Consider the following 57,539-nt stretch of genomic DNA (forward strand, 5'->3'; position numbering starts at 1 on the left):
GACCGAGGACTCCTTCCCGGGCGAGATGCCCAATGTCATCGCCGCCCGGCTGTCCAACTACTTCGACCTCCGCGGTCTCAACATCACGGTGGACGCGGGCGAGGCATCCCTCCTCGAGGCGTTCGACGTGGCCGGCTCCTACCTCGACTTCAAGGAGATCGACGTCGCGCTGGTGGCCGGGGTCAATGGCACGGCGCTGGCGGGCTGGAACGACGCGGCGGGCCGCAACGCGGTCGAGGGCGCGTTCCTGTTCGTCGTGACCCGCAGGTCGCTCGCCGAAGAGGCAGGCCTGCCCGTGCTGGCCGTCGTGGAAAGGAGCGTGGCAGCGTGACCGCGACCCTGCTGGGAGCCGAAGGCGCCCGCGAACTGATCGCCTTCCTCACGTCGGCAACGTCGGCAACGTCGTCGACCTCGTCGGGCGGGACTGCGGTGATCGAACGGGCCGTACAGGAAGGTGGCCGGACGCACCGCCTGCGCCTGCGCCGTCCGGACACTCCTCAGCCCGAACCGCACCTCCTGGACCGGCATGTCCTCCGCCTGGCGCCCGCGCCCCGGGCCGCCCGCGCCGACGGGCCCCTGCCGCCGCTCTTCCCGCCCGACACGGTGATCCTGACAAATACTCAGGAGGCCCCGAACGGCATCGTCCTGCACGAGGAAACCGTCGAGGCCGACGTCCTGCGCGCCCGGCCCCGGCACGTCCGGGTGCTGGTCGACCTGTCCATCGAGGACGCAGAACACCCCGAAGACGGCGCGGACGGCGCGGACGGCGAGGGCGCCGAGAACGCCGGGAACGCCGGGAACACCGACAACGCCGAGGGCCGGAACCCCGGGCCCTCCGAGCGGCTGCTGCGGCTGCACGATGCCGTCTTCCGTACCGCGAAGGCCTGCACCGAACTCCCCACCCGCCCCGAATCATTCGTCATCGTCCTCCTCGGCGGGATCGACGCGGCACGTGTGCCGCATCCCTGCACCGGTCTGTTCACCGGCTTTGTGAAAAGCCTGGCCCTCGAATGGCCGGACTCGGCGGTCCTTGCCGTGGTCCATGAAGCCACCGATCTCGCCGCGGCCGAGAAGGACGCCGCGGCCGAGGCCGTGGCCGAACAGCTGCTGCCCGTCGTCTCCTTCGCGGGCGGCACCCGCCTTCTGTGGCAGGCGGTCCCCGAGCCCGGACGGAAGCCGGAGCCGGCCGCCCGCCCCGCCCCGCGCCCCGGCGAGTACACCGTCGTCGCGGCCGGCGGCGGACGCGGCATCGGCGCCGAACTCCTCGCCGCGCTGGCCCGCCGCGACCGCCCCCGGCTCCATGTCATCGGCTCCACCCGCCTCGACACCCTGGCGGAGGGCACACACCCGACCCGTAAGGACTTCATCCGCGCCCGTACGAGCGGCCCCGACCGGCTCACCGTGCGGGAGGCGAACTCGGCCTTCGACCGGCTGTCCGCGGCCCGCGAGGTCGCGGCCAACCTCACCGCCCTCGAAGAGATCTGCGGCGCCGGCCGCGTCTTGTACCACGCGTGTGATCTCCGCGACCGCGACGCGGTGAACGCGGTCGTCGCCCGGATCACGGACCCGGCCACAGACGCAGACACCGAAGGCAGCGGCCGCGTCGACCTCCTGCTCAATATCGCCGGGACGAATCGCGCCGCCTCGGTGGACCAGAAGAGCCTCGCCGACTTCCGTGCCGTACGCGACCTGAAGGTACGCACGTACGCCAACCTCAAGGCGGCCTTCGGCGCCGCGCAGCCACGCCGCTGGTGCAACTTCGGGTCATTCGTCGGGTTCACCGGCCAGACCGGCGAGACCGACTACGGCGCGGCGAACGACTACTTCAACACGGCGGCCCTGCACAGCGCGGCCGGCGGCGCCCGGGAGTTCACCATCGGCTGGACCCTGTGGCGGGACGTCGGCCTCGGCGCGACGCCTTTGATGCGTACGTTCCTCGCCAAGAGCGCGCAGTTCACCGCCATGCCCACGGCCGAGGGGGTCGACCACTTCCTGCACGAACTCGACCAGGCGGACCCGGCCCCGGTCACCGTGCTCTTCGGAGACCCCGAACGAGCCGCCATCGAGGCGGCGGTACCCGGCTACCTGGACTTCTGCCGCACCCCGCCGGCGACCGCGGCACACGCACCCACCCTGCCCGGATTCTTCGTCGACGACATCGTCGACCGGGGCCCCGACCGGCTCACCGTCGTCCGCACCTTCAACCAGGAGCGGGACGCGTATCTCCACGAGCATGTCGTCAACGGCCACCCGACCCTGCCCGGCACGTTCGTGCCCGAACTGGCCGCGCAGGCGGCCATGCATCTCGTCCCCGGCCGGGTCCCGGCCGTCTTCGAGGACATCCGGCTCGAATCCTTCCTGCGCCTCTACAAGGCGGGCCGTGACGAGACCAAACGCATCAAGGCCCGCCTGATCAGCCACGGTCCGGTCGAATCGGTCGTCGCGGTCGAGGTCACCGGCGACGTGCTGGCCCCGGGCGGGCGTCTCCTCGTCAAGGACCGCCGCCACTTCTCGGCGGTGGTGCGGCTGCGCGACGAGCCCGTCGCACCGCCGCGCTGGGAACACTGGGACGACCAGGGCTCCCGGCGCATGGCCGACCCGTACCACCTGCCCAACCCGGCCGTCCTGCTCAGCGGCGTCTTCGTCTCCACCGCCGACACCCGTAGCCATCCCAACGGCAGACGCGCGCGGTACGCACCCGACCGGCCGGGCATCGAGCGCTGGTTCTCCGGTCTCGTCGTCCCTTCCGTCCTCCTGGACGGCCTCGCCCGCGTTTCGGTCCTGGACCGCACGGACGGCGACTGGACCCCGCTGGCCGTACCCCGCACCATCCGCCGCATCGATCTGTACGGCGGTCACACCGACGCCTCCCTCGCCGCCGCCGGCACCCCGGTCGAGCTCTACTCCCTGCCCTCCCGTCTCGACCTGGAGAGCGAGGAGGACAACCGGGCCGTGGCCGTCAACGCCGCCGGAGAAGTCGTGCTCCAGATCAAGGACATGACGGGCGTCGTACTCGGCCATGTGAACCAGACCACCGGCGAGTACCGCGAACGCCGACGACCTGCCCAGGAGGCAACAGCATGAACGAGGGAAACGAGACTCCCCCGGTGCGGCCCCCGGGCGGCTGCCCGGTGACCGGTGCCGGGGCCAAGCAGGTCGAGGGGCCGAACGGCTTCCCGATGTCCCTGCCGCTCCTTTCGACCGTGGCGTACGCCGCAGATCCGCCGGGCTTCTCGCTCCGCGCCCAGAAGAACCACGGCACCGTCGTCAAGCTCCCTCTGCTGCCCCACAACCCGACGGTTCAGCTTTCCTCCCCCGAGGCCATCCGCCGAGTGCTCCAGGGCAATGCCGACAATTACTCCCGCGGCGCCTACTACGAGGCGTTCGAGCTGTTCATGGGCAGGGGACTGCTCACCCTCGACGACGGCGACTGGCGCCCTCACCGCAAGGTCGTCAACCCCGCCTTCACACCGAACGCGATCGCCGCACGCGCGGCCGAGACCGACGCGGCCGTCGCCGATCTGCTGGACCGCTGGGCCGAACACGCCCGCACGGGCCGCCCGTTCGACCTCTTCACCGAGTCGATGGCCCTTACCTGCCGGGTGATGGGGCTCGCGCTGGTGGGCAAGGACCTGTCCCAGGACGGTGGTGAGTTCGCCCGGGCGGTGTCGGTCGCGCTGGAGGCGATCTTCAAGAACGTAGGGCTGGACAAGATCATCCCCGCGTTCATTCCGACCAGGCACCGGCGGCGCACGGCCGCGGCCCGGCGCACGCTGGAGCGGGTCGTCGCTCAGGCCGCCCAGGACGTCGACCTCGGCGTGGGCGGCGAGGTGGCCACCCTGATACGGGAGTCGGACCTGCCGGAGGACGCCCTCTGGTCGGACCTGGTGACCCTCTTCCTCGCCGGCGTCGAGACCACCGCCCTCACCCTGTGCTGGACCCTCTACGAAATTGCCCGGAACCCGGTGGTCCGCGATCATCTGGAGGAGGAGACGGACCGGGTCCTGAAGCGCCGCCTGCCCACCAACCGGGACCTGGCCGACCTGCCGTACGCCGGCATGGTGGTCGCCGAGGGGCTGCGGATGCACCCGCCGGTGTGGCAGTTCACCCGTGAGGCGATCGAGGACGACGTACTGGCAGACCATCACATTCCGGCCGGCACGCCCCTGCTCGTATCGGTGTACGGAGCCCACTACAACCCGGAACAGTGGGAGAACCCGGAACAGTTCGATCCGGAGAGGTTCCGGCCCGGCAGCACGGCGACTCAGGACCGCTCGGCCTACCTGCCGTTCGGCGGCGGCCGCCGCCAGTGCATCGGCAAGAGGATGGGGCTCGCCCTTCTCGAGCAGGCTGTCGCCGGTATCTCAGGCCGGTTCCGGCTCACGCTGACCAGCGGTGAGGCCGGCTCCGGCGCGTACATCACGCTCTTCCCCAAGGGCGGCATCCGTGTGACGGCGAAGGAGCGGCGCCGATGACCACAACCGGTACGGCCGCCCACCACGAGGCCGCTCAGCGATGGCCGGCGGTCCGGCCGCACCTTTCCTCCTTCGACCCGGACGCGTTCGTCCGGCCGGTCGACCGCTTCGTCTGGGAGCCGGTGCAGGTGCCGTACACCGGCCCGGAGTCCGATCGCCCGCTCGCCGGCCGCCGACTGCTGCTCGTCGGCGAATCCGCGGGCCTGGTCGCCGCCGTCGCCGAGCGGCTGGGCGAGCGCGGCGCCCTGGTCGTACGCTCCGATCCCGATACGGCGCTGCGTACCGACGGCTGGGACGGCATCGTCGACCTCAATGTCATGGGGAGTACGTACGAACTGGGCGACACCCTCTGGCAGCCGGCGCTGACCCGCACCACCGAGGCCATCCGCAGCGCCTATCAACGCTGGGTGACGGAGCCGCGCTTCGGCCGCCATGTCTACCTCGCGCTCACCCATCTCGGCGGGCTTGCGGGCCACGGCGAGGGGGAGGTGCCGCAGCCCCTGGGCGGCATCTGGGCAGGTATCGCCAAATGCCTGCCTCGCGAACTGCCCGCCGCCGGGATCGTCGTCGTGGACCTCGACCGCGCGGACCCCGCTTCGATCGCCGAGGCCGTAGAGCGCGAGTACGTACGTCCGGAGCACTTCGAGGTCGGCTACCGCGAAGGCCTCCGCCATGTACTGGTCGGCCATCCCGCACCGCTCGGCCCGCCCGACAGGCACGTTCCCGACGAGCACGCTCCGGGCATGCCTCCCGGCAAGCACGCCCCCGGCCCGGACGACACCGTCCTGATCACCGGCGGTGCACGCGGCGTCGGCTTCGCGGCGGCCCGGGCGTTCGCCGAGACCTTCGGCTGCCGCGTGGTCGTCACCGGCCGCGGCGAGCGTCCGGCGGCGGACGAGGTGAGCGCCCTGGACGACGAGGGGTTCGCCGCCTGGCGCCGCCGACGGCTCGCTCAGGGCCGTACGCCGCGGGAACTCGCCCTGGTCCGGCGGGAGATCCACCGGGCCCAGGAGGATCGCACGGTCTGCCGCAACCTCACCGGGGCCGAGGCCGACGGGCTGCGCATCGACTATCTGCGCTGCGACTGCACCGACGCCGCGCAGGTCGAGCAGGCCTTCGCCGCGCTCGGCGAGGGGCCCGAGTTCGTCATCCACAACGCCGGGATCGACGACCCCGCCCGCTTCGACCGCAAGACCGCGGAAAGCGTTGTACGCACCGTGGACGTCAAGGTCACCGGCTTCGCGAACCTGGTGGCCGCGGTCCTCGCCCGACCCGAACGCCGAAGCCGGCTGAGGCTCTTGAGCAACGTCGGCTCCCTTGCCGGGCGGATGGGCGGGATGGTCGGTCAGATCGACTACGCCGCCGGCAACGAGGCCCTGGCCCGGATGGGCTTCTGGGCACGCGACAACCTCGGCCTTCCCGTGCAGACGCTGTGCTGGCCGACCTGGGAGCGGCTCGGCGTCATCGCCAACTACTCGGCCGCCGTCCGCTATGTCTCCACCCTCGACCCCGCGGAGGGCGCCCGCCGGTGGGTCGAGGAACTCAGCTCCGGCCACACCGACGAAGCCGTCTTCCTCGGACGTATCGGCGCCGTCCTCGCCCCCGGCCAGCTCCGCGGCTTCGGCCTGCTCACCGGGCATCCCGACCTGCCCCGCCTGCACGCGCTCGACCATCACCTGGGTGAGGTCGAGGAGTACGAGATCTTCCGCTCGCTGCGCAGCACCACGCGGCTCAGAGCCGGTCAGCATCCCTGCCTGTCCGAGGTACGCGTCGACGCGGCCCCCGCCGTGCCCGTCAGCGTCGCCCTGGAGCACGCGGTGGCGGCAGGCGACTGGGTGGTCCCGGAAGGGTGGCCACTGCTGCACCTGCGCGAACTGCGCAACCTTCAAGTGCACCTGGGCGGCCTGCGGTTCACGGGGGAGCATCTCACCCTGCACCGCGAGGCCCGCGGCGGCTACTCCGACGGCGAGTGGTGCGTCGACGTCACCATCCGCGGCGCCGAAGGCACGGACATCGCGGCGGTCACGCTCGTCTACGGTGACCGGCCCGCCGAGCGGACACGGACAACGGTGCCGGTCGACGACGGGGCGAGCAGCCGGCCGGCCGCGCGGTCCGGGAGGCTGAGCTGGTCCGGGGTGGTCTTCCCGGAGAAGCCGGCCGACAGGAGCGAGGGCGGACTGCGCATCGACCTCCCGCCGGTGGAGCCGGCGGACTTGTGGACCGTGCCGTTCCCACCCGATCCGACTCTCGCACCGGCCGCCGTGGAAGCGATCGTCCGCGAGGTGGACCGCCACACGGTACGGGACGCGGCCGGCACGCTGACCGTCCGCCGTCTGGTGCTCTGCCCGGGCGCACAGCGCGTCGAGCATCTGCACGCCACCGTCGGCCTCGACCGCTGGACCGGGACCCGCGAGGGAGTGGGCGTGCTCCTCGCGGAGGGGGTCCGGCTCAGGGACTGAGCCCGCACTGAAGCCGCGCTGAACAGCCAGTGCTGAAGCCCTCGCCGAGTCCCGGACTTGAGGTCCGCGCCAAGCCGCGACTGAGCCCCGAGCAGGCTCAGTCGCGGCGCCAGCCGGTGACGACGGCACGCAATGTGGCCTCGTAGCAATCGGCGATGTCCAGACCGGGGGGCTCGTTTCCGGACAGCTCCAGGGACACGAGCCCGTGTGCCGCACCCCAGCATGACAACGCGATGACCTCGGGCTGACCGGACTTGAACTGTCCGGCCGCCTGCCCCCGCACCACCGCGTCCACCAACGGCGCGATGGTGTCCCCGACTTCACTCTTGCGCTCGGGGGTCGGCTCGTACTCCACGGTGCGGTCGGCGAACATGATCGCGTACAGGTGCGGGTTCGCGAGCGCGTACTCGCGGTAGGCCTCGCCGAGCCGGATGACGTCGGCGGCGGGATCGTCGGTCGAATTGACGGTGGCCAGTCGCGCCACGAAGAGCCTGGCCGCTTCCCGGTACAGGCTGTCGAGCAGCCCGGCCTTGTTCCCGAACAGCGAATAGACCGCCGTGGTCGAGGTCTTCACGTCGGCTGCGAGCCGACGCAGGCTCAGCGCGGCAGTGCCACGGTCGAACACCGTGGCGGCAGCGCGGTTGATCAGCCTGAGGCGGAGTGCTTCGTCATGTGTCTTGAGCCGGGCCATTCGTTAACTGTATCGCAACACCGTTTTAAAACCTGACCCCCAGGTGGCCAAGCCTGCTTCGCCGACCGTGCCAGCACTGGAAGAGCGATTAATAACGGTGTTACTGTTGGCGCAGCGCCGGAGTCGGACACGCGGCGTTCGCCAACGATCTAGGGGAATACGCATGTTTGAGGGGTTAGGGCGTTTCATTCACCGGCGGTGCAAGCCTCTGCTGATCTTCACTTTGCTGTTCGCCGTGCTCTCCGGGGTCTACGGCGTCGGCGTCTTCGGCGACATGAAGCCGGGTGGCTTCGAGGACCCGAAGTCGGAGAGCCGGCGCGCGGCCCTCCTGGCCGAGAAGGCGTTCCCGCAGCGGGCACCCGACGCGGTGGTGGTCTACCGCAGCGACGACAAGACCGTGGACGACCCGTCGTTCCAGAAGGCGGTCGTCGACAAGATCTCGTCGCTGCCGAGTTCGGTGGTCACCGGGTCCGCCCACTTCTGGATGACCAAGATGCCGGAGCAGGTGAGCCGCGACCGGCACGCGACCTATGTCGCGCTGAACCTGCACGGCAGTGACGACAACACCAAGGAAGAGTCCTACAAGGAGGTCAAGGACAAGCTGGCGGTCGAAGGGCTCGAAACCCTGCGCGGCGGCCCGGTCCCGACCGGCCATCAGGCCGGCGAGGAGATCGGCAAGGATCTCGGCACGGCGGAGGGCTTCTCCTTCCCGGTGCTCTTCGTACTGCTGGTCATCGTGTTCGGCGGACTCGCCGCGGCAAGCCTGCCGCTTCTCGTCGGCGGGCTCTCCATCCTCGGGTCCATGGCGGTACTGCGCGTCATCGCTCAGTTCACCGACGTCTCGGTGTTCGCGATGAGCCTGGTCACGGTCCTGGGCCTGGCGGTGGCCATCGACTACGGCCTGCTGATTGTGAGCCGCTACCGGGAGGAGCTGGAGCGCGGACACACCGGGGCCGATGCTCTCTCGCGCACCGTGGCCACGGCGGGGCGCACCGTGGTGGTCTCCGGGATCACGGTCGCGGTGGCGCTCTTCGGGATGACCTTCTTCCCCTTCGCGTTCCTCAAGTCCATGGCGTACGGCGGCGTGGCCGCGGTGGTCCTGTCGGTGTTCTTCTCGCTCATCGCGCTGCCCGCCGCACTGGCGGCGATGGGGCCGCGGGTCAACGCCCTCTCCCTGCGACGCAGGAAGCGGGCGGCGCCGGCATCGGGCGAGGGCCCCTGGTACCGGCTGGCACACGGTCTGATGCGCCGCCCGGTGGCGGTTTCGGTGGTCACGCTCGGCGTGCTGCTCGCCCTCGCCGCGCCGTTCCTGCGCATCGAGTTCGGCGCCAACGACGCGCGGCAGCTTCCCAACAGCGCCGAGGGCCGACAGGTTCACAACATCATGGAGCGGGACTTCGACGGCGACGGCATCAAGTCCATCGACTCGCTGCTGACCCTGGCGGGCGACGCCAAGAGCAAGGAGCAGGGCGCCGAGCTGCAGGCGTACGCCGACCGGCTCGGCAAGGTGCCCGGGGCCAAGGGCGCCCAGATCACCGGAGTCGAGGGCACCACGGCGCGGGTGTCGGTGAAGTTCGACGGGGTCGCCGTCTCCACCCCGAGCAAGAACCTGGTGAACAAGCTCCGTGAGGTGCCCGCGCCACCAGGCGCCACGGCGTACTTCGGCGGCGAGACCGCGGTGTTCGACGACACCCTGGACGCGCTGGCCGAGACGCTGCCGTGGATGCTGCTCTACATCGCGATCGCGACGTACATCCTGCTGTTCCTGGCGTTCGGCTCGGTACTGCTGCCGCTGAAGGCGATCGGGATGAATCTGCTGTCCCTCTCGGCGACCTTCGGCATCCTGGTATGGATCTTCCAGGACGGGCATCTCGCCGATCTGCTCAGCTTCGATCCCACCGGGAACATCGAGCCCAATATGCCGATCATGCTGTTCGCGCTGATCTTCGGACTGTCCATGGACTACGAGGTGTTCCTGGTGTCCAGGATCCGGGAGCAGTACGACCTGCTCGGCGAACCGACGGCCGCGGTGGCCACCGGACTCCAGAGCATCGGCAAGCTGATCGTCAGTGCCGCACTGCTGATGTGCGTGCCGCTCGCGGCCATGGCGACCAGCGGCGTGCTGACCATGACGCTGTTCGGTGTGGGCATGGTGATCGCGATTCTGCTGGACGTGTTCGTGGTGCGGATCCTGCTGGTACCGGCCGTCATGAAGCTGATGGGCAGGGCCGGTTGGTGGGCTCCGGGGCCGCTGGCAAAGGTGTACGCCCGCTACGGCATCAAGGAGACGGACGGCGTTCCGGAGACTCCGGACGCCAACGAGCGTGTTCCCGTGGCGAGTTAGTCAGTGCCGGTGGGTCCCCTTCCCCGGGGTGAAGTGCCGCGGTCGTCCGCGGCACTTCACCCCGGCCGGCATACCTTCCGGCACACCTTGACGGGCAGATTCGTCCGTCGGGTACAGTCATTCCATCTATTAGACAACGTCTAACTGAGGCTCATGGAGGCCCGGATGGCCGCGGAAAAGGCCGCACTTGGCGCGATTCTCCGCCCGATCAAGGGAAGGCTGCGGCTGGCCGTAGCCGCCCAGGCCGTCTCGGCGGTCGCCGGGGTCGTGCCCTTCATCGCCATCGCCGAACTCGGCCGGGTACTGCTGGACAGCGGGCCCGACCGGTCGCGCGAGGCCTGGACCATCACCGCGATCGGCGCCGGCGCCCTGCTGGTCAGGCTGATCTTTCTGCTCGCTTCGGGCGCCGTCTCCCACTTCGCGGACAATGAACTGCAGTTGCACATCCGGCGCGGGCTTGTGGACAAGCTCGGCCGGGTGCCGCTCGGCTGGTTCTCCGCGCGCAACTCCGGCTCGGTGAAGAAGGCCGTGCAGGACGATGTGGAAGCGATGCACCACATGCTCGCCCACTCGGTGCTCGACATCACCGCGGCGGTGGTCGTTCCGGTGACGTCGCTGACGTACCTGTTCTGGGTGGACTGGCGGATGACCCTCGTGGTGATCGCCCCGCTGGTCGTCGGTCTCGGGCTCTACAGCATCACGATGGCCCAGATGGCCGGCCACCTTCCCGACTACGACCGGGCGATGGAGCGGATCAACGGCAGCGCCGTCGAATTCGTCCAGGGCATCGCGGTGGTCAAGACCTTCGGCCAGACACGCCGGGCGCACCAGCGGTTCAGCGAGGCGGCGGACGACTTCTCCTCGTTCTTCCTGTCCTGGGTCCGCGCCACGCTGCGCTCCAAGGCGGCGGCCGAGATCGTACTTTCGCCGATCGCCGTGCTGCTGGCGGTGCTCGCCGGAGGCGCGGTGTTCGTGACGAACGGCTGGCTCGCCGCCGTGGACCTGCTGCCGTTCGCCCTGCTCGGGATCGGCCTCACCGCGCCCGTACTGGCTCTGTTCTACGCGAGCTACGAACTGCGGATCGCCAAGGGCGCGGCCGAGCGCGTCGGCGAGGTGCTGGAGGCCGAGGAACTTGCGGAGTCCGCCGCGCCGCGTACACCGTCCGGGAACGACGTCAGCTACAAGGGCGTGCGGTTCTCCTACGACGGCAAGCAGGAAGCCGTGGCAGGCATCGACCTGGAGCTGGCCCCGGGAACTGTCACCGCCCTGGTCGGTCCCTCGGGTTCGGGCAAAAGCACCCTGGCCACGCTGCTCCCCCGGTTCGGGGACGTGACCGGCGGCTCCATCAGCATCGGCGGCGTCGACATCAGGGAAATGGCTCTGGAGGATCTGTACCGCCGGGTCGCGTTCGTCTTTCAGGACGTCCGTCTCACGCAGGACACTGTCGCCGCCAATATCCGGATGGCGAGGCCCGACGCCGACCTTTCGGAGGTACGGGCCGCGGCCCGGGCAGCCTGCGTCCACGACGTGATCGAGGCGCTGCCGCGCGGCTACGACTCGGTGATCGGCGAGGACGCGCGGTTCTCCGGCGGCCAGGCGCAGCGCGTCTCGATCGCCCGCGCGCTGCTGGCCGACACACCCATCATCGTGCTGGACGAGGCCGCCGCCTTCGCCGACCCGCAGTCCGAGGCCGCCGTGCAGGACGCGCTGTCGGAGCTGACCAGGGGAAAGATCGTGCTGCTGATCGCCCACCGGCTCTCCACCGTGGTCGATGCGGACCTGATCGCGGTCCTCGAGGACGGAAAAATCATCGAACGCGGCAGGCACGAGCAACTGGTCGCACAGGCCGGCAGGTACGCCCGTATGTGGCACGCCCATGAGCGGACGGCCGGGTGGCAGCCGCACCAGCCCACGTTGATCACGACCGTGAGCGCCGCTCCGGTGGGAGGGAACAACCGATGATCCGTCAACTGCTCAAGGTGGTGGGCCCCGAGCACGGGCGCCCCGTACGCAGGATGCTCGCCGCCCTCGCGGTGGGCGCGGTGCTGCAGGGCATCGCCTTCGCCCTGCTCGTCCCGGTCCTTCAGGCGCTCTTCGGCTCCGATCCCGACTCGGTGTGGCCCTGGATCTGGGTGCTGCTCGGAGTGTCGTTCCTGTACTGCGTGACCTACTACGACAGCCTGCGCACCGGATTCCAGGCGGGTGCGACGCTCTCCAGGAGCCTGCACCACCGGATCGGCGACCAGGTGGCGACGCTGCCGCTGGGCTGGTTCGCGCCGGAGCGGGTCGGGCAGCTCGGGCAGCTCGCCACGAAGAGCGTCATGGACATCATGGGGGTGCCGGCCCATCTGCTGCGGCCACTGGTGACCAGCTACCTCACCCCCGCCACCGTCGTCGCTCTGATGTACGTCTTCGACTGGCGGCTGGCGCTGGCGGCCACCCTCACCGTGCCGGTGATCGTCCTGGTCTACCGGTGGAGCGCCGGCCTGACCCGCAAGGCCGACGAGGCCCGGACGGCGGCGCATGCCGTGACCGGCGGCCGGGTCGTCGAGTTCGCTCAACTCCAGCCTGTCCTGAGGGTGTTCGGCCGCAGCGGGCCGAGCGCCGGGACGCGCGGGCTCGATGACGCGCTGCACACGCAGTACGAGACGTCCCGCCGGGTGCTCGTCACCGGGGTGCCCGGACTGATCAGTTTCGCGCTCGTGGTCCAGGCGGCTTTCAGCGTCATCCTGGTGTCGGGCACCTACCTGGCACTCGACGGAAGCCTGGACGTGGCCAAGCTGCTGGCGATCCTCGTCCTCGCGGCCCGGTTCACCGAACCGATCGCCGAGACCGCGGTGCTCGGCTCGACGCTGCGTACGGCGCGGTCCGCACTCGACCGGGTCTCCGCCCTGCTGGAGGAGCCGGCCCTGCCCCGGCCCGACGATCCGCGTGTCCCCGACGGCAACGGCGTCGAGTTCGAGAACGTGGCCTTCAGCTACGACGGGACACCCGTGCTCTCCGGAGTCTCGCTGACCATGTCGGAGGGCACGATGACCGCGCTCGTCGGCCCCTCCGGATCCGGCAAGACCACGGTCAGCAAGCTGATCCCGCGGTTCTGGGACGTGGACGCCGGCGTGGTGCGGGTGGGCGGGGTGGACGTCCGGGACATCGATCCCGAGGTGCTGATGTCCCGGATCTCCGTGGTGTTCCAGGATGTGTACCTCTTCGAGGGCACGATCCTGGACAACATCAGGGTCGGCCGCCCGACGGCCAGTGACGCCGAGGTCCGCGAGGTCGCCCGGCTGGCCCGGGTGGAGGAAATCGTGCACCGGCTGCCGGACGGTTGGGACACCAAGGTCGGTGAGGGCGGCGCGCTGCTCTCGGGCGGCGAACGGCAACGGGTGTCGATCGCGCGCGCAATCCTGAAGGACGCCCCGATCGTGCTGCTCGATGAGGCGACCGCATCGCTGGACCCGGAGAACGAGCAGGCGGTGCAGGAGGCGCTGAGCGTCCTGACGGCCGGCCGGACGCTGCTTGTCATCGCGCACAGGCTGCGGACCGTCGCCACGGCCGACCAGATCCTCCTGCTGGACGAGGGAAAGATCGCCGAGCACGGCACGCACGACCAACTCGTCGCCGCCGACGGTCGTTACGCGGCCTTCTGGACCGAACGGAACCGGGCCAAGCGATGGAGCCTGGCCGGCCGGCATTCCTGACCAAAATTCAACTCGACTACGCTGACGGAATCCTGCCGTCCGGTACATGAAACAAGTCCGAAACAATGGAATGGATTGCGTCAAGACCACAGGCCGGCAGCACGGCGGGCAGGACGTCAGAATTGCCGGTCCATCTTGCCGCTCCCCCACTCGACACGGACCCGAATACCGTAACCATCAGGCCATTCAACAGCTCCGCCCCCGCCAGATTGATTCCAGTTCCGCCTCCGACGTGCCGGTCTATACTGGCCATCGTCCTGTTGGCCACCAGGTTCGGGTGACGGAAAGGCGGAGCAATTTTCGCCGGACCGGAGCAGAGCGGATGCCGAGGTACGCCTCCTTCCGGTCGTGGGCTGTTCAATTAGCCGCCACATCAAGACACCTGAGGGCTCCAGGACATTCATCGAAAGGTGCTGAGCATTCTTCGAGCGGGGGCTTGAGAACAGATGTCATCCGATGTTGTTTTCCACTGGCCGATAACTGCCCGAGAAGCTGAACTCCACGCAGTTGAGCGGGCCCTCGACCGGGGGAACGGCGCGCTTCTCGTCGGCGACCCGGGCGTGGGCAAGAGCCTCCTCCTCGCCACCGCTCTGGAGCGGGCCGCCGACGAAGGCAAGACCGTACTCTCCGTCGGCGGAGCGAGCTGGAGCAGCGGGACGCGGGCACGCGGATTCGGATCACTCGCCGAATGCCTGGAGTCCATCGAACCCTCCACACTGGACGGCACCGCATCCGACCGCCCCCTCGTCGGCATCGACGACGCTCATCTGGTCGATTCCGCATCGGGCGACCGCCTCCACCGGCTCGTCGCCGCGGGGCGGCTCGCCGTACTCGCCACCAGTCGGCAGGACGCACCCACCCCGGCCGGGATCGACAAACTATGGGTCGAGAGGCTCATAGACCACGTTGAAGTAGCTCCCTTCGACCGCACAGCGATGGGCAACGTCCTGCGCGCCCGGCTGGGCGGCCACACCGATACGGCGACGCTGGAGCGCCTCTGGGCCGCCACCCACGGAAACGCGCTGATGCTGCGTGAACTCGTCGAGCACGCACTCGAGGACGAGTCGCTGCGCTGCGTCGACGGGACCTGGCTCTGGCAGGGTCTGACCGAGCGCCCCGGCAAACGGCTGTCGAACGTCATAAGCCTCGGGCTGCGGGACCTCAGTCACGAGGAACACGAACTCGTCAACATGCTCGCCGTCGCCGAACCGCTGGAGGCGGACATCGCCGTCGCGTCGGGACTCGCGCATGCCGCGGAGTCGCTCGACCTGCGCGGCATCGTGAAGGTCGAGCGCAACGGGTCGCGCGTCGACCTCCGGCTGGCCGTTCCGCTCAGTCGCGTCGTGGTGGCTTCCCGGATGTCCGACCTCACCGCCCAACGGCTCCGCCGCCAGGTCGCCGACGCCCTGGAACGTACGGGCGCCCGCAGAGAGGAGGACATGCTGCGCATCGTCTCCCTCCGTATCGAAGCGGGACTCGTCCCGGAGCGGCAGCAACTGCTCGTCGCGGCGCGCACCGCGATGCGGATGCGGGACTGCGTGCTCGCCGAGCGCCTGTGCCTGCTGACCCTGCGGGACATTCCGCCGGGTGCGGACACGGCCATGGGCGGCCCGGCGCCGGATCCCGATTCAGCGGACTACGGAGCGGATCTCTGCCGGGTAGTTACGCGCGTTGACAAGGGGGCCGGCCACGCGACGGACTGCGTCCGGGCCGCCCTTCTGCTCGGTCAGGTCCTCGTCGCCAAGGGCTGCCACCAGGAGGCCGAGACGGTCCTGGCCACCGCCCTCGAATCCGGTGTGGAGGTGCCGCACCCGGAGTACATCGCCGCCGTGCACACCCGGGTGATCAACATGGCGTGGCGGTTAGGCCGCGTGCCGGACGCCGGGACCGTACTGGACCGCGCCGTCACGGCAATCGGGCCCGCGCACGCCGGAATGCTGCACGGCACGCGCGTCAAGATCGCGGTGCTGTCCGACCGCCTCCAGGAGGCCGTGGACATCGGTGAGGCGGTGCTGCGCTCCGGAACCGCCGGCCTTTCCGTCACCCAGGCGCTGGTACCGGCGGTGGCCTACGCGCGCACTGAGCTCGGGGACACGACAGGCGCGCTGGAACTGCTGAACAGCTACCGGGACGTCTCATTCGACTGGGACTCCGACTCCCTGGTCCTCGTCAACGCCGTCGCCGCACGCTGCTCCTACCTCTCGGGCAATCTGAAGGGGGCCGCCGACACCCTGGACGCCCTGCCCCGATACGACGCCAGCGACCGCTGGCCGGTGCTCCTGGAGACCATCATCGCCCGGTCCCAGCTGCTGCGTCTCCTCGGGCAGCCCGAGCGGGCCGTTGCTCTGCTGCGGCAGGCGATTGCCCTGGAGACGGGTTACGAATGGCCGACCACCCGGGCCTGGCCACTGGCCCAACTGGCCGGCGCGCTGGCCGAGCTGGGGCAGCACCCGGAGGCTCTGCGCACCCTCGTCGAGGCCCGTTCGGTCCAGCGCATGGCCGTCTCCCACCCGATCGCCGAGGACGAGATCGCGCACGACCGCGCGTTGGTGCTCGCCCATACCGGGGACCGTTCGGGAGCCGCCGCCCAGGCCGTGGAACTGGGTGAGCGCGCGGCGGCGGCAGGGCGTCCGGTCACGGCCGTGACCGCGCTGCACCTGGCCGCCCGTGTCAAGGACGGCGCCGCGTTCCGGATCCGGAAGCAGGCTCAGCTGCTCGCGGCGAAGAGCACCGGGGGCGTGGTGCGGGTGATGGCCGATCACATACAGGCGCTCGCCGAGGCCGACGGCAATGCGCTGACCAGGGTGTCCGCACAGTTCCGGGACATGGGAGCGCTGCCGATGGCCGCCGAGGCCGCGGCGCAGGCGGCCCGGGCCTACCGGGCATCGAGCCAGCGCCGCAAGAGCCGGGAAGCCTGGGCCACATGCCAGGACCTGCTTCGTGACTGCGGCTGCTCCCTGCCGCCGTGGCTGGCGAGGGAGAACCGCCAGGAGAGCGATGCCGCACCGCTGACGCCCCGGGAACGGGAGGTCGCCGCGCTCGCCTCGACCGGTCTTTCGAACCGCGATATCGCCGAGCAGCTGGTGGTGTCGGTCCGCACCGTGGAGAACCATCTGCACCGGATTTACCACAAGTTGGGCATCACCGCCCGGAACGATCTCAAGCGGGGCCTGGAGCAGGCGACCGCGCAGCCCGAGGAAGCGAGTCGTATGGCACCGGTGCAGCTGATCCGCTCTGCCGAGCCGGAGCCCGTCACCGAGGACGGTCGGGGGGGCGACCTGCTGTCCGATGAATGCGGGATCCGGTTCGCCGACCGTCCCGCTTCCTGAACTCGCCGCCGTGAACGCCGGCTGCGTGAGCGCCCCCTGGAAAGCCCCCCGACAGAAAGGTGTCCCGCGAGACTTCTCGCGGGACACCTTCCTTTGTCAGCGGCTCAAAGATCCCGCTCCGGCAGGATCCCGTGGCGGATGAAGTACGAGATATAGGTGTCGAACGCCTTTTCATCGATGCCGGGGCAGGTGACTCCGGAATCACTCAGGAACTCTCGCGTGGCCCCGTCCGCGAACTCGGCCACCTCGACCTTCTCCATGTCCACGATGGTGCGCATCAGCGGGAACATGGAGTTGGTGACGTCCACCGAAATGGCCTTCATCCACTTGATGATGCTGACTTCCTTCAGCTCGTATCCGGAGTTGCGGACGAGGCGAAGGATTTCCTCGGAGTTCAGCGTGCCGGGGCTGACCTCGTGGAAGGTGCCGCCGATCGACTCCGGGTCCCTCGTGATGGCGACGATCGCGGCGCTGACGTAGTCGACCGGCACCATGTTCATCTCGAGCCGGAACTTCCGTGGATACAGCCCGGCTTGCACGGAGCCCTTGATGAACCGCCATACGAAGTCGTTCTTCTGGCATGCTCCGCTGTTCGAGTCGCCCCACACCTGTCCGGGACGGTGGATCGTCAGCGGCACACCCCTTCGGCCCGCCTCGCGCACCAGTTGTTCGGCCACCCACTTGCTCTTGGTGTAGCCGAGCGACAGATTCTCCGGCGGCCCGGTGGGGTCGATCTCCCGCCGGGGTTCCTTCTCCGCCGTCGGATCGAACACGCCGGTGGTCGACACATGGTGCAGCGGAGCCTCGGCCGCGCAGGCCAGCCGGAGGATCTCGTGAGTTCCGTCAATCGTCGACTTCCGCAACCACTTGTACAGCGTAAGGAAGTTGACCTTGGCCGCCGAGTGATAGATGGCGCCGATCCGCTCGGCCAGTTCGGCGTACACGGACTCCGGCAGACCGAAACGGGGCTGCGTCACGTCCCCGGACACCACCCTGACCCGGTCCATGTCGAGGTCGTCGAGGATTTCGTACGTACTGAGATTGGCCTTGAGCCGTTCCAGTCCCGCGTCGCTGTCCGGGGATCGGACCAGGCAGTGCACGACCAGGCCCCGCGCCAGCAATTCCTTCAGCAAAAACGCGCCGAGAAAACCGGTCGCGCCGGTGAGGAACACCTCGGATACGGTACGTGGATCATTCGCCGGGAAGCCGGTGATGTCTTCGTGCAGCCTGACATCGTCGGCGAATTCCTCGGTGACTTCTGAAATCGTGAGCGAAGTCATCAGTTATCTTCGTTCCTTCCCCTGACATTCCGTCCGGTTCGGTGCCGCGGCTAGACGCCGGCGGCTGCTGCGGCGATCGCGCCGGCCAGCAGTGACAGGGCCTCTTTGATGTCCTCGTCGGACGCGACGAGCGGCGGGAGCAGCCGCACCGTCGTCGGACGGCTGATGCACGGGGAGACGACCAGACCGCGCTGGGCGAGCCCGGCCAGCACCTCGCCGGCCAGCTCGGGTGAATGGAAGTCGATACCCCACAGCAGGCCACGGCCCCGGGTCTCGGCCACGACGTCGCTGTGCCGCTCCTGGATCTGTGCCAGTCCCCGCTCCATCGCCGCGGCGATGCGGATGCCGTCCTCGACGTGCCGCTCGATGGTGTCCAGCGCCACGGGAATGACGGCGGTGCCCAGCGGGTGGCCGCTGAAGGTGGCGGTATGCATCATCGGATCCGCCAGCAGGGGGGCGAAGAGCTGGTCCGTACCCACCGCGGCCGAGACCGGGACGACTCCGCCGCCCAGCGGCTTGCCCAGCAGCACGGCGTCCACCGGGAGCCCTGCGGCAATCGCGAGGGACTTGGCGCCGCACCGCCGCAGGCCCACCTGGATCTCGTCGGAGATGACGAAGGCGCCGTGCTCACGGGCGTCGCGGCACCACCGCGCGAGGACATCCTCGTCCAGGATCCGCACACCGTTCTCGGCCTGCACCGGCTCGAAGACGACGGCCGCGACGTCCTGTTCGCGGATGACCCGCGAGACGGCCTCGGGGTCGTCCGGATCGACATGGACGACGCCTTGGAGCAACGGCTCCAGGCCCTTCTTGAACCGTTCGTTGTGGGTCAGCGCGAGGGCGCCGAGGGTCTTTCCGTGAAAGGCGCCCTCGACCGCGATCACGGTCGTACGGCCCGTGGCCATCCGCGCGAGCTTGACGGACACCTCGACGGCGTCGGCACCGCCGCATCCGAAGTAGACCCTGTTGAGGTTTCCTCCGAGGTAGTCGGCCAGGCTTTCGGCGGCGAGCGCGGGCACCGGGCTCTGGACCGACCTGGTCGATGCGGGCATGACGTCCAGCTGGCTTCGGACGGCGTCGACTATCGCCGTGTTCCGATGGCCGAGGAGGGCGACGGCGAACGAGCCGAAGTCGAGCACGGTACGGCCGTCCGAGAGGGTCACCCGGCATCCCTCGGCCGAGGACTCGACGGCCCCCTGCCCGGTGAACTTGCCGGCCACCGAAAGCGCCGGAGAAAAGTGGCGCTTGACGCGCCGGAACGTCTCTTTGGCGTCACCCGGGAGAACGGAACTCATTACTTCCCCTCGGGCAGACTCTGGGCGACGATTCCCTGCTGGTAGCCTTCCAGCGCCTTGGCCACCGCGGGGTGAATCATCTCGGCCACCATCGGCAGGCCGATGTCGAATTCCACGTTCAGTTCGAGCGTCGCGCCCGCACCGTCCGCGACGACCTGCCAGTATCCCTCGTACTGGGCGAGATCCCCATCGGTCTGGCGGAACTCCAGCCGGCGCCGTTCGGTATCGATGACGTCTTCCTGGTCCCACTCCATCTCGGAACCCTTGAGTTCGACCACCCAGCTGCTGCTGCGGCGGCCTTCCTCCTCGCCCGTAATGGTCACCTCATTGACGCCCTCCATATAGGAAGGGAACGCCTCGCAGTCCAGCAGCACCTGCCACAGCTGGTCGGCTGTCCCGGCGCTCGTGTGGGTCGTATGCAGTACGGCCATTGGAAATCTCCTCTCAGAAAAGCAATTGACATACCGGCAAAGGGAAAAGCCGGATCACGCGGAGTCTCTGCGCCGGCCGGAGGTGCGCTCCTCCACCAGAGCCATCAGGCGTTCCACCTCCGAGCGGAGCGTGTGCTGTTCCGATGTCAGCTGGTCGACTCGACGACGCAGGCGAACAAGCTCGAGACCGCTCGCGCCGTCGCGGCCAGCGAGGTCCGCGTCGCGGGATTCCCCGGCCACCGGATGGTGTTCAGCGGCGTCCGGCCCGTGCCATCTGCTCCCGCCTTCGTGTATCTGACGCAGGCGGACGGCTCGCACATGCGCCGCCCGTGCGTCGCTCTGGCGACCGCAGCGCTGCAGGGAGAGGGCCAGCTGGTCGCGGAAGCGGTCCCTGAGAGGGTGTGCCACGACCAACTCCTTGAGCTGACCGACGACTTGGCGGTGCTGGCCCAGCCGGAGCGAGGCGTCACAGAGGTCTTCCAGCGCGAGCAGACGCTCCTCCTCCAGCCGGGCCGCGACACCGGCGCACAGCGGGCCGTGGGACCCGCCGTCCAGTGCCGGGCCGCGCCACAGCTTCAAGGCCTTGCGCAGCAGCTCGCATGCGGTGTGCGGATCGGTCTTCAACTCCCGCTGGGCCCGAGCGACCTGCAGCCGGAACTGGACGCTGTCGAGCTCGTCGGGCCGCGCCTGGAGCAGGTAACCGGAGCCGCGTGCGACAAGACGCGGTGTATTGGCACGCGAAGGTTCCACCTCGATCAGCTGCTGCCGCAGTCGCGACACATGCGCCTGCAGCGCGTTGCCCGCCTTGTCCGGCGCATGGCGTCCCCACAACTCGTTGATCAACGCTTCCGCCGGAACGGGAGACCCCATCCGGACCAGCAGCACCCCGAGCAGCACGCGCTGCTTGGGACTGGTCAGCCGGACACTCCGCTGCCTGACTTCGTCGTAGATCTCCGGGGGCCCCAGTACACGGAACTGCATCCATACCTCCACCGGTCGTCGCGGCCCGCACCACGCGGCACCACGAGGTCATCACGGGTGGGGGACCCACTTCATGAGTAGCCAGGTACTCAAACCTCCCCCGCCGTCCGTATCGGCGGCGGCTCGCCCCGGCCCCCTGGCGGCCCCCGGGACACCTGGCGAGCGGAAGGTGAGTGGCCGCTACTCAGGCCTGCGCGCGGGGGCTCGTGGTCGGGTTGGCCCAAGCACCGTGACGACAGGCGGGGAGTGAGTGGCGTGACTCAGTGGGATGCCGAGGCCGCGGTGGTGGGGCTCGGGGCGTGGGGAGCCACGGCCCTGTGGAAGCTGGCGGCCCGGGGCGTCGACATCCTGGGGTTCGAGCGCTTCACCCCAGGTCACTCACTCGGTTCGTCACACGGCGGCTCCCGGATGTTCCGCCTCACGGGCCTGGAGCATCCTCAACTGGTCCCGCTCGCACGGCGGTCCGGGGAGCTCTGGTCGGAACTCGAAGACGCCGCACAGGAGCGGCTGTTCTTCCCCACGGGCGGGCTCCTGATCGGCCCGGAGAACGGACACATCGCGGGCGGCACCCTCCGCGCCGCTCATGAGCACGGCATCGAGGTCCGCACCTACACGGCGCGCGCTCTGCGTTTCCAGTACCCGCGCCACACCGGCGTGCCCGGCCATCACATAGGCGTCTGGGAGCCGTCCGCCGGGATCTTACGGCCGGAGAGAGCCGTCCGTACGGCGGTCACCCTCGCACAGCGCGCAGGGGCACGCGTGTACGCCGACACCCGCATCACCTCCGTCGAACCGGTGACGGGAGGCGTCCTCCTGCACACCGCCCAGCGGACCGTGCGGGTGCGACAGGTCATCGTGACGGCCGGCTCCTGGCTGGCCACTCTCGTACCGGGACTGCCGCTGGAATCGGTACGTATGCCGATCACCTGGTTCCGGCCGCTCGAACCCGACGGCACCTTCAACCTGGAGAGCTTCCCCGTCTTCATGCGGGAGCTGGACGACAGCCGGGTCCTGTGGGGCAGCGGCACGGAGGGCGGACACGACATCAAACTGGGCCTGGAAGACCGGGGTGTGACGGCCAAACCGATCGATCCCGACGACAGCGACCGGTCCGTGACACCCGACGACTGGTCGGATCTGGCGGGCACGCTGCCGGCCAAGATCCCCGGACTCGAGACCCTGCCCGCGCGGGTCGCGGTATCCACGCAGACGCGGACGCCGGACGGGCAGTTCGTGATCGGACGACCCGGCGGCGACCCCCGTGTCATCGTGGCGGGCGGCGACAACGGACACGGGTTCCCGTACGCCACCGGCATCGGCGAGGCCCTGGCGGACATCGCCCAGGGCAGGCCGGCCAGGGTGCCGCTGGACTTCCTCTCCCCGGACCGCTTCCGCTGACGGTCGGTATGCTCGCCGCCGGGCCGGCCGCGCCGGCCGTGACGTGTTGACGAGATGAGCGAGAGCCAAGTGTTCGAGTACGAGAAGGACGGTGCGGCGATCTACCGCCAGTCCTTTGCCACCATCCGCGCGGAAGCGGATCTCGCGGGGCTGCCCGCCGATGTCAGCCGGGTCGCGGTCCGGATGATCCACGCCTGCGGCATGGTCGACCTGGTACGCGACCTCTCGTACACCCCGGACGTGGTGACCCGCGCCCGCGAGGCGCTGCGCGCCGGCGCGCCCGTGCTGTGCGATGTCTCCATGGTCGCCAGCGGGGTGACCCGCAAACGGCTGCCCGCGGGCAACGACGTGGTGTGCACGCTGTCCGATCCGGCGGTCCCGGGCCTCGCGGCGGAGCTCGGCACCACTCGTAGCGCCGCTGCACTGGAGCTGTGGCGGGACCGCATGGAGGGCGCGGTGGTGGCCATCGGCAACGCGCCCACGGCTCTTTTCCGGCTGCTGGAGATGATCGAGGAGGGTGCTCCGCGCCCGGCGGCGGTCATCGGAGTGCCGGTCGGCTTCGTCGGCGCGGCCGAGTCCAAGGACGCGCTGGCCGAACACCCCTCGGGGCTCGATCACTTGGTGGTGCGCGGACGCCGGGGCGGCAGCGCCATCGCCGCGGCCGCCGTCAACGCTCTGGCCAGCGAGGAAGAGTAGGGGGAAGCGTCACGAGAGGCAGGCTGAGCGGGCCGGGGCCTCGCCGCTATCCGGAGAGCTGACGCAGCCGGGCGGCGGCCTCGTCCACGGTGGCCGCCACCAGGACGCCCTCCGGGACCGGAGGACGCCGGACCACGACCACCGGCAGTCCGGCCTCGCGGGCGGCGGTGAGCTTGGGCGCGGTCGCGGCCCCGCCGCTGTCCTTGGTGACCAGGACGTCGATGCGGTGGCGCCGCAGCAGTTCACGCTCGCGCTCGAGCGTGAAGGGGCCCCGGTCCAGCAGCACCTCCGTCCGGGACGGCAGCGGCGGCTCCGGCGGGTCCACCGACCGCATGAGGAACCAGAGTTCGTCGAGGCCCGCGAAGGCGGCGAGACCCATGCGGCCGGTGGTGAGGAAGACCCGCCGGCCCAGAGCGGGAAGGATCCCGGCAGCCTCCTCAAGGGAGCCGGCGCTGTGCCAGTCGTCGCCCTCGCCCGCGATCCAGCCGGGCCTGCGAAGGGCCAGCAGCGGAACCTGGGCCGTGACCGCGGCCGACGCCGCGTTGAAGCTGATCGTCCCCGCGAAGGGATGGGTGGCGTCGACGAGCGCGTCCACCCGGTGCGCCCGGAGCCACTGCGCCAGGCCCTCGGCGCCGCCGAACCCGCCGACGCGGACCTCGCCCGGGGGCAGTCTCGGGTCCGCGACGCGTCCTGCGAGCGAGGTGGTGATCCGCGCGCCTGGATGCAGGGACTCGGCGAGGCGGCGGGCCTCCGTCGTCCCGCCCAGTATCAGTACGTGCATCGGGAGCCGGTCATCGTTCGTCTCCTGACTTGGTGACCGCCCACTGCGTCACGGGCATGCCCTGCCGCCAGCCGGTGAAACCGCCCACCGGGACGGCGTACGCCATCGCGAGCCGCACCAACTCGCCGCCGTGCCGCCGGTACCACTGGGCGAGCAGCGCCTCGGACTCCAGCGTCACGGTGTTGGCGACCAGCCGGCCACCGGGGGGCAGCGCCTCCCAGCACGCTTCGAGCAGTCCCGGCACGGTCAGCCCGCCACCGACGAACACCGCGTCCGGGGTGGGCAGTCCGGCGAGCGCCTCGGGCGCTGCGCCCGTGACGACCCGCAGCCCCGGCACCCCGAGCCGGTCCGCGTTGCGGGAGATGCGTTCGGCCCGGGCGGGGTCGCGCTCGACCGTGATGGCCCGGCAGGAGCGGTGCGTACGCATCCACTCGACGGCGACGGATCCTGAGCCGCCGCCGATGTCCCACAGCAGTTCGCCGGGTGCGGGGGCGAGCACACCGAGCGTGGCGGCCCGCACATGGCGCTTGGTGAGCTGGCCGTCGTGTTCGTACGCGGCGTCCGGCAGGCCGGGTACGGCGCCGAGGCGCAGCGCTTCCGGCGCGCGGCGGCAGTCGATGGCGATGACGTTCAGCGGATCGCCGGGCGGCAGATCCCAGGCGTCGGCTGTCCCTTCGGCCCGCTGTTCGCGCTCCCCGCCCAGCTGTTCCAGCACCCGTATCCGGCTGGGTCCGAACCCGTACTCACGCAGGAGGGCCGCGACGTCGGAGGGCGTCGCGGCCCCGGCGCTGAGGACGAGCAGCCGCCGCCCGTCGTACAGCGCCGCGCCGAGCCGCGCGGTGGGCCTGCCGACGAGCGTCACGACCTCGGTGTCCTCCAGCGGCCAGCCCAGGCGCGCGCAGGCGTACGACACCGAGGACGGGTGCGGCAGTACCCGGGGCACACCGGCGCCCAGCACTTCGGTGAGCGCCCGGCCGATCCCGTAGAACATGGGGTCGCCGCTGGCCAGCACGGCGACACGGCGCCCGGCGTGGGCCGCGAGCAGGCCGGGCACGGCGGGCCGCAGCGGCGAGGGCCAGGCCACCCGCTCACCCGCGCAGGCGGGGGGCAGCAACTCCAGCTGGCGCGGGCCCCCGAAGAGGACGTCGGCGTCGAGGAGCGCCTGCTGCGAGGCGGCGGGAATTCCGTCCCAGCCGTCGGCTCCGATCCCTACGACGGTCACGGCCGGTGTGCTGGGGGACGCGGAACTCGCGGAACTCACGGACGGACACCTCGGGAGCGGAGAGAGAAACGAAGGCGCACTCTACTGGGCGGCCGTTTCGTCCCTCCGTGCCGGTGACGGGTCGGGGCGCCCGCTCAGGCGCCGGTGAGGCGGCGAAGGCCGGGAACCAGGCGCGGCAGCGTGGGCCGCTCGCGTACACCAGCGACCTCGGGCACACGCAACTGAGCCATGGCGTGCCGCAGACGCTGCCTGTCGGGGCCGAGCCGCGCCGGCTGCCTGGAGTCCCCGCTGGACCACCTGCCGCGCCGAGCGTGAACGAGGGGCGAGGCACGGCGGGCGGGCCGCCGGGCGCGCGGGCTGCGCCGTCGGCCTCACGCCGAGGCGCGCTTCTTCGGGGTCGCCTTCTTGGCCGCGGCCTTCTTCGTCGTCTTCGCCGCCGTGGACTTCGTCGCCGTGGACTTCGTCGCCGTGGACTTCGTCGCCGTGGACTTCGTCGCCGTGGACTTCGTCGCCGCGGACTTGTTGGCCGTGGACTTGTTGGCCGTGGACTTGTTGGCCGTGGACTTCGCAGCGGTGGACTTCGTGGCCGTCGACTTGCTCGCAGTGGACCTGCCCGCCGTCGACTTGCTCGCCGTGGTCTTCTTCGCGCTCGCCGCCGTCTTCTTCGCCGCCTTCGCGGTGGATTTCCTCGTGCCCGTGCCCGTGCCCGCGCCCGAACCGCCCGCCGGTTTCGGCGAAGCCGCCGCCCGCCCCCGCCCCCGCCCCCTGATCGAGGTGACCTCGGCGACCCCCTCACCCTCCTCCTCCCCGCGCGCCTCGTTCGCCGCCTGAACGCTCTTCTCCAGCGCGGCCATCAGGTCGATGACCTTGCCGCCCGCACCCTCGTCCGGCGCGGTCTCGGGAGCCGCCTCGCCGCCCTCCACCTTCGCGGCGATCATCGCCTCCAACGCCTCCCGATAGTCGTCGTGCAGCGAATCCAGGTCGACCTCGCCCAGCGTGTTCATCAGGGCGTCCGCCAGGTCGAGTTCCGCCTCCCGGACCGTCACATCGGTGTCGGGGGCGGCCTCCTGCGGCGAGCGGATCTCGTCCGGCCAGAGCAGCCCGTGCATGGCGATCACATCGTCGACGACACGCAGCATCCCGAGACGCTCCCGCCCGCGCAGGGCGAACTTGGCGATGGCGACCTTCTCGCTCCGCTTGAGCGCCTCACGGAGCAGGGTGTACGGCTTGGTGGCCGGGACTCCATTGGCGGACAGGTAGTACGCCGCGTCCATCTGAAGCGGATCGATCCGCTCCGCCGGCACGAACGAGACGATCTCGATCGTCTTCGCAGTGGGCAGCGGCAGAGCCGCGAGATCCTCATCGGTGATCGGGATGATCGATCCGTCCGCGTCCTCGTACCCCTTGCCGATCTCGGCGGTGGGCACTTCCTTCTCCTCCAGCTCGCAGACCTTGCGGTAGCGGACCCGGCCGGCGTCGGCGGTGTGGATCTGCCGGAAGGACAGCGAGTGGTTCTCGGTGGCGTTCACCAGCTTGATCGGAATGCTGACCAGACCGAAGGAGATCGCGCCGTTCCAAATGGATCGCACGTTTCATCCCTTTCATACGAAATTCCGGGAATCGTGGGATTCTCATCGTATGACGCCGATCACGGAGGTGGAGGGGCGGCGCCTGGCGCTCAGCAATCTCGACAAGGTCATCCACCCCGCCACCGGGACCGCCAAGGGCGAGATCCTGCACTACTACGCCACCACGGCGGGGGCGATCCTCCCTCACCTCCACGACCGCCCGCTGTCCTTCCTGCGGTACCCGGACGGGCCTGACGGCCAGCTGTTCTTCACCAAGAACCCACCGCCGGGAACGCCCGACTGGGTCCGGACCGTCGCCGTCCCCCGTTCGGAGGACAAGAACGCGCGGCAGGTCGTCGTGGAGGTCCTCGCCTCGCTGATCTGGGCGGCGAATCTGGTGGTGGAGTTCCATACGCCACAGTGGCAGGCGGCCAGGCCCGCAGTGGCCGACCGCATGGTCTTCGACCTCGATCCGGGGCCCCCGGCGACGATCGTCGAGTGCTGCTCGGTCGCGCTCTGGCTGCGCGAGCGGCTCGCGGCCGACGGACTGCACGCGTACGCCAAGACCTCGGGCTCAAAGGGACTGCATGTCCTGGTGCCGGTCGAGCCCACCCCATCCGAGAAGGTGTCGGCGTACGCCAAGAGCATCGCCATCGAGGGCGAGGCCGCCCTGCCCGGCCTGATCCTGCACCGGATGAAGCGCTCCCTGCGGCCCGGCAAAGTCTTCGTCGACCACAGCCAGAACGCCGCCGCGAAGACCACCGCCGCCCCCTACACCCTGCGCGCCCGCACCGAGCCGACCGTCTCGACGCCCGTCACCTGGGAGGAGATCGAAGCGCACCAGAACCTCGTCTTCCGGATCGGCGACATCGCGCCACGGCTCGACAGGCACGGGGATCTGCTCGAGCCGCTCATCGATCTCAGCGGGGCCGGGCGGCTGCCGGCCGGGCCGCTGCCATGAACGCGCCCAGGCCGCCCCTGAAGGTCGCGCCGGCCGAATCGGTGAGCGTCCTGCCGCGCGGGCGGGAGCCGGCGTACGAGCCGAAGTCCGACGGTTCTCCGGACACTCTGAGATGTCTCGTGAGACTGACTCACCGAAGCCATCCGTTACCAACTCGAGTGATTGTCCCGGTGACAGGCCAACGAGGACGGCGAGCCTCTCCCTACCCTGAGGGTCACGCTGGTCGAACCTGGCAGCATGGATGAGAGCTCGCCGACAGTAGCCTTGCGACCACCCGTCGATGTCATGCGCCCCCGGCCTGCGGACGAGATCCCCGAGCAAGGCAGCACGCCTGCGGGCTTTCAGTACTCCCTCAAGCTCGACGGCTTCCGCGCCCTGGCCTTCATCCTCGAGGGCGGAAGGGTCTTCTTGCAGTCACGCTCACAAAGAGACCTCTCCAGAGAATTCCCCGAGATTTCCGCATACCTCCGAGATCACTTGCCACCCGGAATCGTGCTGGACGGTGAATTGTGCGCCTACCGCGAGGGGCGATTGAGCTTCACCGACTTGCTTCGGTCCCACAGTGATCGCGAGCGGTCGGGGATCCCCGTGTCCTACATCGCGTTCGACATCCTCGCTGTTCCAGGCCGGGATGTCAGGGCCCTGCCCCTCAAGGAGCGTTGGGAGCTGCTCGGAGCCGCACTGAAAGACGTCGGCCCACCCCTCGAGCGTGTGCTGGCAACGCTGGACGAGGAAACCGCCCACGTCTGGTTTCGCGACATGAGAGCCGTGGGCGTCGAAGGAATCGTAGCGAAGACACTGAGCTCGCCCTATCGGGCAGGAGGAACCTGGGCCTGGAGGAAGATCCGGCATTCCGATACGCGGGATGGCACGCTTCTCGGCGTATTCGGCCCGGTGGACCGACCACATGCACTTCTCGTGCAGCTTCCCGATGATCGAACCGTGAAGACCTCGCCGCGCTTGACGGCAACGCAGTCACGGCAGGTCGCCGAGCTGGTACGCGGTCGCTTGGAAGATTTGACGGACCACCCGGACCACGGGCCCGTGCGGATGCTCACCGACCCTTTCCTCGTCGAACTACGCCAGACCGCCGGACGCCACGAGACCGCCCGTTTCGTACGTTTTCGGTCCGATGGATGAGCATCGGGCAGGTGGTGTCTGCGACATGGGGTCTCGGCCTTCGCGGAATCTGTGCAGATTCACGTTGGGAATTCCAGGGGAAGGGTGCCGTTCAGGGGCGCGGTGCTTTCTCGCCGTGCACGACTGTGTATTCCGCGGCGAGCCAGGGGCCCAGGTCGTCGATGAGCATGCTGAGTACTGCAGTATCGGCCGAGGGGGTGCGGCCGTTGGCCGAGGCGATGCGCATCTGGTCTACACGCTCAGGGTAGTAGCGGCCGAAGAGTTCGGCGGACTCGTTGAGTTCGCTGGTCCAGCCGCCCCAGCGGGGCATGACCAGAGTGAATCCTGTGCGCACGATGCGGCGGGCGACGATGCGGCAGAGAGTCTGGCGGTCGGCATCCGTGGCGGCTTCGGCGGCTCGGGTGTGCCAGCGTTGCAGCGCGAGGGCGAGGTCGCCGTTCGTTTCGCGGGCGAGGAGGGCTGTAGGACGGTAACGGGGCAGTCGTTCAGCGAGGTCGGCACCGAGCAGCGGGGTGCACAGGCAGGCGATGAAGAACCCGGCATCGTGGCGTTCGAGGTCGCTCAGCAGAGCGCGCGTGCTGGTGAGCAGGATGCCGACGCCATCAATCTGGCGGAATGCGCGGTCGAGTGCGGCCTCGATCGCTTTGGCGTCGGCCCGGTCGGCTTCGGTGGGCTCGTGGTGGAGAGCGAGCTGGAGGTCGAGGTCGGAGACTCCGGGTGTGGCGGTGCCGCGCGGGATGCTGCCGTAGATGTAGGCGCTGTGCAGCCGCACGCTGTCGAACGTCTCGGTGATACGAGTGCGGGCGGCCTCGACGACTGGGGTGAATGCTGCCGGCACTCGGTCCAGTACGCCTTCGCGTGCGATCGTTCCGTCGTGGGCCAGCCCTCGTTCGCTCATGAGGTCACTGTGCCTTGCGCTGCTGTGCGCTGGCGCGCGGACAACGATGCACGTCGCAAGAGGGCGTCGCAATCCGGTCTTCACGAACGGCTGCTGGTGCAGAGCGAGTTCCAGCTGCGATGTCTGCGGCGCGGGCCGGCAGGCGGCGGAGAACGCCGACGGGGCGGCGTACGCCGACGCGGTGTCGGAGTACGCCGCCCTGGTGCAGGACGAGCTGAGGGCCGCGGCCCTCAAGCTGCTGACTGGTCCTACTCCCGCTACTTCGGGTCGCGGTTGAACAGCGACTTGGACCAGAAGTAGCCGAGCACGGCCAGCCCCAGGCACCAGACGATGGTGATCCACCAATTGTTGCCGATCTCGGTGCCGAGCAGCAGCCCGCGCAGGGTCTCGATCGCCGGTGTGAACGGCTGGTACTCGGCGATCGGCTGGAACCACCCCGGCATCGCGTCGACCGGGACGAAGGCGCTGGAGATGAGCGGCAGGAAAACCAGCGGCAGCGCGTTGTTGCTGGCCGCCTCGGCGCTTGGGCTGACCATGCCCATGCCGACCGCGATCCAGGTGAACGCCAGGGCGAACAGCGTGAGCAGCCCGAACGCCGCGATCCACTCCAGGACCGTGGCATCCGTGGACCTGAAGCCGATGGCCACGCCGACGGCACCGACAACAACCACGCTGATGACCGCCTGCAGCACGCTGCCGATGACGTGTCCGATGAGCACGGAACCGCGGTGGATCGCCATCGTGCGGAAGCGGGCGATGATGCCCTCGGTCATGTCGTTGGAGACGGACACCGCGGTGCCGACCAGGGTGCCGCCAATGGTCATCAGCAGGATGCCCGGGACGAGGTAGGCGATGTACTCCGAGCGGTCGGCGCCGCCACCACCGATGCCCGCGCTCATCACGTCGCCGAAGACGTAGACGAACAGCAGCAGCAGGACGATCGGCGTCAGCAGCAGGTTCAGGGTGAGGGACGGGTAGCGCCGCGCGTGCAGGAGGTTGCGGCGCAGCATTGTGTTCGAGTCGCGTACGGCGAGGGAGAGGGCGCTCATCGGACTGCCTCCTTGGGCTGGTTGGGCACGTTGGTGGCGCCGGTCAGGGCGAAGAACACGTCGTCGAGGTCGGGGGTGTGCACGGTCAGCTCGTCCGCCTCGATGCCGGCCGAGTACAGCCGGTCGAGGATGGAGCGCAGCTCGCGCTGGCTGCCGTCGCTGGGGATCTGCAGCGACAGCGCCTCGTCGTCCCTGGTGACCTCGCGCAGCGCGATGGCGGCGGACTGGTACGCGGCCGGGTCGGAGAACCGCAGCCGCACGTGCCCACCCGGGATGAGCCGCTTCAGTTCGTCGGCGCTACCCTCTGCGGCGATCTTGCCGTCGCTCAGTACCGCGATGCGGTCGGCGAGCTCGTCGGCCTCCTCCAGGTACTGGGTGGTGAGGAAGACGGTGACGCCGTCGGAGACGAGCTCGCGGATGATCTGCCACATGTTGTGGCGGCTGCGCGGGTCGAGGCCAGTGGTCGGCTCGTCGAGGAAGATGATCCGCGGCTTGCCGACGAGGGTCATGGCGATGTCGAGGCGGCGCTTCATGCCGCCGGAGTAGCTCTGGGCGGGCTTCTTGGCGGCGTCGACGAGGTCGAACCGCTCCAGCAGCTCGGCGGTGACCCGCCGCCCCTCTCGCTTGGACAGGTGGTGCAGGTCCGCCATGAGGAGCATGTTCTCCTCGCCGGTGATCAGCCCGTCGACGGCGGAGAACTGCCCGGTGACGCCGATCGCGGCACGCACCCCGTCCGGTGACGTGGCGACGTCGTGGCCCGCGACCTGGGCCTGCCCGCCGTCGGCGGTGATGAGCGTGGAAAGGATCTTCACTGCGGTGGTCTTGCCGGCACCGTTCGGCCCGAGCAGCGCGAACACGGACCCGGCCGGGATACGCAGATCGATGCCGTCGAGGACGGTCTTGTCGCCGTACGACTTGCGCAGACCGACGGTGGAGACGGCGGCCGGCGACGGGTGACCGTCGCCCCGCCTGGACGTGGGCATGACAGATGAAGCCATGGAACCCTCCCGTTCGAAGGCTGAAGTTGCAGGGGGAGTGGGCGAGTTGAGGGTGGTGCGGGCTATGGAGGCGCTCAGGCCTTGGCGCGGCGGACGTCGATGTTGCCGTGCCGGGTGCGGGCGCGGACCTTGACGGTGTCCTCGGTCTTCTTCGGGGTCTCGGACGCGGTGAGCGTGTTGCGCACCTGCCCGGAGCCCGAGCTGACGTCGAGCCAGGCGGCCGTGCCCTCGCGGACGCCGACCTCGATGGCGCCGTAGGAGGTCTCCAACTGGACGGTGCCGCGGGCCACGTCTTCCACGCGCAGGGTGCCGTGTGCGGTGGTGGCGGTGACCGAGTCCTCGGCGCGCCGGATCTCGATGTCGCCGTTGGCGCCGCTCACCCGCAGCTCGCCGGTCGCGGCGCCGACGGTCGTGGTGCCGTGCGAGTTCTTCAGGACGGCGGGGCCGTCGACGAGGCCGACGCGCAGGCTGCCGGAGCTGGTGGTGATCTCGGCCATGCCCTCGACCCGGTCCACGGTGATCGAGCCGTGCGAGGCGGTCAGCTGCAGCGGGCCGGTGGTGTCGAGGCGGACGTCGCCGGACGAGGTCTTCACGCGGACCTCGCCGAGCCGGCCCTCGCCGAGTACCTGGGCCCAGGCGCCGGTCATGTCGATGCGCGAGCCCGTGGGCAGTTCGACCGTCACGTCGACGGTGCCGGTGCGGCCGAACAGATTGGCCTTGGGCGTCCTGACCGTCAGTACGCCGCTCGCGTACGTGACCTCGGTCTGGTCGGCCGCCCGTACGTCCTGGTCCCGCTTGGGGTCGCGGGGCCGCACCTCGACGACGGTGTCGAGGCGGTCGCCCGCGGTGAACTGGATGGAACCGGCCTCCACGTGCGCCGTGGCCGAGATCGGTTCGGGAGTGTCGAAAGAAGGCATGGCTGTCCCGTCCTCTTGGGTCTTTGGGACGTCCCCGCTGGTGGGACGTGCTGTGGGTGAAGTGGTGTGGGTGAAGTGGTGTGGGTGAAGTGGTGTGGGTGAAGTGGTGCGGGTGAAGTGGTGCGGGGCGCGGGCGCGGCTAGCGCACCCAGCCCGTGAAGCTCTGTCCGATGGTCTGGGTCTTCTCTGTCGTACGCGGCCGGGTGCCGCCGTCGACCGCGGCCGACACGGCGCGCACCAGCCACGCGTTGACCGACAGGCCCTCGCGGGTCGCGGCCTCCTCGGCGCGGGCCTTGAGGTGGGCCGGCAGGCGCAGGTTGACGCGGGCGGTGCCGCCCTCGTCGCCGTCGGCCGGGGCCGGGGTCCTGAGCGATTCGACGGGCGCGGCCGGCTCCGCGAGGGCGCCGCCGTCGGTGGGCGGCGGTGTCACCACGAAGTCGGGGTCGAGCCCGCGCAGCCGTACGTCGACCGAGCCGGGGGCGAGTTCGCGGGTGATCTCGTCCGTCGCGGCGGAAAGCACATTGAGCATGGTCAGCCGGGCCGCCGACTCCAGGGGAGCGGTGAGCCTCTCTGCCAGCTCGCGGGCTTCGTCGCCGCCGGCTTCGGCGGCCACCGCGAGTTCGCGGCGGAGGGTGTCGATATACGGAGTGAGGTCCATGACGCCATCATGGCACCACAATGGCTCCACACGCAAGCAGTGAGGTGACATCTCTGGGTCGGCAACTGGCGCAACCACCCTGACCTGCGCAAACATACTGGCACCTACCTGAGTCATTGTGGCGCGCCATGTGTGCTCACATGCTTTCGATAGGGTGGAATGGCCCGGGTGGCGCCGGGCGACACCGGATGGCACCAAGCCGTGCCACCCGACGTCATGTGATGCCATGCGATGTCACAAGGGGGTTGCCTGCCCCCGCCTCGCGATCCGCCGCTGGGCCGAGCCCACCCGAGGCGGCATGATCGGGCCCGCCCCGCCCAGCCAGGGCATGTGTGAGGTCGTGATCAAACGCGCCGACCCGGATCCGCCCTCCGGGTGGATCCGGTAGGAAGACGGTTGTGACGCGCAGGCAACTCACCGATGAGCAATGGACGTTGATCGTGCAGCACCCGCCGAAAGGCAACTACGTCCTGCCTCGGTCTGCACGACTCCCAGGGCTTTGGCCCCGTTACGCGCGCAGCCAGGTGCGGCGGTCGCGCGCCGCCGCGTACAGCGCTTCGATGTCCGCGGGTTTCAGTACGCCGCCGAGCCTGGCCAGTGCGGGCACCTCTTCCTCCCGCAGAATCCGTACGTCCGGTGGCGCGGGCAGCACATCCAGCCGCGCCGCCCCCACCACGGCGAGGACCGGGCGCACCGCCGCCGTCAGAGCGAGGGTCGCCCGCTCGGCCCGGCGGCGGGTCAGCCGCAGCAGCGGGCCCCGTACGCCGCGGCCGGCCCGCACCATCGGGTCGGCGATCCGCACCCGCAGCCGCCGGGCGGCCAGGGTGTGCACGGCCAGCACCCCGCCCGGGCCGACGGCCAGATGATCGATGCGGTCGGCGCCAGGCAGCGGCACCGAGTGAATGATCCGCCAGCCCGCGGGCTCGAGCCGGTCGAGGCTGTCGCCGAGCAGCTGCTGGGCGGCGAGTTCCGCACGGCGCGGGTCCTGCCGGAAGCGGCCTGTGGCGGGCAGGCGGTCCAGCTCGGCGTGGAGCGCCTCGCCGGGGCGGTTGGGGGCGAGGTCGTCGTCCGGGTGCAGGGACAGCCTGACGAGATCCGCGGAGGTGGGCACGGGCGGCGGTCCGACGGAGACCTCGCCGGTCAGATACGGGGCGAGGGCGGCCAGCACATCGGCGCGGTGGCGCTCGGAGACCAGGCTGACGTGGCCGCTGTCCCTGTCGTACCAGGCGACGTCGCGGCCGTCCGGGAGGCTGACGTACAGCCGGTCCCGGCCCTGCCTGTGTGCCGGCGTGACGCGCAGTCCGCTCATGCCATCACCCCTCGACCATGGGAACAGCCACGGGCCCTTCGAAGCAATAACCCCGCGAGCCGGAGCCGTAGTGCACACTCTCCCCAAGCGCAAGGTTCTTGGGAGGGGGCAAGCGTGTTCGGGGGGATCGACGAGGTCGACTGGGCATCACTGGCGCACGCCTACGGGGCGGCGGACGATGTGCCGGACCTGCTGTTCGGACTGGCGTCCGCGGATCCTGCGGAGCGCGAGACAGCGCTCGACGCGATGTACGGAGCGGTGCACCACCAGGGCGATGTGTACGACTCGACTCTCGCCTGCATTCCCTTCCTCCTCGAACTCGTGGCGAATCCCGCGGTCCAGGACCGGGGAGGCATCGTCGAGCTGCTGACCAGCATCGGCGGCATCGACCTGGACGGCGACGACGAACTCGACCCGGAGGACGAGGAGTTCGAGTACGCCGCGAACTACGCGATGGCCTCGTCCGCCGTGACCGCCGGTGCGGATGTCTTCCTCGCGCTGGTCGGCGCGGAGGACCGCGGCGTGCGGCTGGCGGCGCCGCTCGCGCTCGCCACCCTGCACGACGATCCCGAGCTGGTGCTCGGGCTGCTGCGGGAGCGGCTCGGCGTCGAGCCGGACGCGGAGGTGCGGTTCGCCTGCGTCGAGGCAGCGGGCCGGATCGCGCTGCGCCACGCGGGGCTGGCGCCCGGGGTGGTGGACTGGTTCACCGGGCTGACCCGGGCGCCGAGCCACCCGGGGCTGCGGCTGGCCGCGCTCGCGCAGCTCGCCCGGTGCGCGCCGCACGCGCTGCCCGCGGATGTGGTGCCGGGGGTGACGGGCCTGCTGCGCGAACTGCGCGCCGAGCCGGTGCCGGCCGGCCCGCCGACAGAGGCGGCGGGCCGGGTTACGGAGTCGCCAGGCTCCATCGCCGAGCACGCGGCACCCGCCCCGGAACCGCCTGCACCCGTCACGGAACGGGTGGCTCCCAGGGTGGAACCGGCAAGCCCCGGCGCTCAGCCCGCAGCGCCCGCCCCGGAACCCACAGGACCCGGCGCCGAGCCCTCGGCAGCCGTCGCCCAGCCCGTCGCGCCCGCCACCGCGCCCACTACGGAGCCCCCCGCCACCGCCCCGGAACCCGTGCCCGAGCGCCCGTCGACGCCAACGCTTCTCGGACGGCCGCGCGAAATGCAGGCCATGCACGCCATGCACGACGCCGACCGGGCCGGTCGCGGCGCGCCCTGGACTGCGGATCTGCTGCGAACGCTCCACTCCGGACTCGGCGACCGCGTCGACGACCGGATCGCCCTGCTCGCCGACCAGTTGTGCAGCCCCGACTGGGGGCAGCGGATCGACGCCGTACGGATGAGCAGCGGGCTGCTGCGGACCTGGCGCGGCGCCTACGAAGAGCTGGTCGGCCTGATCGGGGAGCAGCTCGCCGACCCGGAGAAACGGCTGGCGGACGCGGCCGCCGACGCGCTCGGGGAGCTGTTCGGCCTCGCCGCCCCCGCCGCGGACGCGCTGGCGGAGCGGGTGGCCGCGGAGCCCGGAGCCTGGGTGCGGGAGTGGAAGGGCGGGCCGCCCACGCTCGGCAGCGCGATCGCCGCGCTGGCCAGGGCCGGCGACCGGCGCGCGGTGCCGGTGCTCGCGCGGACGCTGGAGCTGCCCGAGGCGCCGCACGATCTGGGCTATGCGCTGGACCATCTGGGCGCGGCAGCCGCCTCGCTCGCGCCCGCGCTGCGCCACCGGCTCGGCGAGATCGAGCTGGACGAGCGGCTCTACGACCGGGCCGGACCGCTGCTGTACGGGCTGACGGCATTGCGGGCGGCCGACGCGGTGCCCGAGGTTCTGCGGGTGCTGCGGGGCGCGCCCGACCACCGCAGGGAGTGGGTGGCCGAGGCGGCGCTGCGGGCGCTGACCGCGTTCGGACCCGGCGCGCGGGAGGCCGTTCCGGAGCTGCGGGCGCTGCTGCGCTGCGTGGGCGTCGGCTCCGGCTTCTCGGCGTCCCTCGCGGCGCGGACGGCGGGCGCGCTGTGGGCGATCGAGGGTGACGCCGGGCCCGTACTGCCGGTGCTGCGGGCCGCATTGTCCAGCCCGGACTCCGGGGCGCGGCGGGCGGCGGCGACGGCGCTCGGCGCGCTGGGGCCGGCGGGCAAGGAGGCCGCCCCGGCGCTGGGTGATCTGCTGCGGGCGGCCGAGCCATGGACCCGGGTGGACGCGGCGCTCGCGCTGTGGCGGACAACGGGCGATCATGGGCAATCATGGCCGGTGCTGCGCTCGGCCTGGGAGACTCTCCCGAACACCCGGGTCCCCATCGCCGAGTGCCTGGCGCAGCTGACGGCCGAGGGCGCGGAGCGGATCCTGCGCGACGAGCTCGCGGCCGTACGACGTCATAACGCGATCGACGGCGGGTACGGCAGCCATGACATCTTTACGGACGAGAAGCTGCTGGCCCTGTGCCGGCGAGCACTGACGAGGGAGAGACCAGCATGATCATCTTCGGCACCAAGGGCTACCTCTACCAGCTGGCCATACTGACGCTGGTGTGCGGGCGCTGCGGAAACCCCGCCGCGCACACGCTCAGGAAGCGCGTCACGAAGTTCACGCTCTTCTTCGTGCCGCTGTTCCCGTTCTCGACGAAGTACGCGACGCAGTGCACGTTCTGCGGCATGGAGCAGCAGGTGAGCAAGGAGCAGGCGGAGCAACTGCAGCTCCAGGGCGCCGGCGGGCCGGGCGGTCAGGCGTACGGGCAGCCGCAGCAGCAGCCCGGGCAGCAGCCGTACCAGCACTGACACACACCCGAGCCGGAGCTGACGGCCCGTCGGCTCCTCTTCGGCGCACTATGACATAAAGGGAAAAAGGCCCGCGTCTTGCTACGTTGCGTGGCATGACCGCAACGTCGGCGCCGGACGCTCCTCCGCCGGAACTACGCCTGCCCAAGCGGCGGGGCGTGGAGCTCTCGCTCCTCGTCTGCGCCGTCCTCCTGTGCGTCTACGGCTACATCGACGTCGGCCTGTCGAGGAACAGCGCGGTTCCGCCGGACGCCCTGCGCTATGGGGCGGGCCTCGGCGTGCTGGCCCTCCTCGCGCATCTCGCCGTACGCTTCCGCGCCCCCTACGCCGACCCGCTGCTGCTGCCCATCGCGGTCCTCCTCAACGGCCTCGGCCTGGTGCTCATCTACCGTCTCGACCTGGAGACCCCGCACGACGAGGCCGCGCCCGCCCAGCTGATCTGGTCCACCCTCGGTGTCGCGCTCTTCATCGTGGTGGTCGTCTTCCTGCGCGACCACCGGGTCCTGCAGCGCTACGCATATCTCTCCGTCGTCGCCGCTCTCGTCCTGATGATCGTGCCGATCCTCTACCCCGCCGTGAACGGCGCCAAGATCTGGATCCGGATCGGCGGACTCTCCTTCCAGCCGGGCGAGTTCGCCAAGATCCTGCTCGCCATTTTCTTCGCCGCGTATCTCGCGGCGAACCGCAACGCCCTGGCCTACACCGGCCGCCGGATCTGGCGGCTCCAACTGCCCACCGGCCGGGTGCTCGGCCCGATCGTGGCGATCTGGCTGCTCAGCGTTGTCGTACTGGTCCTCGAACGCGACCTCGGCACCTCGCTGCTCTTCTTCGGGCTCTTCGTGATCATGCTGTACGTGGCGACCGGCCGGACGGGCTGGATCGCCGTCGGCCTGCTGCTCGCGGCGGCCGGCGCGTTCGCCGTCGGCACTCTCGAACCGCATGTGCACAGCCGGGTCGAGGACTGGCTCGACCCGTTCGCCACCATCAGGGCGGGCCAGGGCCCCGGCCAACTCGCCCAGTCCCTCTTCGCCTTCGCCGCCGGCGGGATGCTCGGCGCGGGCCTGGGCCTCGGGCACTCCATCCTCATCGGCTTCGCCGCCAAGTCGGACTTCATCCTCGCCACCGCGGGCGAGGAGCTCGGCCTGGTGGGCCTGACCGCGATCTTCATGCTGTACGCGCTGCTGGTGGCGCGCGGCTACCGCGCCGGGCTCGCCCTGCGCGACCCCTTCGGACGACTGCTCGCCATCGGGTTCGCCTCGATCATCGCCCTGCAGGTATTCGTCATCGCGGGTGGAGTGATGGGCCTGATCCCGCTGACCGGCATGGCGATGCCCTTCCTGGCCCAGGGCGGTTCGTCCGTCGTCACCAACTGGATCATCGTGGCGCTGCTCATCAGGGTCAGCGACTCGGCCCGCGCGCCGCACCCCGACACGTTCGACACGGGCGTCATCGCCCCGGTCTTCGAGGACGAACGGTGATCCGCTACATCCGGCGCGCCGCCGCCCTGTGCCTGCTGCTCCTGGCCGCGCTGCTGGTCAACGCCGCGCGCGTGCAGATCATCGAATCCACCTCGCTGGACAAGAACCCGGCCAACCGGCGTCCGGCCATTGCCCGTTACGACGAGCCGCGCGGCGACATCCTGGTCGCCGGCAAGCCCGTCACCGGCTCCAAGGACAGCGGCCAGCAACTGCGGTACGAACGCACCTACACCCAGGGTCCGCTGTACGCGCCAGTCACCGGCTACGCCTCGCAGACGTACGGCACCTCCCTCATCGAGAACACCGAGGACGGCGTCCTGACCGGCACGGATCCCATGCTCGCGCCGCTGCCCTTCTGGAACGACATCAGCCGCCTCCAGCAGCCCGGCGGCGATGTCGTCACCACCATCAAGCCCTCGATGCAGCGCGCCGCGTTCGACGGTCTCGGCGGCAAGCGGGGCGCGGTCGCCGCGCTCGAACCGTCGACCGGGAAGATCCTGGCACTGGTCAGCAGCCCTTCGTACGACCCAGGGCTGCTCTCCGGTACGGGGCCGCCGGTCAAGACCGAGTGGGCGAGGCTCAATACTTCCGGCGGCCGTCCGATGCTCAACCGGGCCATCCGGCAGACATATCCGCCGGGCTCCGCCTTCAAGATCGTGACGGCGGCGGCCGCGCTGGAATCGGGTGTGGTCACAGACGTCGACGCGCCGTCCGGCGCGCCCGATCCGTATGTCCTGCCCGGCACCAGAACGAGGCTCCCCAACGCGACGGACGGCTGCGGCAACGCCTCGCTCGCGTACGCCATCCAGTGGTCCTGCAACACCGTGATGGCGTATCTCGGGGTGAAGGTCGGCCTGCCCGGAATGCTGGACACGGCGGGCAGGTTCGGCTTCAACGACCGCGGGCTGCGGATCCCCTCGGCCGTCGCCACGTCGAACTTCGACCGCCGAATGACCGTCGATCAGCTGGCGCTCTCCTCGATCGGGCAGTTCGACACCGCGGCGACGCCGCTGCAGATGGCGATGGTCTCGGCGGCCGTCGCCAACGGCGGGGATCTCAAACGCCCCTACCTGGTCAACCGGGTGACCAGATCGGACGGTGACACGGTCGCGCGGAACTACCCGCAGTCCTACCAGCAGGCGATGAACCCCGCGACCGCGCAGCAGCTCCAGCGGATGATGGTCAAGGCCGTCGAGGAGGGGACCGGAGCGAACGCCGCCATCGAGGGGGCGACGGTGGGCGGCAAGACCGGTACGGCGCAGCACGGCCCCGGCAACTCCGGCCGGCCCTACGCCTGGTTCATCTCCTGGGCGCAGGCGGCCGACGCGCCCCAGCCGGCTGTCGCGGTCGCCGTGGTCATCGAGGAGGACGTGTCGGCCGACCGCGGCGAGATCACCGGCGGCGGCAGCGCGGCGCCGATCGCTCGGGCGGTGATGGAGGCGGCACTGCGAGACTGACCGGGTGACGGTGGAGGAGGCCCTGGAACGGATCGCGCGGCTCGATCCCGAGCTGTGCGCGTTCATCGAGGTGTGGGGCGAGGCGGCCGCAGCACAGGAGACTTCCCCCGGACTTCCCCTGGCCGGGCTGCCGTTCGCGGTGAAGGGGCCCTCCGGTATCCGTTCGTACTCGGCCAGGCGGCTGATCGCGGCGGGCGCGGTGCCGGTCGGCTCGACGGCGGTGCCGGGCCCCGGCACGTACTGGCAGACCTGGGGTCTCGGCGCGCACGGCCGCACCGTCAACCCCTGGCGCCCGGACCGTACGCCGGGCGGCTCGTCGGCCGGTTCCGCGGTGGCGGTCGCGGCCGGGATGGTGGACCTGGCCACCGGCAGCGACGGGGCTGGGTCGGTACGCATCCCGGCGGCCTGGTGCGGGGTGTTCGGCCTGAAGACGACGAACGGCCTGCTGCCCTCGCCCGACCGGACCGGCCTGGCGTCGGCGGGGGTGCTGACGCGCACGGCGGCGGACGCGCGGGCGTATCTGGCCTGCGTCCTCGACGGGTACGCGGAGGTCCCGCTGCGGTTTCCGCTACGGGCGCGCTGGTCACCCGATCTGGGCTTCGCCCGGACGGACCCGGAGGTGGAGTCGGTCACGCTGGCCGCGGTGGAGCGGCTGGTCTCGGCCGGAGTCGTACGTCTGGACGAGCGGCCGTTCGCGCTGCTCGACCCGAAGGACGCCTGGCAAGCCGTACGGCGCGGGGAGCCTTCGGCGGGGTCGGCGCCGCGCGCGGAGAACGACCGGCGTCTCGGCGCGCTGTTCGCCCAGGCGCAGCTGCTCCTCACCCCTGCCACCCCGAACCGCCCGCATGGCCACGAAGGACCGGGCGAGCTCTACTCCACGGCCCTGACCTGGGCGTTCAACCTCAGCGGCCACCCGGCGGCAAGCATCCCGGCCGGCTTCACGAGCGACGGCTGCCCGGTCGGCCTGCAGCTGGTCGCGGCGCGCGACGCGGACGTCTCGCTCCTCGAAATGGCAGTGGCGGCGGAGCGGCACGCGATTATGGTGCGCCCATGACCATGACCTACGAGCTCGCCCAGGTGAACATAGCGCGGCTCAAATTCCCGCTGGATTCCCCGGAGTTGAAGGACTTCGTCGACGGCCTGGACCCGGTGAACGCCGTCGCGGACGCGGCGGACGGCTTCGTCTGGCGGTTGCAGAGCGACACCGGCAATGCCACGGATGTGCCGGTCTTCGGGGACGAGTGGCTGATCGTGAACCTGACGGTGTGGCGGGACACCGACGCCCTGACCGCGTTCATGTACCAGGGACAGCACCGGGAGCTGCTGGGACGGCGCTACGAGTGGTTCGAACGTGTCCAGGAGGTCATGACCACTCTGTGGTGGGTGGAGCGGGGCCACCGCCCGACCGTCCAGGAGGCGGAGGAACGGCTGCTCCACGTACGCGAACACGGCCCGACGCCACGGGCGTTCACGCTGCGGACGAGCTTCTCGCCGCCTTCGGCGGAGTGATCAGCCCGGCTGCTGCCCGCGGCGGTTGACGGCGGTGAGGTCAATGTCGAGGGGGAACGGGAGGTCCAGCTTGAGCTGCTTGTGGTGGATGCCGGTGTCCGCGTACGTGCGGGTGGCGGGGTCGAGCTCGTAGACGTACACGACAGGGAGCCCGTCGTCGTCCTCCACACGCCAGAAATGCCGGATGCCTGCCCTGGCGTACTTGCGGGGCTTGACCTCGCGGTCACGTTCCACGGAGTCTGCGGAGACGATCTCGACGGCCAGAAGGATGTCGTCGGGGTCGTACCAGGTCTGCCGCGGGCCGGTACGGGCGTTTTGCGGCACCACCATCAGATCAGGCTCCGGCCGATCCTGTCTGGCCAGCTTCGTGGTCATCTCGCGGACGACATAGAGGTCCTCCGGCGCGAAGTCCAACAAGGCGTTCTCCAGTAGGCGCAGGGTGGCCATGTGGAAGTCGGTCTGCGGACTCATGAAGACGAGGCTCCCGTCGATCAGCTCCGTGTGCGGAGGAAGATTCGGAAGTTTGTCGAGGTCGTCCGCCGTCCAGCCGCCGGCCGGCGGACGGGCCCACTCGTACTGCTCGTCCAGCCCGTACTCGCGTGCGGCGCTCATGATTGCTCCCATGTGACGGAGTCTGCCTGGCACAGCCAGCGTACCCAGCAGGGATGCGCACTCGCCCCTCGTACGAGTGAGCGACGCTCCTGCATTGACGGCCCGCTACCGCGTACGGGGTCCGGGCCCCGGCGTCCGCAGCCGCCGGGGCCCGGCAGGAAATCGTTCGACACACTGCTGGAGGCGCACTCGAAGGACCTCGGCCAGGAGCCGGCCCTTGAGGTTCACGCGTCAGCCGGCCGACTGGGCACCCTCCGCGCCCTCCGCGATCGCTTCCTCCACCTCCGAGACCCGGGCCTGCTCCTCCGTCGCGAAGCGTTCGCGGTCGAGCTGCTCGGCGATCTCCTCGTCCTGGGACATCAGGAGGTCGAGGTTGGCGTCGCCCATCTCGAAGACGCCCATGTCCAGATAGGCCTTCTGCAGGCGCTCGCCCCACAGCCCGATGTCCTTGACGCACGGCACGATCCTGCTGAACAGCAGTTTCCGGAACAGCTGCAGGAATTCGGACTGCTCGGAGAGCTCCGCCGCCTCGGCCTTGGGGATGCCGAAGTTCTGCAGCACCTCGACCCCGCTGAGCCGGTCGCGCATCAAGTAGCAGCCCTCGATGACGAAATCCTCGCGCTCGCGCAGCTCCGCGTCGCTGAGCTCCTTGTAGTAGTCGCGCAGCGCCATCCGCCCGAAGGCGACGTGCCGGGCCTCGTCCTGCATGATGTAGGCGAGGATCTGCTTCGGCAGCGGCTTGTCCGTCGTGTCCCTGAGCAGGCCGAACGCGGCGAGCGCGAGCCCTTCGATGAGGACCTGCATGCCCAGGTAGGGCATGTCCCAGCGGGAGTCGCGCAGGGTGTCGCCGAGCAGCCCCTGGAGATTGTCGTTGATCGGGTAGAGCATCCCGACCTTCTCGTGCAGGAAGCGGCTGTAGATCTCCGCGTGCCGGGCCTCGTCCATCGTCTGGGTGGCGGAGTAGAACTTCGCGTCCAGATCGGGCACCGACTCCACGATCCGCGCCGCGCACACCATCGCGCCCTGTTCACCGTGCAGGAACTGGCTGAACTGCCAGGAGGTGTAGTGCCTGCGCAGCTCGCCCTTGTCCTTCTCGGTCAGCTTCGGCCAGTGGCGCGAGCCGTAGAGGGTGAGCGCCTCGTCGGGGGTGCCGAGCGGGTCGTACGGATCGACTTCCAGGTCCCAGTCGATGCGCTTGGCGCCGTCCCACTGCTTGTCCTTGCCCTTCTGGTACAGGGCGAGCAGTCGTTCGCGGCCGTCTTCGTACTCCCAGCTGAAACGGGCGGCGCCGGAGGCCGGGACCTGCCAGTGGAAGCTTTCCGGGGCGTGCGTGTAGCGGTCGTGTGTCGACACTGACGGCTCCTTCGCCTCATATCCCGTACCACTACGGATAATTGGCAGGCTCACACGTTGGTAGACGTCCAGTCAACAAGTCGTACCCGAGGGATTGACGACCTTGCTGACAGGCAGTCTCATAAGGGTTGACATTGCTCACCCCACCCGCGAGGTGCCCTCAGCCATGACGACAGAGACCGAACGCGACGTGCAGCTGCTCCGCGACGCACTCGGCCCCCTGCGGGACCGGGAGCAGGTCGCCCAGCGCCTCCTGGAGTCCTCCGCCAAGCACTCCTTCGACCCCGACAAGGAGCTCGACTGGGACTCCCCGGTCGAGGAGGGCAAGTGGTTCTGGCCGCCGGAGCTGCTCTCGCTCTACGACACCCCGCTGTGGCACAGGATGTCCGAGGAACAGCGGCACGAACTGGCCAGGCACGAGGCCGCGTCGCTCGCCTCCTTGGGCATCTGGTTCGAGATCATCCTGATGCAGCTGCTGGTCAGGCACATCTACGACAAGCCCGTGACCAGCAGCCATGTGCGCTACGCGCTCACCGAGATCGCGGACGAGTGCCGGCACTCGATGATGTTCGCCCGGCTGATCGAGAAGGGCGGGGCGCCCGCGTATCCCGTGCCGCGGCTCTACCACAATCTGGGGCGCGTGCTGAAGACCATCTCGACCACGCCCGGTTCGTTCGCCGCGACGCTGCTCGGCGAGGAGATCCTCGACTGGATGCAGCGCCTCACCTTCCCGGACGAGCGCGTCCAGACCCTGGTGCGCGGCGTCACCCGTATCCATGTGGTGGAGGAGGCACGCCATGTGCGGTACGCCCGCGAGGAGTTGCGCCGGCAGATGGTGACGGCGCCGCGCTGGGAGCAGGAATTCACGCGCCTGAGCTGCGGGGAGGCGGCGCGGGTCTTCTCGGTCTGCTTCGTGAATCCGCAGGTGTACACGGACGTCGGCCTCGACCGGCGCGAGGCGGTCGCCCAGGTGAAGGCGAGCGGCCACCGCCGCGAGGTGATGCAGTCGGGCGCGAAGCGGCTGACGGACTTCCTCGACGACATCGGCGTCCTGCGCGGTCCGGGCCGCAGGCTCTGGAAGAGCTCCGGTCTCCTCGCGTAATCCGACAACGGTGCGGTTACGCTGCGAGCATGACCAGTCCCGCTCCAGCGACCCGTGCCTACCGACGGCTCAGCGTCGAGGAGCGCCGCAGGCAGCTCCTCGCCGCCGCGCTCACGCTCTTCGCGCACCGGCCGCCGGACGAGGTCTCCCTCGACGATGTGGCCGAGGCGGCCGGGGTCTCCCGGCCCCTCGTCTACCGCTATTTCCCCGGGGGCAAGCAGCAGTTGTACGAGACCGCCCTGCGCTCCGCCGCCGACCAGCTGGAACTGTGCTTCACCGAGCCGCCGGCGGGACCGCCCACCGAGCGGGTCTCCCGGGTCCTCGACCGCTATCTCGTCTTCGTCGACGAGCACGACGCCGGGTTCAGCGCTCTGCTGCGCGGCGGCAGCGTCGCCGAGACCTCCCGTACGACGGCGATCGTCGACGAGGTGCGGCGGGCCGCGGCCGAGCAGATCCTCGTCCACATCGGCGTGGCCCGGCCGGGACCGCGGCTGCGGATGATGGTGCGCACCTGGATCGCGGCCGTCGAGGCGGCCTCGCTGATCTGGCTGGACGAGGAGAAGCAGCCGCCGGCGGACGAGCTGCGGGACTGGCTGGTCGACCATCTGATCGCGCTGCTCGCGGCGACGGCCGCGACGGACGAGGAGACGGCGGAGGCGGTCAGGGAACTGGTGGCGCTGGAGAAGCCGTCCGGGCCGATGGGAGTGCTGGCGCGGCGGGTGGGGCCGGTGGTGGGGGACGCGGGGGGTTTGCTGTAGCGGGCGTCGGGCCGGGGGTTGCGCCTGCGGCGGCCCTGGTCCCCGACCCGCCCTCCCCCTACGGCCTGGCGGCTGTGGGAGGTACCCCATCCCGTAACCGGGGCTCCGCCCCGGACCCCTGTACGCCCTTCGGGCGTTGTCCTCAGTCTCCCCCAGACTTCGTCCCGGGGGAGCCCCAACGGGCTTGAGTTTCCGCCCATCCGGCGGAAACTCAAGCCCCACCGGCGAGACTTCCAAGCCCCGCCGGCGTTTGAGGCGTGGGGGTCCCCCCACGCCCGCCAGGGCGGCGTAGGGGGAGGGGCTGGGGCGGAGCCCCAGCGGGGAGCCCACGGCCCCCCGCCTACAGGTCGTGGCCCAGGCCCGGCCCCACCGGCACGTCCACCCACCCCGTCTCCGCCGTCGACGCGAACGCCGTCGGAGCCAGCGGTTCCGTATGGACCAGCAGCGGGCCCACCAGGTCCGCCGGGACCGTCGCATGCGCAAGCGCGGCGGTCAGATGGGCCGCGGCCAGGGTCGCGACGCCCAGTTCCGGCATCGTGCCGATCTTCACGGCGAGGCCCGCGGACTCGGCGACCGCGGCGATCTGTCTCGCCCGGTACAGCCCGCCCACCTTGAGGATCTTGATGTTGAGGACATCGGCCGCCCCCCGGCGGACGATCTCCAGAGCGTCGTGCAGCGAGTGCAGGCTCTCGTCGGCCATGACGCGCACGCCGCCGCGGCTGCGCAGCGCGGCCATGCCGGTCAAGTCCCAGCGGGGCAGCGGCTGTTCGACCAGGTCCAGCCCGGCGTCGGCGAGCCGGCCGACGGTGCGGGCCGCGCTGCCGGGGTCGTAGCCCTCGTTCGCGTCGAGGCTCAGCTCCACGGAGTCCGGCACGACACCGCGCACCGAGCCGACCAGCCGCACATCCAGGTCCGGGTCCTCGCCGCCCTTCACCTTGATGTGGGTGAAGCCGCGCGCCGCGTACACCGCCGCCTCCTCGACCATCTCCTCGACCGTCCCGAGACCGACCACCCAGGTGGTGGGGACGCGCGGGCGGACACAGCCGCCGAGCAGCAGATGCACGGGCCAGCCCGCCGCCCGCGCCGCGACATCGTGCAGCGCGATGTCCAGCGCCGCCTTGGCCAGCTGCTGGCCTCGGATGGCGGCGTCCATGGCGGCGTGCGCTCCCGCCAGGTCGCGGGCGTCGCGGCCGATCAGCGCGGGCGCCGCGTGTTCGGTGAGCGCCGCCTCGAGTCCGGCGAGGGTCTCGCCGGTGTACGCGGTCATCGGGGATGCCTCGCCGAAGCCGGAGTCGCCGTCCGCCGTGCGTACTTCGACGACCAGGCTGATCAGTTCGGGGCTGGTTCCGCTGCTGATGACGAAGGGACGCCGGTAGGGGGCCCTGACAACGCGGGTGTGGACCGAGGCGATCTTCAAGCACGGCTCCTTCGAGTTACGGCCCGGACCGTAAGGTCGGGCTTAGAGGCGTACGCGGTAGACGATCGGCGGGCGGCCGGTCCGGCCCAGCTGCCGGCTGCCCGTCGGTACCGCCACCCCCGCCCGCTCCAGGCGCTTGAGGATGCGGCGGGCCGTGCGCTGCTGGACCGCGAGGTACTCGGCCACGCGGTGCGCGGTGATGCCCTCGTCCTGCTCCTGAGCGGCCAGTTCACGCAGCCGGTCCAGCGTCCTGGGGTTCAGGCCGACGCGGCGGGCGAGCGTGACCGTGCTCTCCGGCCCGGCCGCCGCCGCGGACAGCGAGGGCGCGGAGCGGTCCGCGTCGATCACGATGTCGACGTCGTCGGTCATCGAGACGACGCCGGCCACCGGGCCCACCGAGCGGGCCCGGTTGACCGCACGCCTGGCCAGCGCCTCGGCCTCCGCGGCGGTGCGCCCCAGACCGAAGCCCACATGAGCGGTGCCGTGCCGGGCCGCGAGGTCGTCGAGGAAGGGGAGGCGGGTGAACTGCTCGCTCACCTTCTCCAGGACGCCCCGGGTCGTGACGACCAGCCGCTGCCCGTCCGCCAGATCGGCGAGGCTGCCGCCCAGCACTCGCAGATCCGCGGCCAGTTCACGGTCGTCCGCCGGAAGATCGATGATGCCGAGGGCGACCTGGGCGTCGCCGCTGTGCTGTCCCGCGGTCGCGAGCACAAGGGCCTGGAGCGTGGAACGTATGGAGTGCCGGGACGGCGCCAGACGTACGGCGTGCATCTCGTGGTCCAGAAGATGAAAGGCAGAGCCGAGGCAGGTGAGGGCGACCCGGGTCTGCTTCCTGTCCCGCGCGGCCAGATGGAACTCCGCGAGACCCTGCGAGGTCAGCCCGGGCCGGTAGGGCAGTACATGCACATGGTCGGTGGGCAGCTTGGCCTCGGTGAGCGTCTCCATCACCTCGCTGCGGCGCAGCGTGTCGATGGAGATACGGGAGACGTCGTGGCCGAGGCGGAGCAGTTCGACCAGGGCGCGCAGCAGGGTCGCGCCGCTGTAGGGCACATACATCGCGGGCCGGTCGACGATTCCGGCGGCGGTGGCCAGCGTGTGCGGCACGACGCCGGTGAAGAGCAGCGCGTCAACCTCGGCCTGCGCGCTGCCGACCACGTCGAGGGTCTCGTCCTCGTGCCGGTACGGGAGGGGCACCAGCCGGTCCGCCCCGGCCGAGCCGCCGACCGCGACCACCTTGTGCACGAGGTCCTCGGGACCGATGACGCCGACCGTGAGAGCCATCGGCCGGTCTCCGTTCTTCTGGAGTGGTTCTGAGGTACTTCTGGACGGGGTTGACGCCCGCCAACCGCGGCTTTAATTTCGGCCCAGGCCATAACCGCATGCTTGCGGAGAGGATAGTGCCCCGATGCCCGAACGGGAAATGCCGCTGCCAGGAGTTCTGGGCCCGCGCGGCCGCACCATCGGCGAGGAGGAACGGGCCGCGGTGCTGCGCGTCCTGGACTCCGCGGTGCTGTGCAGCGCATTCGGCAGTGAAGCACGTTCCCTCGAGGCCGAGATGACAGAGTTGTACTCCCGCGGGGAAGCAATCGCCTGCAGTTCGGGTACGGCCGCGCTGCATCTGGCGGTCGCGGCGGCCGGTGTCGGACCGGGCGACGAGGTGATCACCACGCCGCTCACGGACTTCGGCACGGTGGCTCCGGTCGTCGCCCAGGGCGGCCGGGCAGTGTTCGCCGACGTACGCCCCGAGGACGGGAACATCGACCCCGGCGCCGTCGAGGCGGCTCTCACCCCGCGCACCAAGGCCGTCATCGCCGTTCATCTCTTCGGCGCCGCCGCCGGCATCGACGCGCTGCGCGCCATCTGCGACCGGCACGGCCTTGTGCTCATCGAGGACTGCGCGCAGGCCTGGCTCGGCGAGGACAGCGCCGGCCGGCTGCTCGGCACGGTCGGGGACATCGCCTGCTTCAGCCTTCAGCAGTACAAGCACATCACCGCGGGCGACGGCGGCCTCGCGCTCACCGACGACCCCGGACTCGCCCGCCATATGCGGCTGTTCATGGACAAGGGGTGGGACCGCGCGGAGGGCCGGATCCACCGAGAGATGGGCCTCAACTACCGGATGACCGAGCTCACCGCGGCGGTGGCCCGCGCCCAGCTCATCAAGGTGGCCGACGTCGTACGCGTGCGAAGGGAGCGGGCCGGGCAACTCGTCGCCGCGCTCGCCGGGCTCGAGCGGGTCACCGTGCCCGAACCGCTGCCCGGCCACGCGTGGTGGCTCTTCCCGCTGCTCGTCGAGGACAACTCCCGCTGGGCGAAGGACCTTCAGGCCGAGGGCGTCCCCACCATGCCGGGCTATCTCGAACGTCCGCTGTACGCCAATCCCGCCCTGCCGGGATACCCGCCGGGGCTCTGTCCGCGGGCTGAGCGGCTGATCGACCGGACGCTCCTCGCCCTCCCCTGGAACGAGGGCTACACCGAGGCGGACGTCGAGCACATCGCCCGCGCGATCCGCACCGTCCACGACCGGGCCTACGCACGGTGACCGCGGTGACCACCTACGACTGGCTGCGGACCGCGCCGGAGGAGTTCATCGGCTGGGACGTCGACGTGCTGTACGGCCCATGGCCCAGGCACCACGCCGACATCGGACTCGCCGGGGTCAGGGCGCGCCTCGCCCGCTCCCCCGTCTCCAGGGCGCTGGCCATGTCGACGCGGGGAGCGCTCTTCGACGACGCCGCGGGCAACATCCGTACGGTCAAGGACCTCGCCGACTGCCCCGAACTGCTGCCGGTCGGCACCGTGGATCTGCGGGACGCGCTCGCCGCCGAGGAGCGCCTTGACGCCCTGGACGCGGAAGGGGTGCGCTTCCTGCGGCTGTTCACCGAGCAGCAGGACGTGGAACCGGACTTCCCCGGCTACCGGCATGTGATCGGGCAGGCCGTCAGCCGCGGTCTGGTCCTCCTGCACGACGGGGACCCGCGCCACTACGGGCCGGCGCTGGCGGGCCGCGGCGCGGATGTCGTCTTCCTCGACGTGCACTCGTATGTGCTGGCCGACTTCCTGCTGCTCGCCAGGAGCGAACCGGGTTTCCGGGCCACCACCCGGCTGCTCTCCGCCCCCGACGCGATCGAGCGGGTCGTCGAGACGGCCGGCGCGCGCCATCTGGTCTTCGGCTCGCGCACCCCCTTCATGGACATCTCCCCGCAGACGCTGCGGCTGCGCTACGCGGGCATCGGGGAGGCCGAGCGCGCGGCGATCGCGGGCGGGAACGTCGAGGAGCTGCTGGGCTGATGCCGATCATCGATGTGCATGCGCATGTGGGCCCGTGGCCGTTCCACATGGACACGGGCGACGCGGCGTTCAACATCAGCCTGATGGACAAGTACGGCATCGATCTGCAGCTGGTGTCGGCCGCCGAGGCGGTGGTGTACGACGCCTTGGCGGGCAACGCCGCGCTGCGCGAGGTGCTGGCCGTGCATCCGCGGCTGCTCGGCTACGCCGTGGTGAACCCGAACCGCATCGAGGAGAGCGCGGAGGATCTGCGGCGCTGTCTGGACACCGGCCGGTTCGTCGGCGCGAAGATCCACACCCACTATCCGGGCCGGCACATCGGCACCCGGGAGATGGCCGAGGCCTTCGACCTGCTCGACGAGGCGGGGGTGCCGCTGCTGCTGCACACCTGGGGCCCCGAGGTGGCGCTGCTGCCCGAACTGCTGGAGAGCCGGCCGCGGCTGCGGATCATCATGGGCCACGCGGGCGGCGACGCCTGGCGCGAGGCGGCGCACGCGGCGGCGGCGTGCGACCGGCTCTACCTCGAACACTGCCGCACGGTCACGGACGCGGGCCGGATCGACTACGCGCGCGCGTCGGGGGTCCCGGTGGAGCGGCTGCTGTTCGGTACGGACGCGACGCTGATCGATCCGTCGGTGTCGCTGGGGGTGATCCGGGATGCGGGCTTTACGTCCGAGGAGCTGGAGAGGGTGCTGTGGCGCAACGCGGTGGGGCTGTTCGGCCTGGAGGGGGTCCTTTCCCCGACCCGCTTCCCGTAACCGGGGCTCCGCCCCGAACCCCTGTACGCCCTTCGGGCGTTGTCCTCAATCTCCCCCAGACTTCGTCCGGGGCGGAGCCCCAACGGGCTTGAGTTTCCGCCCGTCCGGCGGAAAGTCAAGCCTCGCCAGGGTTTGAGGCGCGGTCCCGGACGCGAAATCCAGCCCCGCCGGCGATTGAGGCACGGGGCCCGGGGCGGAGCCCCGAAAGCAAGCCGCGCCGGCGATTGAGGCGCGGGGCCCACGCCCGCCAGGGCGTAGGGGGACGGTTCGGGGCCGAACCCCGGTCCAGGTGGCCCCGGCCGGGCTAGTCCGGCTCTTTCGCAAGCCCCTCCAGGCAGTCCACCACCACCCGCCGCTCCCCCGCAGCCAACCCCGGCCCGTACGGGTCAAACGCCGCCGACTCCGGAAGCAGCCCCTCCCATACCGCCGCCCACAGCATCCGCTGCACATACCCCTCGATGGGCGCGAGGAACGTCGCCTCCGCGAACCGGTCCAGGCGACCCGACGCACGCACGAAAGCCCCGTGGTCGCCCGCCCGCCACGCGTCCAGCACCGCGCTCGTCAGGCCCACCCGCGCCGCCGCGATGCCCACCAGCGCCGAGTCCGCGCCCCACATCAGGGACGGGCCGAACATCCGGTCCTCTCCGGTGACCACGAGCTTTCCGCTCTCCTCGGCCGCGCGGATCGCGTCCTGGCACGCCATCGCCCGGTCCAGGGTGGCGAGTTTGATCCCCGCTGCTGACGGCAGGTTCAGCAGCCGGCGGATCAGCGACGGCGGATACGGATAGCCGCCCGCCTCCCCGTGCAGGAAGAAGCCGAGCACCGGCAGCCCGCTCTCCGCGGCCACGCTCTCGTGCAGCCGCAGGGCCTCGTCGTCGTCCCCGTCGAGCTGCGCGAGCGGATAGACCATGACCGCGTCCGCTCCGCCCTCCGCCGCCCGCACGGCCATGGTGACCGTCGCGAACACGGCCTCCCGCAGGGTCGTGGGGCGGACCGATCGTGGCACCCCCACGCCTGCCACGATCGATCCTTCGACCGCCTCCCGCCAGATGCTCAGCACCTGCTGACGGTCGGGTTCGGAGAGATGAAGACCGCGACCCGTGTGGGCCCACACCGCGACGCCGCCGATGCGCTCGGCCGCGATCCGCTGCGCGTATCCGCGCAGCGCGTCCAGGTCCACGACTCCCCGGGGATCCATGGGAGTGGCCACCGCGGGCAGTACGGCACCGCGCAGCCTGCGCACCAGGTTCTCCGTCGCAGACATGAGCGATCTCTCCCGTCTGTTGCGGTCGTTGTCGACACGCTAGCCTTTACGGCCCGGACCGTAAAGGAAAGGCCAGCGAGAATGCCCAAGCGCCCCATGCGTCTCGGCCTGTACGTCAATCTCTATGCGGACAAGGCCGAACGGCCCCGGCTCGCCGACGCCGTGGAGCAGGTGATTCTGGCTGAACAGGCCGGATTCGACTGGGTGGTGCTCGGCGAACGGCATCTGCACCGGCCCGGATACCACGAGGCCATCACCTCGCTGGCGTATCTCGCCGCGCACACCGAGCGGATCGGACTCGCGACGGCCGGGCTGATCGCGCCCGTCTACCAGCCGGTGTGGCTGGCCGAGACCCTCGCGCACATCGACGTGCTGTCGGGAGGGCGGCTCACGGCGGGATTCGTACTGGGCTACCGGCCCGAGGAGTTCACGCTCTACGGCACCCAGCCGCGCGAGCGCGTGTCGCGCTTCGAGGAGTGCCTGGAGCTTGTCACCCGGTTGTGGACGGAGGAAGAGGTCACCCACCACGGCCGCTGGACCTCGCTGGACGAGGCCTTCCTGTCGCCGCGTCCGGTGCAGTCCCCGCGCCCCCGGATCTGGAACGGCGGACGGGTGTCGGCGGCTCTGGAGCGTACGGCAAGGATGTGCGACGGCTGGACGACCTCCTTCAACGAACTCGACTCCGAACTCCCGGGAAAGGTCGCGGAGTACCTCTCCTACCCGCGCGGCGCGGCGAGTCTGGGCTCGGAGGTCATCGTCTGCCGCGAGGGCTATGCCGCGCCCACCTCGCAGCAGGCCCGCTCCGCCCTGGAGGCCCCGCTGCGCGGTCTGTACGACGCCTACGGCGACTGGAAGCGCACCTCGGCCGATGCCGCGCGCTACGCACAGCCGTGGCAGGACATCGAGGCGCGCTCCGTGATCGGCTCGGTGGACCAGTGCGTCCAGCGTCTGGGGGCGTACGGCGAGATGGGCGCCGACGGTGTGGTGCTGCGTATCCAGCCGCCGGGCATGCCCCAGACGGACGCCCTGAGCGCGATCGAGGCGTTCGGGTCCGAGGTGCTGCCGCGTCTCAGCGGCTGAACGGGCGCTGCCGGAAGACCTGCTGGACGAGGAGCGCGGCGCGGGCGATGTCCGCCATGGCCGCGTTGTCGGCCATCAGCATCGGCTGGCGTACCCAGACGACCGTGTCCTCGGCCGCCTCGGCGACCGGACACGGACGCATCCGCGCGGTGTAGGGAGCAAGCGAGGGCTCGTGGGTCAGCGAGCGGTATCCGGCGTCGAGGGGGATGCCCTCGGCGGTCATGGCTGCCAGAAACGCCCCTTTGGGGTGACCGCCGAATGCCGGCGGGTCGTAGCGCAGTGGGGCGAAGTGCCAGGTGTGCCGGGTGGTACCGGCCGGAGCCGGAACCGGGTCAAGGCCCTCCACCTCCTCCAGCGCGCGGCCGAGCGCTGTCGCCCGTGCCGCCCTGTGCTCCAACTGGCCTTCGAGCAGCGCCAGTTGCGGATGGAGCAGAGCGGCCTGGAACTCCGTCATCCGTAGATTCCAGCCGAGCTCCGGGTGCTCGTACCAGTCGCCCTCGATCCGGCGCCCGACATTGTGCATCGACCAGAGCCGCTCGTACACCTCCCGGTCGTCGCTCACCACGATGCCGCCCTCGCCCGCCGTCATCGCCTTGCCGGACTGGAAGCTGAAGCAGGCGGCGTCCCCGAGGACGCCCGCCTCACGCTCATGCCGACGCGCGCCGTGTGCCTGGGCCGCGTCCTCCACGACGGCGAGGCCGTGGCGCTCCGCGACGGAGCCGACCGCTTCCATGTCCGCGGGCGCGCCGGCGAGATGCACCGGCATGACGGCCTTGGTGCGCGGCCCGGCCAGCCGGTCCGCCGCTTCCGGGTCCAGGTGCAGCGTGGCCGTCACATCGGCGATGACCGGGGTTGCCCCGGCGAGTACGACCGCGGTGGCGCTGGCCACGAACGTATAGGCGGGCACGATCACTTCGTCCCCCGGCCGCACACCCAGGGCGCGCAACGCCAGGAAGAGCGCCACCGTCCCGTTCACCGTGCAGACGCCGTGCGCGGCGCCGACGCTGTGGGCGAAGGCCGCAGCGAATGCCTCGGTCTCGCCGCCCGCGGTCGCTCCCCACTTTCCGCTGTCCAGCACCCGCAGCAGCCGCTCTCGCTGCTCCTCACCGGCCGGCGGGGGCCACTGCGGCCACCCTTCGGTGCGTACGGGCGTCATCTCAGACCCTTCAGCAGGCGGTCCATGGTCCCGTGCAGAATCTGCGCCCGGTCCGCCTCGTCGAGGTCGGCGAGCAGTACGCGCCCGAGTCCCACCCTCAGATCGAGGAAGACGGCGTCGGAGCCGAAAACGATGCGCTCGGCCCCGGCCTCGGCGACCAGCCGTAGCAGATGGCGGGTGGTCATCCGGGTGCCGCAGGTCTCCAGGACCAGGTTGGGACAGCGGGCCGCGGCTTCGGCGGCGGGTGCGAAGCCGCTGGTCCACAGGCCCGAGTGGCCCATCAGAAGCGGCAGTTCCGGGTAGCGGGGGGCGACGGCCGCGAAGCGCACCGGGTCGGAGAAGGCCGATGCGTGCTGGCTGTGCGCGAGCACAATGCGGCCGCGGTCGGCGGCGATGTCGAAGGCCGGGGCGTAGGCGGGGTGGTCGAGCGGGAGTTCATGAACTTCGGGGTGGAGCTTGACCCCGATGACGCCCGGCGCGTCCATCAGGTCGCGCAGCCGGGCCGGGGCCTGGGGATCGTGCGGATTGAAGACGGCGTAGCCGAGGAGGCGTCCGGGGTGCTGTGCGAGATCGGTGAGCAGCAGGGCGTTTCCGGCGCGGGCGTCGGGGCCGACGGCCAGCAGATGCGAGACACAGGCGATGGCGACGCCGCACCGGTCCATGACGTCGACGAGGCTGCGGGCGGAGCCGTCCGGGATGGCGAAGTCGGACCAGCGCCCGAGATGGCCGTGGGCGTCGATGACGGTCATGGATCTTCGGCCTCGCCGAGCAGCCGCAGGGCGTTGCCGCCCGCGATGAGGGCGGTCTCGGAGTCCGGCAGCGCCAGGGTGTCCAGCTGGAAGCGAGGTCCGGCGTCGTCGGTGACGGGTGCGCCCGTGCCGAACAGGACGCGGCGGGCTCCGTACCGTCCGGCGAACCACTCGACCTGCAGATGTCCGGTCAGCGTTGAGGTGTCGACGTACAGCTCTCCGTGCCGGTCCATGAGTTCGGCGAGTTCGCGCAGGCTGCGGTAGCCGGTGCCGGTGAGGATGATCCGCAGGGTGGGCAGGGCGCTCGCCAGCTGATCGATCTCGGCTGCGGTCACGGTCTCCCAGCCGAGCAGGACCGTGGTGCGCGTCCTCGCGAGCGCGGCGGCGAGCGCAAGGGCGTACCCGCCGGTGAGGGACCAACGGTGCTCGCCGGGGCACAGCCGCACCAGTCCGCCGCTGCCCTGCCACTCGGCGGTGCCGAGCGGCCCGGGAATCAGCACCGGCACCGGCCGCAGCCGTACGCCATCGGTCTCCTCGACCGCGGTGAGCGACTCGTTGCCGTCGCGCGGATCGCCGTAAACGGCATGTGTGTGGACCACGCAGGCGCTGTCGATGCGCAGCCGGTCGAGTTCGCCGACGAGCCCGGCCGGGTCCCGGCTCGCCACCTCGTCGTACGGCAGCGGGCCGAGCAGCCGGTTGATGTCGACGACGGTCATGTCTTGTGGCCGCTCATGTCTTGAGACCGGTGGTGGCGATCGAGTCGGTCAGATACCGCTGCAGGAGTCCGAAGACGAGCAGACAGGGGATCACGGTGATGGTCGCCCCGGCCATGATCTGGTTGACCGCGACGTTCTCGCCTTCGAGGGTGGCGAGGCCGACCGTGAGCGTGCGCATCTCGGAGGACTGGCCGATGACGAGCGGCCACAGGAAATCGTTCCAGTGCCAGAGGAAGACGAAGACGCCGAGGGTCGCCAGCACCGGCCGGATCAGCGGGATGACGACGGTGGTGTAGATGCGCCACTCCGAGGCGCCGTCGATCTTCGCTGCCTCGAAAAGTTCGTCGGGCAGCTGGTGAATGAACTGCCGCATGAGGAAGACGGCCTGGGAGTTGGCGAGGGTCGGCACGATCATTCCCCAGTACGTGTCGACGCCGCCCAGCTCCGAGACGAGGATGTAGTACGGGATGAGGGTGGCCTGGAACGGCACCATCAGGGTCGCCAGGAACGACCAGAACAGCACCTCGCGGCCGGGGAACCGCTTCTTGGCGAAGGCGTATCCGGCCATGGACGAGAACAGCAGGATGAGCGCGACGGAGACCACTGAGTAGATCAGTGAGTTGACCGCCCAGCGCATGATGTCCGCGCCGGCGAGGACGTCGGAGAAGTTCCGCCAGGTGGCCCGGGTCAGGTCGAACGCGCCAGGCAGCGTCTGCCCGCCGGGCGGCGCGAAGGCGACGAGCACCATCACCACGAAGGGGATGACGGTCACGAGCGCCACCAGGACGAGCAGAACGGGCAGTCTCAGCCGCGCCATCAGTCCGCCTCCCTTCCGATGAGCCGTCGCTGGACGAGCGAGAAGATCAGTACGACTACGAAGAGCACCAGGCCGATCGCGCTCGCATACCCGAAGTCGAAGAACTTGAAGCCGGAGTCGTAGAGGAAATAGACGAGCGAGTAGCTGGAGCGCACGGGTCCGCCGGCCGTCATCACATACATCTGGTCGAAGACCTGGAAGGAGCCGATGGCCTCGATGACGAGGACGAAGAACAGCACCGGCCGCAGCAGCGGAAGAGTCACCCAGCGAAATCGCTGCCATCCGTTCGCCCCGTCGATGGTGGCCGCCTCGACGACGTGCTGCGGGATGGACTGGAGTCCGGCCAGCAGGATCAGCATCGAGTAGCCGAACCCCTTCCACGCGGAGGTGACCGCGATGGAGGGCAGGACGAGGTGCTCGTTGCCGAGGAAGTCGACCGGGCCGAGGGAGAGGACGCCGAGCACGGCGTTGAGCAGACCGTCCTGGACCTCGTAGATCCACTTCCAGATGACGGCGGCCAGCACGATGCTGGTGACGTACGGCAGGAAGAACACCCCTCGGAAGAATCCGCGCGCCCAGACGGTGCGGTGCAGCAGCAGGGCCGTGCCCAGGGAGAGCAGGACGGTCAGCGGCACGAAGAACACGGTGTAGAGGGCGGTGACGCCCAGACTGGTCC

The 57,539-nt window shown here is 70.3% G+C and carries 49 protein-coding genes (1 of these 49 running past the window's edge); 25 read left to right on the plus strand and 24 right to left on the minus strand.

The genetic code is table 11. The annotated features are described in order from the left end of the window. From J7E87_RS08765 to J7E87_RS08780, 4 genes are all read left to right on the plus strand, one after another. The coding region (locus J7E87_RS08765; protein ID WP_285427310.1) for a beta-ketoacyl synthase N-terminal-like domain-containing protein at positions 1-331 on the plus strand (331 nt) is incomplete at its 5' end. Beyond that, positions 328-3,084, plus strand: a complete 2,757-nt coding sequence (locus J7E87_RS08770; protein ID WP_215091770.1) for a KR domain-containing protein — start codon at positions 328-330, stop codon at positions 3,082-3,084. The genes J7E87_RS08765 and J7E87_RS08770, both read left to right, overlap by 4 nt. Further along, entirely contained in the window at positions 3,081-4,475 is a 1,395-nt protein-coding gene (locus J7E87_RS08775; protein ID WP_215091772.1) for a cytochrome P450, read from the plus strand. Before J7E87_RS08770 ends, J7E87_RS08775 begins: the two co-directional genes overlap by 4 nt. Beyond that, complete coding sequence (locus J7E87_RS08780; RefSeq protein WP_215091773.1) at positions 4,472-6,934, plus strand: SDR family NAD(P)-dependent oxidoreductase; 2,463 nt, start codon at positions 4,472-4,474, stop codon at positions 6,932-6,934. The genes J7E87_RS08775 and J7E87_RS08780 overlap by 4 nt, the downstream gene beginning before the upstream one ends. Before the next feature lie 97 nt (positions 6,935-7,031). On the opposite strand, the gene J7E87_RS08785 is transcribed toward J7E87_RS08780, so the two are convergent. After that, positions 7,032-7,625 carry a TetR/AcrR family transcriptional regulator gene (locus tag J7E87_RS08785; protein ID WP_215091775.1) on the minus strand — a complete coding sequence of 198 codons (594 nt, stop codon included), beginning with the start codon at positions 7,623-7,625 and terminating at the stop codon, positions 7,032-7,034. A 163-nt stretch (positions 7,626-7,788) separates the two neighbouring features. On the opposite strand from J7E87_RS08785, the gene J7E87_RS08790 reads away from it, so the two are divergent. The 4 genes from J7E87_RS08790 (at position 7,789) to J7E87_RS08805 (ending at position 16,996) form a co-directional block, all read left to right on the plus strand. Next, positions 7,789-9,969, plus strand: coding sequence for an MMPL family transporter (locus tag J7E87_RS08790; protein WP_215091777.1), 2,181 nt, complete (start codon positions 7,789-7,791; stop codon positions 9,967-9,969). Between the two features lie 165 nt (positions 9,970-10,134). After that, positions 10,135-11,931: an ABC transporter ATP-binding protein gene (locus J7E87_RS08795; RefSeq protein WP_215091779.1), complete on the plus strand. Its 1,797-nt coding sequence runs from the start codon at positions 10,135-10,137 to the stop codon at positions 11,929-11,931. Next, positions 11,928-13,667 carry an ABC transporter ATP-binding protein gene (locus tag J7E87_RS08800; RefSeq protein ID WP_215091781.1) on the plus strand — a complete coding sequence of 580 codons (1,740 nt, stop codon included), beginning with the start codon at positions 11,928-11,930 and terminating at the stop codon, positions 13,665-13,667. Before J7E87_RS08795 ends, J7E87_RS08800 begins: the two co-directional genes overlap by 4 nt. Before the next feature lie 446 nt (positions 13,668-14,113). Continuing rightward, the gene (locus J7E87_RS08805) at positions 14,114-16,996 is read left to right on the plus strand and encodes a LuxR C-terminal-related transcriptional regulator (protein ID WP_215091782.1); all 2,883 of its coding nucleotides are present in this window, start codon (positions 14,114-14,116) and stop codon (positions 16,994-16,996) included. Positions 16,997-17,100: 104 nt separating this feature from the next. On the opposite strand, the gene J7E87_RS08810 is transcribed toward J7E87_RS08805, so the two are convergent. The 4 genes from J7E87_RS08810 to J7E87_RS08825 are packed head-to-tail and all read right to left on the minus strand — an operon-like array spanning position 17,101 to position 20,983. Beyond that, positions 17,101-18,276, minus strand: coding sequence for a thioester reductase domain-containing protein (locus J7E87_RS08810; protein ID WP_215091784.1), 1,176 nt, complete (start codon positions 18,274-18,276; stop codon positions 17,101-17,103). Positions 18,277-18,326: 50 nt separating this feature from the next. Then, a complete protein-coding gene (locus J7E87_RS08815; protein ID WP_215091786.1) occupies positions 18,327-19,571 on the minus strand; it encodes an aspartate aminotransferase family protein in 1,245 nt (414 codons plus the stop codon). After that, on the minus strand, positions 19,571-20,002 hold the full coding sequence (locus J7E87_RS08820) for a type II toxin-antitoxin system RatA family toxin (protein WP_215091788.1): 432 nt from the start codon (positions 20,000-20,002) through the stop codon (positions 19,571-19,573). The genes J7E87_RS08815 and J7E87_RS08820 overlap by 1 nt, the downstream gene beginning before the upstream one ends. 54 nt (positions 20,003-20,056) lie before the next feature. Further along, the gene (locus tag J7E87_RS08825; RefSeq protein ID WP_215091790.1) at positions 20,057-20,983 is read right to left on the minus strand and encodes a BTAD domain-containing putative transcriptional regulator; all 927 of its coding nucleotides are present in this window, start codon (positions 20,981-20,983) and stop codon (positions 20,057-20,059) included. A 255-nt stretch (positions 20,984-21,238) separates the two neighbouring features. Between J7E87_RS08825 and solA the strand changes: the two genes are divergently transcribed. Next, positions 21,239-22,381 carry an N-methyl-L-tryptophan oxidase gene (solA, locus tag J7E87_RS08830; protein WP_215091792.1) on the plus strand — a complete coding sequence of 381 codons (1,143 nt, stop codon included), beginning with the start codon at positions 21,239-21,241 and terminating at the stop codon, positions 22,379-22,381. Between the two features lie 69 nt (positions 22,382-22,450). Then, complete coding sequence (locus tag J7E87_RS08835) at positions 22,451-23,077, plus strand: precorrin-8X methylmutase (protein ID WP_215091900.1); 627 nt, start codon at positions 22,451-22,453, stop codon at positions 23,075-23,077. A 46-nt stretch (positions 23,078-23,123) separates the two neighbouring features. On the opposite strand, the gene J7E87_RS08840 is transcribed toward J7E87_RS08835, so the two are convergent. The 3 genes from J7E87_RS08840 to J7E87_RS08850 form a co-directional block, all read right to left on the minus strand. Next, a complete protein-coding gene (locus tag J7E87_RS08840) occupies positions 23,124-23,858 on the minus strand; it encodes a cobalt-precorrin-6A reductase (RefSeq protein ID WP_215091793.1) in 735 nt (244 codons plus the stop codon). A 10-nt stretch (positions 23,859-23,868) separates the two neighbouring features. Further along, positions 23,869-25,119 (minus strand): precorrin-6y C5,15-methyltransferase (decarboxylating) subunit CbiE, encoded by a 1,251-nt coding sequence (gene cbiE / locus J7E87_RS08845; protein WP_308312881.1) that lies wholly within the window; start codon positions 25,117-25,119, stop codon positions 23,869-23,871. A 332-nt stretch (positions 25,120-25,451) separates the two neighbouring features. Further along, positions 25,452-26,669 carry a Ku protein gene (locus J7E87_RS08850; RefSeq protein WP_215091796.1) on the minus strand — a complete coding sequence of 406 codons (1,218 nt, stop codon included), beginning with the start codon at positions 26,667-26,669 and terminating at the stop codon, positions 25,452-25,454. Between the two features lie 49 nt (positions 26,670-26,718). Between J7E87_RS08850 and ligD the strand changes: the two genes are divergently transcribed. Both ligD and J7E87_RS08860 read left to right on the plus strand, forming a co-directional pair. Further along, complete coding sequence (gene ligD / locus J7E87_RS08855) at positions 26,719-27,609, plus strand: non-homologous end-joining DNA ligase (protein ID WP_215091797.1); 891 nt, start codon at positions 26,719-26,721, stop codon at positions 27,607-27,609. 237 nt (positions 27,610-27,846) lie between these two features. Further along, complete coding sequence (locus J7E87_RS08860; RefSeq protein ID WP_251017172.1) at positions 27,847-28,749, plus strand: DNA ligase; 903 nt, start codon at positions 27,847-27,849, stop codon at positions 28,747-28,749. A gap of 91 nt (positions 28,750-28,840) precedes the next feature. Here J7E87_RS08860 and J7E87_RS08865 read toward each other — a convergent pair whose 3' ends face one another. Further along, positions 28,841-29,647, minus strand: coding sequence for a nucleotidyltransferase domain-containing protein (locus J7E87_RS08865; RefSeq protein ID WP_215091799.1), 807 nt, complete (start codon positions 29,645-29,647; stop codon positions 28,841-28,843). Between the two features lie 46 nt (positions 29,648-29,693). On the opposite strand from J7E87_RS08865, the gene J7E87_RS08870 reads away from it, so the two are divergent. Next, a complete protein-coding gene (locus J7E87_RS08870; RefSeq protein WP_215091801.1) occupies positions 29,694-29,924 on the plus strand; it encodes a hypothetical protein in 231 nt (76 codons plus the stop codon). Here the strand turns inward: J7E87_RS08870 and J7E87_RS08875 are convergent. The 5 genes from J7E87_RS08875 to J7E87_RS08895 all read right to left on the minus strand — a co-directional run bounded on the left by J7E87_RS08875 (position 29,905) and on the right by J7E87_RS08895 (position 34,578). Beyond that, the gene (locus tag J7E87_RS08875; protein WP_215091803.1) at positions 29,905-30,696 is read right to left on the minus strand and encodes an ABC transporter permease; all 792 of its coding nucleotides are present in this window, start codon (positions 30,694-30,696) and stop codon (positions 29,905-29,907) included. The genes J7E87_RS08870 and J7E87_RS08875 overlap by 20 nt on opposite strands. After that, a complete protein-coding gene (locus J7E87_RS08880) occupies positions 30,693-31,694 on the minus strand; it encodes an ATP-binding cassette domain-containing protein (protein WP_251017173.1) in 1,002 nt (333 codons plus the stop codon). Before J7E87_RS08880 ends, J7E87_RS08875 begins: the two co-directional genes overlap by 4 nt. Positions 31,695-31,768: 74 nt before the next feature. Beyond that, positions 31,769-32,611 carry a DUF4097 family beta strand repeat-containing protein gene (locus J7E87_RS08885; RefSeq protein WP_215091806.1) on the minus strand — a complete coding sequence of 281 codons (843 nt, stop codon included), beginning with the start codon at positions 32,609-32,611 and terminating at the stop codon, positions 31,769-31,771. 139 nt (positions 32,612-32,750) lie between these two features. Further along, positions 32,751-33,269: a toxin-antitoxin system HicB family antitoxin gene (locus J7E87_RS08890; RefSeq protein WP_215091808.1), complete on the minus strand. Its 519-nt coding sequence runs from the start codon at positions 33,267-33,269 to the stop codon at positions 32,751-32,753. Between the two features lie 508 nt (positions 33,270-33,777). Next, entirely contained in the window at positions 33,778-34,578 is an 801-nt protein-coding gene (locus tag J7E87_RS08895) for a nuclease-related domain-containing protein (RefSeq protein ID WP_215091810.1), read from the minus strand. A gap of 114 nt (positions 34,579-34,692) precedes the next feature. Here J7E87_RS08895 and J7E87_RS08900 point away from each other — a divergent pair, with 114 nt between their 5' ends. From J7E87_RS08900 to J7E87_RS08925, 6 genes are all read left to right on the plus strand, one after another. Then, complete coding sequence (locus tag J7E87_RS08900) at positions 34,693-37,047, plus strand: HEAT repeat domain-containing protein (protein WP_215091812.1); 2,355 nt, start codon at positions 34,693-34,695, stop codon at positions 37,045-37,047. Beyond that, positions 37,044-37,346: a zinc-ribbon domain-containing protein gene (locus tag J7E87_RS08905; protein ID WP_215091814.1), complete on the plus strand. Its 303-nt coding sequence runs from the start codon at positions 37,044-37,046 to the stop codon at positions 37,344-37,346. Before J7E87_RS08900 ends, J7E87_RS08905 begins: the two co-directional genes overlap by 4 nt. 95 nt (positions 37,347-37,441) lie before the next feature. Further along, positions 37,442-38,824 carry an FtsW/RodA/SpoVE family cell cycle protein gene (locus J7E87_RS08910; RefSeq protein ID WP_215091816.1) on the plus strand — a complete coding sequence of 461 codons (1,383 nt, stop codon included), beginning with the start codon at positions 37,442-37,444 and terminating at the stop codon, positions 38,822-38,824. Continuing rightward, entirely contained in the window at positions 38,821-40,281 is a 1,461-nt protein-coding gene (locus J7E87_RS08915; protein WP_215091818.1) for a penicillin-binding protein 2, read from the plus strand. Before J7E87_RS08910 ends, J7E87_RS08915 begins: the two co-directional genes overlap by 4 nt. Positions 40,282-40,291: 10 nt before the next feature. After that, positions 40,292-41,335 (plus strand): amidase, encoded by a 1,044-nt coding sequence (locus J7E87_RS08920; protein WP_215091908.1) that lies wholly within the window; start codon positions 40,292-40,294, stop codon positions 41,333-41,335. Continuing rightward, positions 41,332-41,790 carry a DUF3291 domain-containing protein gene (locus J7E87_RS08925; protein WP_215091820.1) on the plus strand — a complete coding sequence of 153 codons (459 nt, stop codon included), beginning with the start codon at positions 41,332-41,334 and terminating at the stop codon, positions 41,788-41,790. Before J7E87_RS08920 ends, J7E87_RS08925 begins: the two co-directional genes overlap by 4 nt. Here J7E87_RS08925 and J7E87_RS08930 read toward each other — a convergent pair whose 3' ends face one another. Next, positions 41,791-42,402 (minus strand): Uma2 family endonuclease, encoded by a 612-nt coding sequence (locus tag J7E87_RS08930; RefSeq protein ID WP_215091822.1) that lies wholly within the window; start codon positions 42,400-42,402, stop codon positions 41,791-41,793. A gap of 231 nt (positions 42,403-42,633) precedes the next feature. Next, positions 42,634-43,755: a ferritin-like domain-containing protein gene (locus J7E87_RS08935; RefSeq protein ID WP_215091824.1), complete on the minus strand. Its 1,122-nt coding sequence runs from the start codon at positions 43,753-43,755 to the stop codon at positions 42,634-42,636. Positions 43,756-43,921: 166 nt separating this feature from the next. On the opposite strand from J7E87_RS08935, the gene J7E87_RS08940 reads away from it, so the two are divergent. Both J7E87_RS08940 and J7E87_RS08945 read left to right on the plus strand, forming a co-directional pair. Next, positions 43,922-44,857 carry a diiron oxygenase gene (locus J7E87_RS08940; protein WP_215091826.1) on the plus strand — a complete coding sequence of 312 codons (936 nt, stop codon included), beginning with the start codon at positions 43,922-43,924 and terminating at the stop codon, positions 44,855-44,857. Between the two features lie 29 nt (positions 44,858-44,886). Next, positions 44,887-45,615, plus strand: a complete 729-nt coding sequence (locus J7E87_RS08945) for a TetR/AcrR family transcriptional regulator (protein ID WP_215091828.1) — start codon at positions 44,887-44,889, stop codon at positions 45,613-45,615. Positions 45,616-45,955: 340 nt separating this feature from the next. Here the strand turns inward: J7E87_RS08945 and J7E87_RS08950 are convergent, their stop codons facing one another. Next, positions 45,956-47,032 (minus strand): mandelate racemase/muconate lactonizing enzyme family protein, encoded by a 1,077-nt coding sequence (locus J7E87_RS08950; protein WP_215091830.1) that lies wholly within the window; start codon positions 47,030-47,032, stop codon positions 45,956-45,958. A gap of 42 nt (positions 47,033-47,074) precedes the next feature. Next, positions 47,075-48,313 carry a hypothetical protein gene (locus J7E87_RS08955; RefSeq protein WP_215091832.1) on the minus strand — a complete coding sequence of 413 codons (1,239 nt, stop codon included), beginning with the start codon at positions 48,311-48,313 and terminating at the stop codon, positions 47,075-47,077. A gap of 124 nt (positions 48,314-48,437) precedes the next feature. Here J7E87_RS08955 and J7E87_RS08960 point away from each other — a divergent pair, with 124 nt between their 5' ends. From J7E87_RS08960 to J7E87_RS08970, 3 genes are read left to right on the plus strand one after another with little or no spacing between them, the layout of a single operon-like run. Then, positions 48,438-49,574: a DegT/DnrJ/EryC1/StrS aminotransferase family protein gene (locus J7E87_RS08960; protein WP_251017174.1), complete on the plus strand. Its 1,137-nt coding sequence runs from the start codon at positions 48,438-48,440 to the stop codon at positions 49,572-49,574. Positions 49,575-49,579: 5 nt separating this feature from the next. Beyond that, the gene (locus J7E87_RS08965; RefSeq protein WP_215091834.1) at positions 49,580-50,323 is read left to right on the plus strand and encodes an amidohydrolase family protein; all 744 of its coding nucleotides are present in this window, start codon (positions 49,580-49,582) and stop codon (positions 50,321-50,323) included. After that, a complete protein-coding gene (locus J7E87_RS08970; protein ID WP_215091836.1) occupies positions 50,323-51,081 on the plus strand; it encodes an amidohydrolase family protein in 759 nt (252 codons plus the stop codon). Before J7E87_RS08965 ends, J7E87_RS08970 begins: the two co-directional genes overlap by 1 nt. A 304-nt stretch (positions 51,082-51,385) precedes the next feature. Here J7E87_RS08970 and J7E87_RS08975 read toward each other — a convergent pair whose 3' ends face one another. Then, positions 51,386-52,345, minus strand: coding sequence for a dihydrodipicolinate synthase family protein (locus J7E87_RS08975; RefSeq protein WP_215091838.1), 960 nt, complete (start codon positions 52,343-52,345; stop codon positions 51,386-51,388). 81 nt (positions 52,346-52,426) lie between these two features. Between J7E87_RS08975 and J7E87_RS08980 the strand changes: the two genes are divergently transcribed. Then, a complete protein-coding gene (locus tag J7E87_RS08980) occupies positions 52,427-53,425 on the plus strand; it encodes an LLM class flavin-dependent oxidoreductase (RefSeq protein ID WP_251017175.1) in 999 nt (332 codons plus the stop codon). Here the strand turns inward: J7E87_RS08980 and J7E87_RS08985 are convergent. The 5 genes in view from J7E87_RS08985 to J7E87_RS09005 are tightly spaced (at most 13 nt apart) and all read right to left on the minus strand, a layout consistent with a single transcriptional unit that may run on beyond the window. After that, complete coding sequence (locus J7E87_RS08985; protein WP_215091840.1) at positions 53,415-54,581, minus strand: DegT/DnrJ/EryC1/StrS aminotransferase family protein; 1,167 nt, start codon at positions 54,579-54,581, stop codon at positions 53,415-53,417. The two genes, J7E87_RS08980 and J7E87_RS08985, sit on opposite strands and share 11 nt — an antisense overlap. Then, on the minus strand, positions 54,578-55,330 hold the full coding sequence (locus J7E87_RS08990) for an amidohydrolase family protein (protein WP_215091842.1): 753 nt from the start codon (positions 55,328-55,330) through the stop codon (positions 54,578-54,580). Before J7E87_RS08990 ends, J7E87_RS08985 begins: the two co-directional genes overlap by 4 nt. Continuing rightward, entirely contained in the window at positions 55,327-56,046 is a 720-nt protein-coding gene (locus J7E87_RS08995) for an amidohydrolase family protein (protein ID WP_215091845.1), read from the minus strand. Before J7E87_RS08995 ends, J7E87_RS08990 begins: the two co-directional genes overlap by 4 nt. A 13-nt stretch (positions 56,047-56,059) precedes the next feature. Then, on the minus strand, positions 56,060-56,863 hold the full coding sequence (locus J7E87_RS09000) for a carbohydrate ABC transporter permease (RefSeq protein WP_215091846.1): 804 nt from the start codon (positions 56,861-56,863) through the stop codon (positions 56,060-56,062). Then, positions 56,863-57,539 carry the 3' portion of a carbohydrate ABC transporter permease gene (locus J7E87_RS09005; RefSeq protein WP_251017176.1) on the minus strand. The gene runs 274 nt beyond the window's last position, so the window shows 677 of its 951 coding nt (coding positions 275-951); the start codon falls outside the window, past its right edge; it ends in the stop codon at positions 56,863-56,865. The genes J7E87_RS09000 and J7E87_RS09005 overlap by 1 nt, the downstream gene beginning before the upstream one ends.

The organism is Streptomyces sp. ISL-1 (assembly GCF_018614585.1).
Classification (GTDB): Bacteria; Actinomycetota; Actinomycetes; order Streptomycetales; family Streptomycetaceae; genus Streptomyces; species Streptomyces maoxianensis.

Bases quoted from the DNA above. Each gene is read 5' to 3' on its own strand.
- J7E87_RS08775 (WP_215091772.1), top strand. From the start codon at position 3,081: ATGAACGAGGGAAACGAGACTCCCCCGGTGCGGCCCCCGGGCGGCTGC.
- J7E87_RS08780 (WP_215091773.1), top strand. From the start codon at position 4,472: ATGACCACAACCGGTACGGCCGCCCACCACGAGGCCGCTCAGCGATGG.
- J7E87_RS08785 (WP_215091775.1), bottom strand. From the start codon at position 7,625: ATGGCCCGGCTCAAGACACATGACGAAGCACTCCGCCTCAGGCTGATC.
- J7E87_RS08790 (WP_215091777.1), top strand. From the start codon at position 7,789: ATGTTTGAGGGGTTAGGGCGTTTCATTCACCGGCGGTGCAAGCCTCTG.
- J7E87_RS08795 (WP_215091779.1), top strand. From the start codon at position 10,135: ATGGCCGCGGAAAAGGCCGCACTTGGCGCGATTCTCCGCCCGATCAAG.
- J7E87_RS08800 (WP_215091781.1), top strand. From the start codon at position 11,928: ATGATCCGTCAACTGCTCAAGGTGGTGGGCCCCGAGCACGGGCGCCCC.
- J7E87_RS08805 (WP_215091782.1), top strand. From the start codon at position 14,114: ATGTCATCCGATGTTGTTTTCCACTGGCCGATAACTGCCCGAGAAGCT.
- J7E87_RS08810 (WP_215091784.1), bottom strand. From the start codon at position 18,276: ATGACTTCGCTCACGATTTCAGAAGTCACCGAGGAATTCGCCGACGAT.
- J7E87_RS08815 (WP_215091786.1), bottom strand. From the start codon at position 19,571: ATGAGTTCCGTTCTCCCGGGTGACGCCAAAGAGACGTTCCGGCGCGTC.
- J7E87_RS08820 (WP_215091788.1), bottom strand. From the start codon at position 20,002: ATGGCCGTACTGCATACGACCCACACGAGCGCCGGGACAGCCGACCAG.
- J7E87_RS08825 (WP_215091790.1), bottom strand. From the start codon at position 20,983: ATGCAGTTCCGTGTACTGGGGCCCCCGGAGATCTACGACGAAGTCAGG.
- J7E87_RS08840 (WP_215091793.1), bottom strand. From the start codon at position 23,858: ATGCACGTACTGATACTGGGCGGGACGACGGAGGCCCGCCGCCTCGCC.
- ligD (WP_215091797.1), top strand. From the start codon at position 26,719: ATGACGCCGATCACGGAGGTGGAGGGGCGGCGCCTGGCGCTCAGCAAT.
- J7E87_RS08860 (WP_251017172.1), top strand. From the start codon at position 27,847: ATGGATGAGAGCTCGCCGACAGTAGCCTTGCGACCACCCGTCGATGTC.
- J7E87_RS08865 (WP_215091799.1), bottom strand. From the start codon at position 29,647: ATGAGCGAACGAGGGCTGGCCCACGACGGAACGATCGCACGCGAAGGC.
- J7E87_RS08870 (WP_215091801.1), top strand. From the start codon at position 29,694: ATGCACGTCGCAAGAGGGCGTCGCAATCCGGTCTTCACGAACGGCTGC.
- J7E87_RS08875 (WP_215091803.1), bottom strand. From the start codon at position 30,696: ATGAGCGCCCTCTCCCTCGCCGTACGCGACTCGAACACAATGCTGCGC.
- J7E87_RS08880 (WP_251017173.1), bottom strand. From the start codon at position 31,694: ATGGCTTCATCTGTCATGCCCACGTCCAGGCGGGGCGACGGTCACCCG.
- J7E87_RS08885 (WP_215091806.1), bottom strand. From the start codon at position 32,611: ATGCCTTCTTTCGACACTCCCGAACCGATCTCGGCCACGGCGCACGTG.
- J7E87_RS08890 (WP_215091808.1), bottom strand. From the start codon at position 33,269: ATGGACCTCACTCCGTATATCGACACCCTCCGCCGCGAACTCGCGGTG.
- J7E87_RS08895 (WP_215091810.1), bottom strand. From the start codon at position 34,578: ATGAGCGGACTGCGCGTCACGCCGGCACACAGGCAGGGCCGGGACCGG.
- J7E87_RS08905 (WP_215091814.1), top strand. From the start codon at position 37,044: ATGATCATCTTCGGCACCAAGGGCTACCTCTACCAGCTGGCCATACTG.
- J7E87_RS08910 (WP_215091816.1), top strand. From the start codon at position 37,442: ATGACCGCAACGTCGGCGCCGGACGCTCCTCCGCCGGAACTACGCCTG.
- J7E87_RS08925 (WP_215091820.1), top strand. From the start codon at position 41,332: ATGACCATGACCTACGAGCTCGCCCAGGTGAACATAGCGCGGCTCAAA.
- J7E87_RS08930 (WP_215091822.1), bottom strand. From the start codon at position 42,402: ATGAGCGCCGCACGCGAGTACGGGCTGGACGAGCAGTACGAGTGGGCC.
- J7E87_RS08940 (WP_215091826.1), top strand. From the start codon at position 43,922: ATGACGACAGAGACCGAACGCGACGTGCAGCTGCTCCGCGACGCACTC.
- J7E87_RS08945 (WP_215091828.1), top strand. From the start codon at position 44,887: ATGACCAGTCCCGCTCCAGCGACCCGTGCCTACCGACGGCTCAGCGTC.
- J7E87_RS08955 (WP_215091832.1), bottom strand. From the start codon at position 48,313: ATGGCTCTCACGGTCGGCGTCATCGGTCCCGAGGACCTCGTGCACAAG.
- J7E87_RS08960 (WP_251017174.1), top strand. From the start codon at position 48,438: ATGCCCGAACGGGAAATGCCGCTGCCAGGAGTTCTGGGCCCGCGCGGC.
- J7E87_RS08970 (WP_215091836.1), top strand. From the start codon at position 50,323: ATGCCGATCATCGATGTGCATGCGCATGTGGGCCCGTGGCCGTTCCAC.
- J7E87_RS08975 (WP_215091838.1), bottom strand. From the start codon at position 52,345: ATGTCTGCGACGGAGAACCTGGTGCGCAGGCTGCGCGGTGCCGTACTG.
- J7E87_RS08980 (WP_251017175.1), top strand. From the start codon at position 52,427: ATGCCCAAGCGCCCCATGCGTCTCGGCCTGTACGTCAATCTCTATGCG.
- J7E87_RS08985 (WP_215091840.1), bottom strand. From the start codon at position 54,581: ATGACGCCCGTACGCACCGAAGGGTGGCCGCAGTGGCCCCCGCCGGCC.
- J7E87_RS08990 (WP_215091842.1), bottom strand. From the start codon at position 55,330: ATGACCGTCATCGACGCCCACGGCCATCTCGGGCGCTGGTCCGACTTC.
- J7E87_RS08995 (WP_215091845.1), bottom strand. From the start codon at position 56,046: ATGACCGTCGTCGACATCAACCGGCTGCTCGGCCCGCTGCCGTACGAC.
- J7E87_RS09000 (WP_215091846.1), bottom strand. From the start codon at position 56,863: ATGGCGCGGCTGAGACTGCCCGTTCTGCTCGTCCTGGTGGCGCTCGTG.